General features: G+C 72.1%; 54 protein-coding genes (1 of these 54 running past the window's edge). 37 read left to right on the top strand and 17 right to left on the bottom strand.

What is annotated here, in order from left to right:
• Both QZX64_RS14100 and sepH read right to left on the bottom strand, forming a co-directional pair.
• A protein-coding gene (locus QZX64_RS14100; RefSeq protein ID WP_295661022.1) for an SDR family oxidoreductase crosses the window boundary here: on the bottom strand, nt 1-1,336 show its 5' portion. 686 nt of this gene lie to the left of the window's left edge; 1,336 of the gene's 2,022 nt are visible here — the first part of the coding sequence; the start codon lies at nt 1,334-1,336; its stop codon lies off the left edge, out of view.
• Between the two features lie 41 nt (nt 1,337-1,377).
• Entirely contained in the window at nt 1,378-2,424 is a 1,047-nt protein-coding gene (gene sepH, locus QZX64_RS14095) for a septation protein SepH (RefSeq protein ID WP_295661020.1), read from the bottom strand.
• Between the two features lie 154 nt (nt 2,425-2,578).
• Here sepH and QZX64_RS14090 point away from each other — a divergent pair, with 154 nt between their 5' ends.
• Complete coding sequence (locus QZX64_RS14090) at nt 2,579-3,238, top strand: trimeric intracellular cation channel family protein (protein ID WP_295661019.1); 660 nt, start codon at nt 2,579-2,581, stop codon at nt 3,236-3,238.
• Here QZX64_RS14090 and QZX64_RS14085 read toward each other — a convergent pair.
• A complete protein-coding gene (locus QZX64_RS14085; protein ID WP_295661017.1) occupies nt 3,235-4,443 on the bottom strand; it encodes an MFS transporter in 1,209 nt (402 codons plus the stop codon). The two genes, QZX64_RS14090 and QZX64_RS14085, sit on opposite strands and share 4 nt — an antisense overlap.
• A gap of 66 nt (nt 4,444-4,509) precedes the next feature.
• Between QZX64_RS14085 and QZX64_RS14080 the strand changes: the two genes are divergently transcribed.
• From QZX64_RS14080 to QZX64_RS14070, 3 genes are all read left to right on the top strand, one after another.
• Complete coding sequence (locus tag QZX64_RS14080; protein ID WP_295661016.1) at nt 4,510-5,595, top strand: ferrochelatase; 1,086 nt, start codon at nt 4,510-4,512, stop codon at nt 5,593-5,595.
• A complete protein-coding gene (locus QZX64_RS14075) occupies nt 5,595-6,437 on the top strand; it encodes an inositol monophosphatase family protein (protein ID WP_295661014.1) in 843 nt (280 codons plus the stop codon). The genes QZX64_RS14080 and QZX64_RS14075 overlap by 1 nt, the downstream gene beginning before the upstream one ends.
• Before the next feature lie 140 nt (nt 6,438-6,577).
• Nucleotides 6,578-6,868, top strand: coding sequence for a DUF4193 domain-containing protein (locus tag QZX64_RS14070; protein WP_295661013.1), 291 nt, complete (start codon nt 6,578-6,580; stop codon nt 6,866-6,868).
• A gap of 67 nt (nt 6,869-6,935) precedes the next feature.
• Here the strand turns inward: QZX64_RS14070 and QZX64_RS14065 are convergent, their stop codons facing one another.
• Nucleotides 6,936-7,256: a DUF4235 domain-containing protein gene (locus QZX64_RS14065; protein WP_295661011.1), complete on the bottom strand. Its 321-nt coding sequence runs from the start codon at nt 7,254-7,256 to the stop codon at nt 6,936-6,938.
• A 10-nt stretch (nt 7,257-7,266) separates the two neighbouring features.
• The gene (locus tag QZX64_RS14060) at nt 7,267-7,740 is read right to left on the bottom strand and encodes a DUF3093 domain-containing protein (protein ID WP_295661009.1); all 474 of its coding nucleotides are present in this window, start codon (nt 7,738-7,740) and stop codon (nt 7,267-7,269) included.
• 22 nt (nt 7,741-7,762) lie between these two features.
• Here QZX64_RS14060 and dut point away from each other — a divergent pair, with 22 nt between their 5' ends.
• The 4 genes from dut to QZX64_RS14040 are packed head-to-tail and all read left to right on the top strand — an operon-like array spanning nt 7,763 to nt 9,987.
• Nucleotides 7,763-8,215 (top strand): dUTP diphosphatase, encoded by a 453-nt coding sequence (dut, locus tag QZX64_RS14055; protein ID WP_295661006.1) that lies wholly within the window; start codon nt 7,763-7,765, stop codon nt 8,213-8,215.
• 35 nt (nt 8,216-8,250) lie between these two features.
• Entirely contained in the window at nt 8,251-8,898 is a 648-nt protein-coding gene (locus QZX64_RS14050; protein ID WP_295661005.1) for a DUF3710 domain-containing protein, read from the top strand.
• Between the two features lies 1 nt (nt 8,899).
• A complete protein-coding gene (locus QZX64_RS14045) occupies nt 8,900-9,262 on the top strand; it encodes an OB-fold nucleic acid binding domain-containing protein (RefSeq protein WP_295661003.1) in 363 nt (120 codons plus the stop codon).
• Entirely contained in the window at nt 9,259-9,987 is a 729-nt protein-coding gene (locus QZX64_RS14040; protein ID WP_295661001.1) for a DUF3159 domain-containing protein, read from the top strand. Before QZX64_RS14045 ends, QZX64_RS14040 begins: the two co-directional genes overlap by 4 nt.
• Before the next feature lie 94 nt (nt 9,988-10,081).
• On the opposite strand, the gene QZX64_RS14035 is transcribed toward QZX64_RS14040, so the two are convergent.
• The gene (locus QZX64_RS14035) at nt 10,082-10,747 is read right to left on the bottom strand and encodes a TrkA family potassium uptake protein (protein WP_295660999.1); all 666 of its coding nucleotides are present in this window, start codon (nt 10,745-10,747) and stop codon (nt 10,082-10,084) included.
• Entirely contained in the window at nt 10,747-11,409 is a 663-nt protein-coding gene (locus QZX64_RS14030) for a TrkA family potassium uptake protein (protein WP_295660997.1), read from the bottom strand. Before QZX64_RS14030 ends, QZX64_RS14035 begins: the two co-directional genes overlap by 1 nt.
• Nucleotides 11,410-11,479: 70 nt before the next feature.
• On the opposite strand from QZX64_RS14030, the gene QZX64_RS14025 reads away from it, so the two are divergent.
• Nucleotides 11,480-13,531 (top strand): APC family permease, encoded by a 2,052-nt coding sequence (locus QZX64_RS14025; RefSeq protein WP_295660995.1) that lies wholly within the window; start codon nt 11,480-11,482, stop codon nt 13,529-13,531.
• Complete coding sequence (locus QZX64_RS14020) at nt 13,528-14,718, top strand: class I SAM-dependent RNA methyltransferase (protein WP_295660993.1); 1,191 nt, start codon at nt 13,528-13,530, stop codon at nt 14,716-14,718. The genes QZX64_RS14025 and QZX64_RS14020 overlap by 4 nt, the downstream gene beginning before the upstream one ends.
• A 182-nt stretch (nt 14,719-14,900) precedes the next feature.
• On the opposite strand, the gene QZX64_RS16735 is transcribed toward QZX64_RS14020, so the two are convergent.
• Complete coding sequence (locus tag QZX64_RS16735) at nt 14,901-15,359, bottom strand: ABC transporter ATP-binding protein (protein WP_366558553.1); 459 nt, start codon at nt 15,357-15,359, stop codon at nt 14,901-14,903.
• A gap of 432 nt (nt 15,360-15,791) precedes the next feature.
• On the opposite strand from QZX64_RS16735, the gene QZX64_RS14015 reads away from it, so the two are divergent.
• The 9 genes from QZX64_RS14015 to QZX64_RS13975 all read left to right on the top strand — a co-directional run bounded on the left by QZX64_RS14015 (nt 15,792) and on the right by QZX64_RS13975 (nt 26,784).
• A complete protein-coding gene (locus tag QZX64_RS14015; protein ID WP_295660992.1) occupies nt 15,792-17,054 on the top strand; it encodes a YeeE/YedE family protein in 1,263 nt (420 codons plus the stop codon).
• Between the two features lie 1,088 nt (nt 17,055-18,142).
• Nucleotides 18,143-19,651: an ABC transporter substrate-binding protein gene (locus tag QZX64_RS14010; protein ID WP_295660990.1), complete on the top strand. Its 1,509-nt coding sequence runs from the start codon at nt 18,143-18,145 to the stop codon at nt 19,649-19,651.
• A 1-nt stretch (nt 19,652) separates the two neighbouring features.
• Nucleotides 19,653-20,687 (top strand): ABC transporter permease, encoded by a 1,035-nt coding sequence (locus tag QZX64_RS14005; protein ID WP_295660988.1) that lies wholly within the window; start codon nt 19,653-19,655, stop codon nt 20,685-20,687.
• Nucleotides 20,684-21,526, top strand: coding sequence for an ABC transporter permease (locus QZX64_RS14000; RefSeq protein ID WP_295660986.1), 843 nt, complete (start codon nt 20,684-20,686; stop codon nt 21,524-21,526). The genes QZX64_RS14005 and QZX64_RS14000 overlap by 4 nt, the downstream gene beginning before the upstream one ends.
• Before the next feature lies 1 nt (nt 21,527).
• The gene (locus QZX64_RS13995) at nt 21,528-23,333 is read left to right on the top strand and encodes an ABC transporter ATP-binding protein (protein ID WP_295660984.1); all 1,806 of its coding nucleotides are present in this window, start codon (nt 21,528-21,530) and stop codon (nt 23,331-23,333) included.
• A 5-nt stretch (nt 23,334-23,338) separates the two neighbouring features.
• Entirely contained in the window at nt 23,339-24,505 is a 1,167-nt protein-coding gene (locus QZX64_RS13990) for a serine hydrolase (protein ID WP_295660982.1), read from the top strand.
• A complete protein-coding gene (locus QZX64_RS13985; protein ID WP_295660980.1) occupies nt 24,502-25,401 on the top strand; it encodes a 3-keto-5-aminohexanoate cleavage protein in 900 nt (299 codons plus the stop codon). The genes QZX64_RS13990 and QZX64_RS13985 overlap by 4 nt, the downstream gene beginning before the upstream one ends.
• 1 nt (nt 25,402) lies before the next feature.
• On the top strand, nt 25,403-26,341 hold the full coding sequence (locus QZX64_RS13980) for a 3-hydroxyacyl-CoA dehydrogenase NAD-binding domain-containing protein (RefSeq protein WP_295660977.1): 939 nt from the start codon (nt 25,403-25,405) through the stop codon (nt 26,339-26,341).
• Entirely contained in the window at nt 26,338-26,784 is a 447-nt protein-coding gene (locus QZX64_RS13975) for a thioesterase family protein (protein ID WP_295660975.1), read from the top strand. Before QZX64_RS13980 ends, QZX64_RS13975 begins: the two co-directional genes overlap by 4 nt.
• A gap of 121 nt (nt 26,785-26,905) precedes the next feature.
• Here the strand turns inward: QZX64_RS13975 and QZX64_RS13970 are convergent, their stop codons facing one another.
• Entirely contained in the window at nt 26,906-27,910 is a 1,005-nt protein-coding gene (locus tag QZX64_RS13970) for a serine hydrolase (protein ID WP_295660974.1), read from the bottom strand.
• Nucleotides 27,911-28,085: 175 nt separating this feature from the next.
• On the opposite strand from QZX64_RS13970, the gene QZX64_RS13965 reads away from it, so the two are divergent.
• The gene (locus QZX64_RS13965) at nt 28,086-30,962 is read left to right on the top strand and encodes an aconitate hydratase (protein ID WP_295660972.1); all 2,877 of its coding nucleotides are present in this window, start codon (nt 28,086-28,088) and stop codon (nt 30,960-30,962) included.
• A gap of 71 nt (nt 30,963-31,033) precedes the next feature.
• Here the strand turns inward: QZX64_RS13965 and QZX64_RS13960 are convergent, their stop codons facing one another.
• Complete coding sequence (locus QZX64_RS13960; RefSeq protein ID WP_295660970.1) at nt 31,034-31,882, bottom strand: ABC transporter permease subunit; 849 nt, start codon at nt 31,880-31,882, stop codon at nt 31,034-31,036.
• On the bottom strand, nt 31,879-32,778 hold the full coding sequence (locus tag QZX64_RS13955; RefSeq protein WP_295660968.1) for an ABC transporter ATP-binding protein: 900 nt from the start codon (nt 32,776-32,778) through the stop codon (nt 31,879-31,881). Before QZX64_RS13955 ends, QZX64_RS13960 begins: the two co-directional genes overlap by 4 nt.
• Nucleotides 32,779-32,889: 111 nt before the next feature.
• Here QZX64_RS13955 and QZX64_RS13950 point away from each other — a divergent pair, with 111 nt between their 5' ends.
• From QZX64_RS13950 to QZX64_RS13885, 14 genes are all read left to right on the top strand, one after another.
• Nucleotides 32,890-33,624: a sulfite exporter TauE/SafE family protein gene (locus QZX64_RS13950; RefSeq protein WP_295660966.1), complete on the top strand. Its 735-nt coding sequence runs from the start codon at nt 32,890-32,892 to the stop codon at nt 33,622-33,624.
• Between the two features lie 282 nt (nt 33,625-33,906).
• Nucleotides 33,907-34,206, top strand: a complete 300-nt coding sequence (locus QZX64_RS13945; protein ID WP_295660965.1) for an MTH1187 family thiamine-binding protein — start codon at nt 33,907-33,909, stop codon at nt 34,204-34,206.
• Nucleotides 34,207-34,270: 64 nt separating this feature from the next.
• Entirely contained in the window at nt 34,271-34,642 is a 372-nt protein-coding gene (locus tag QZX64_RS13940; protein ID WP_295660963.1) for a hypothetical protein, read from the top strand.
• A 126-nt stretch (nt 34,643-34,768) separates the two neighbouring features.
• Nucleotides 34,769-37,792: an excinuclease ABC subunit UvrA gene (gene uvrA, locus QZX64_RS13935; RefSeq protein ID WP_295660961.1), complete on the top strand. Its 3,024-nt coding sequence runs from the start codon at nt 34,769-34,771 to the stop codon at nt 37,790-37,792.
• A 109-nt stretch (nt 37,793-37,901) separates the two neighbouring features.
• A complete protein-coding gene (locus QZX64_RS13930; protein WP_295660960.1) occupies nt 37,902-38,372 on the top strand; it encodes a Rieske (2Fe-2S) protein in 471 nt (156 codons plus the stop codon).
• Between the two features lie 76 nt (nt 38,373-38,448).
• Nucleotides 38,449-40,482: an excinuclease ABC subunit UvrC gene (uvrC, locus tag QZX64_RS13925; RefSeq protein ID WP_295660958.1), complete on the top strand. Its 2,034-nt coding sequence runs from the start codon at nt 38,449-38,451 to the stop codon at nt 40,480-40,482.
• A complete protein-coding gene (rapZ, locus tag QZX64_RS13920) occupies nt 40,482-41,360 on the top strand; it encodes an RNase adapter RapZ (protein ID WP_295660956.1) in 879 nt (292 codons plus the stop codon). The genes uvrC and rapZ overlap by 1 nt, the downstream gene beginning before the upstream one ends.
• A gap of 2 nt (nt 41,361-41,362) precedes the next feature.
• Nucleotides 41,363-42,319, top strand: a complete 957-nt coding sequence (yvcK, locus tag QZX64_RS13915) for a uridine diphosphate-N-acetylglucosamine-binding protein YvcK (protein WP_295660954.1) — start codon at nt 41,363-41,365, stop codon at nt 42,317-42,319.
• 22 nt (nt 42,320-42,341) lie between these two features.
• Nucleotides 42,342-43,328, top strand: coding sequence for a DNA-binding protein WhiA (whiA, locus tag QZX64_RS13910; protein WP_295660952.1), 987 nt, complete (start codon nt 42,342-42,344; stop codon nt 43,326-43,328).
• Nucleotides 43,329-43,452: 124 nt separating this feature from the next.
• Nucleotides 43,453-44,448, top strand: a complete 996-nt coding sequence (gene gap, locus QZX64_RS13905) for a type I glyceraldehyde-3-phosphate dehydrogenase (protein ID WP_295660950.1) — start codon at nt 43,453-43,455, stop codon at nt 44,446-44,448.
• Nucleotides 44,448-45,674 carry a phosphoglycerate kinase gene (locus tag QZX64_RS13900; protein ID WP_295660948.1) on the top strand — a complete coding sequence of 409 codons (1,227 nt, stop codon included), beginning with the start codon at nt 44,448-44,450 and terminating at the stop codon, nt 45,672-45,674. Before gap ends, QZX64_RS13900 begins: the two co-directional genes overlap by 1 nt.
• A 17-nt stretch (nt 45,675-45,691) precedes the next feature.
• Nucleotides 45,692-46,489, top strand: coding sequence for a triose-phosphate isomerase (tpiA, locus tag QZX64_RS13895; protein WP_295660946.1), 798 nt, complete (start codon nt 45,692-45,694; stop codon nt 46,487-46,489).
• Nucleotides 46,490-46,518: 29 nt separating this feature from the next.
• The gene (gene secG / locus QZX64_RS13890) at nt 46,519-46,758 is read left to right on the top strand and encodes a preprotein translocase subunit SecG (RefSeq protein WP_295660944.1); all 240 of its coding nucleotides are present in this window, start codon (nt 46,519-46,521) and stop codon (nt 46,756-46,758) included.
• Nucleotides 46,759-46,783: 25 nt separating this feature from the next.
• Nucleotides 46,784-47,143 carry an RNA polymerase-binding protein RbpA gene (locus tag QZX64_RS13885; protein WP_295660942.1) on the top strand — a complete coding sequence of 120 codons (360 nt, stop codon included), beginning with the start codon at nt 46,784-46,786 and terminating at the stop codon, nt 47,141-47,143.
• Between the two features lie 29 nt (nt 47,144-47,172).
• Here the strand turns inward: QZX64_RS13885 and pgl are convergent, their stop codons facing one another.
• From pgl to tkt, 6 genes are read right to left on the bottom strand one after another with little or no spacing between them, the layout of a single operon-like run.
• Nucleotides 47,173-47,913, bottom strand: coding sequence for a 6-phosphogluconolactonase (gene pgl, locus QZX64_RS13880; RefSeq protein WP_295660940.1), 741 nt, complete (start codon nt 47,911-47,913; stop codon nt 47,173-47,175).
• Nucleotides 47,910-48,824 carry a glucose-6-phosphate dehydrogenase assembly protein OpcA gene (locus tag QZX64_RS13875; protein WP_295660938.1) on the bottom strand — a complete coding sequence of 305 codons (915 nt, stop codon included), beginning with the start codon at nt 48,822-48,824 and terminating at the stop codon, nt 47,910-47,912. Before QZX64_RS13875 ends, pgl begins: the two co-directional genes overlap by 4 nt.
• Nucleotides 48,821-50,344, bottom strand: a complete 1,524-nt coding sequence (gene zwf / locus QZX64_RS13870; protein ID WP_295660936.1) for a glucose-6-phosphate dehydrogenase — start codon at nt 50,342-50,344, stop codon at nt 48,821-48,823. The genes QZX64_RS13875 and zwf overlap by 4 nt, the downstream gene beginning before the upstream one ends.
• Entirely contained in the window at nt 50,344-51,990 is a 1,647-nt protein-coding gene (locus QZX64_RS13865; RefSeq protein ID WP_295660934.1) for a glucose-6-phosphate isomerase, read from the bottom strand. Before QZX64_RS13865 ends, zwf begins: the two co-directional genes overlap by 1 nt.
• Entirely contained in the window at nt 51,987-53,093 is a 1,107-nt protein-coding gene (tal, locus tag QZX64_RS13860; protein ID WP_295660933.1) for a transaldolase, read from the bottom strand. Before tal ends, QZX64_RS13865 begins: the two co-directional genes overlap by 4 nt.
• 50 nt (nt 53,094-53,143) lie before the next feature.
• Entirely contained in the window at nt 53,144-55,252 is a 2,109-nt protein-coding gene (gene tkt / locus QZX64_RS13855) for a transketolase (protein ID WP_295660931.1), read from the bottom strand.
• A gap of 183 nt (nt 55,253-55,435) precedes the next feature.
• Between tkt and QZX64_RS13850 the strand changes: the two genes are divergently transcribed.
• The 3 genes from QZX64_RS13850 to QZX64_RS13840 form a co-directional block, all read left to right on the top strand.
• Complete coding sequence (locus tag QZX64_RS13850) at nt 55,436-56,338, top strand: heme o synthase (protein ID WP_295661042.1); 903 nt, start codon at nt 55,436-55,438, stop codon at nt 56,336-56,338.
• Between the two features lie 167 nt (nt 56,339-56,505).
• Nucleotides 56,506-57,354, top strand: coding sequence for a glycosyltransferase family 2 protein (locus QZX64_RS13845; RefSeq protein ID WP_295660929.1), 849 nt, complete (start codon nt 56,506-56,508; stop codon nt 57,352-57,354).
• Nucleotides 57,355-57,433: 79 nt separating this feature from the next.
• The coding region (locus QZX64_RS13840; protein WP_295660927.1) for a hypothetical protein at nt 57,434-57,671 on the top strand (238 nt) is incomplete at its 3' end.

Here is a 57,671-nt window from a genome sequence, read left to right as displayed (position 1 = left end):
ACGGGAAGACCAGCGCCTCACCGCCGCGCCGCTCGATGGCGTCGCGGACCTCCTCGAGCTTGTGCTTGCCCCGCGCGACGAGGACCGGGATGCCGCCGGCCTGGGCGACCTTGAGGGCGGTGACCTGGCCGATGCCCGAGGAGGCCCCGGTGACGACGACGTGCTTGCCCTGCAGGGCGGCCCGGGTGTCGGCGTCCCTGCCCGTCGACTCGTCCAGGTGCTCCTCCCAGTAGGTCCAGAGCCGCTCGGCGTACGACTCGAGGTCGGGCACGGCGATGCCCGAGCCGGCGAGGGCCCGCTCGGTCGCGCGCGAGTCGAGGACCGACGAGAAGCTGGTGTGGGCCAGCACCTCGGCCGGCACCCCCGCCCGGCCCAGCGTCTGGTCGAGCACGAGCTGCCCGGGCGTCGAGCGCACCAGGGCCCCGACCAGCGTGGAGGGCCGCAGGGCCCGGGGCACCATGCCGAGCAGCCCCCGGGAGGTGACGTCGCGGTCGACGGGGGTGGCGAGCTGCGGTGCCCCGGCGGCCGCGCAGAAGAGGTTGAGCGTGCCGATCACCGGCTGCGGCTCCGGGTTGACGAGGTGGAAGGTCTCGCCGTCCCGGCCGGGCAGGTGGGCGAGGTGGTCGATCGCCGCCGCGACGTAGTCGACGGGCACCACGTTGGTGTCACCGAGGTCGGGCCCGGCCAGCGGCAGCCACGCGGGCAGCACGCCGCGCAGGGCCCTGAGCATCGGGAAGAAGTAGTAGGGGCCGTCGGACTTGTCCATCGCGCCGGTCTCGCTGTGCCCCACCACCACCGAGGGCCGGTAGACCCGCCACGGCACGGCGTGCTGGGCGCGCACGAGGCGCTCGGACTCGTGCTTCGTGCGGTGGTACGGCGAGGGGAGGTGCTGCCCCTCGTCGAACATCGACTCGTCGAAGTGGCCGCGGAGGTCGCCCGCCACCGCGACCGACGACACGTGGTGGAAGCATCCCGCGGCGACGGCGGTCGCGAACGCCAGCGCCTCGCGGGTGCCGCCCACGTTCATGACCTCGTTGACCTCCTCGTCGGCGGTCATGTCGTAGACCGCCGCGAGGTGGAGGACGTGGTCGATGTGACCGTGGTGCGCCTGGATCCAGGACGTCGCGACGCCGAGACCGGGGCTGGTGAGGTCACCGGTGACGGGCAGGACCCGCGTGGTGCCCGCCCGCTCGTTCCAGCGCGCCGCCAGCCGCTCCATCCGCGCGAGCGAGGCCGGGCGGACGAGCACGTGGACGTCGCCCTCGCGGCGCTCGAGGAGCTGCTGCACGAGGTGCCGCCCGATGAACCCGGTGGCGCCGGTCACGAAGTACGACATGCGGTGACCCTACTGACCGGGAGCGGCCGGGTCACCCGCCGTCATTCCCCCTTGCCGCCGCCGAACATGATCTCGTCCCAGCTCGGCACCGAGGCCCGCCCGCGGGACTTCCTGACCGGCCGGCGCGGCGGCTCGGCCGGCTGCTCGTCGGTGGCGTCGGTCCCGGCTCCGGCGTCGTCTCCGGCTTCGGTGTCGGCCTCGGGCCGGTCGGCGGCCTCCGGCTCGGGAGCGGCCACCGTCGCGGGGGTCACCGGTGCCTGCTCCTGCTCCGGCTCCACCCGGCCGCGCATGGCGTCGGTCAGGTCGACCGTCTCGTCGTCGTCACCGGGGGCCTGCGCGGGGGACGGCCGGTCGCCGGAGGGCCGGTCGCCGGAGACCATCTCGATCGCGTCGTCACCGAGCGGCAGCTCGTCGGCCGGCACGGCGGCGAGCCGGCGCCGGCGCGGCCCGGCCGCCTCGTCGGTGGGCTCGGCGTCGGACTGCTCGGTGCGCGCGGCCGGGCGCTGCACCGCCTCGCCCACCAGCCACCTCGCGTCGTCGTCCTCCACCGTGACGTAGTTGCCCGGCACGTCGAAGGAGAAGGTCGCGGCCCCCTTCCGCGAGCCGGCGGCGTACTGCGCGGTGAGGGTCCACTTGCCGTCCTCGCGCCGGAAGGCGTCCCAGTCGACCGTGCGGACGTCGACCCCGAGGCCGTGCAGGTGGTGGGTCACGGCGTCCTCGAGCGTGCGACCGCCGCCGAGCGAGCCCTCGCCGCTGCGGCGCCGCAACGTCGAGCGCTGGGCGCGCTGCGCCACGTGCGCGCGCTCGTCGAGCACCGGGCCCGCGAACGTCATGATCTTCTCGACGGTCGTCTGCGCGGCCTTGGCCACCGACTCGGGGGTCTCGCCGGCACGGATGCGGGCCTGGATGTCTCGCGGGCGGATGGCGCTGTCCATGGTGATCTCCAACTGGCCGAGGCGTGCGTGCTCGCCGCGCAGGGCGGCCCGGAGGGCGGGGTCGACGGCGAGGGTGTACTCGCCGCCGGCGTCGTCGAGCAGCAGCAGACGGGTGCCGTCGTCGCTCAGTCCTGCGAGCGAGAGATGCACCATCGGGGTCTGCTCCTGCTCAGTCGTGCGTGGTTCCGGTTGGCTGCCGAGCCTACGCCAGCGCGAGGCGTGCTCTCGCGCACGACCGGCGGCGCGCCCCGCGACGATCCGCCCGCGGCCGAGGCCGGCCCCGGCCGCCGGGCGATATCCTCCGCCTGTGTCGCCGACGATCGCCCTGGTTGCGGCCGTGCCGGAGCAGTCGGCGGGGCTGGTCGTCCTGGACCTCGTCGGGATCTTCGTCTTCGCCATCTCCGGCGCCCTGGTGGCCGTGCGCAAGGGCTTCGACCTCTTCGCGGTGCTGGTGCTCGCCGGCGTCACCGGGCTCGGCGGCGGCTTCCTGCGCGACGTGCTCATCGACGCCACCCCGCCCGCGGCCCTCGCCGACTGGCGCTACCTGTTGGTGCCGGTGGCCGCGGGGGCGATCACGTTCGGCTTCCATCCGGCCGTGGGCCGGATGGAGCGCGTCGTGAATGTCTTCGACGCCTTCGGTCTCGCGCTCTTCTGCGTCACCGGCGCCCTCAAGGCCACCGCGTTCGGCCTCGGCCCGCTGCCGGCCGCGCTGATGGGCATGGTCACCGCGACCGGCGGCGGGATGGCCCGCGACGTGCTGGCCGGCCGGGTGCCCATCGTGTTCCGCGGCGAGCTGTACGCCACCCCGGCGCTCGCCGGCGCCCTCATCGCCGTGCTCGGGGAGCGCTGGGACCAGCCCATGGGGGTCGTCGTGCCGCTCGCTGCGGCCACCTGCCTGATGTGGCGGCTGCTGGCGATGTGGCGCGGCTGGCAGGCGCCGATGCCCACCGGTCCGGCGAGCGTCTAGAGACGGGCCGCGACGGGCCGCGCAGCGCCGTAGTCGGCGCCCCGGGTGGCCTGGGCCGCGAGCACCGCCACCAGTCCGGCGACGACCGGGACGGCATACGCCCACGACGCTCCGCGGGCGTCGACGACCAGTCCGGCGAGCGTGGCGCCGGGAGCGACACCGGCCACCAGCGCCGTGTGCATGATGCCCATCCCCTCGGTGAGCCGCGCCGACGGCACCACCTGCTCGGTGAGCATCATCGTGGCGATCATGGTGGGGGCGATCGCCAGGCCGCCGAGCAGCAGCACCGGCGCCATCAGCGCGACATGACCGACGAAGGCCAGTGGCAGCATCGCGGCGAGCATCGCCATCGTGCCGACGCGCAGCCGGCTCTCGAGGCTGGAGCGCCAGCGCAGGGCTCCCGCGACGAGGCCGGCGACCAGGCTGCCGAAGGCCCAGACGGCCAGGAGCACACCGGCCAGGCCCGTGCGTCCCTGCTCCTCGGAGAACGCCACGGTGGTCACCTCCGCCGCGCCGAACAGCGCGCCGAGCGCCAGGCACACGACGGCCACCGGCACCACGGCCCGCCACGGCATCCCCGGCCGCGGACCCTGGTCGGCGTGGTGGGTGTGGGCGGGCGGCTGGGTGTCGGTCTGGGCGGCGTAGGCCAGGGTGCCCGCGAGCCCGGTCGCGAGGGCGACCAGCAGGCCCGCGAGCGGGTGCCACAGGGTCGCGAGCAGGGTCACCACGATGGGCCCGACCATGAAGACCACCTCGTCGAGCACCGCCTCCAGCGCGTACGCCGTGCCGACCTGGGTGCGGTCCACCAGCACGTGCGACCAGCGCGCCCGCACCGCCGAGCCGACCTGCGGCACGGCCGCGCCGGCGACCGCCGCGCCGGCGTACGGCGTCCAGGCCGGCCAGCCGAGCTCGACGGCCAGCACCAGCACCGTCAGCCCCGCGCCCCACACCGAGATGCCGGTCACCAGGACCCGGGCCTGCCCGAGGCGGTCCACGAGGGAGCCCTTGACGATCGCCAGGGCGGCGTCGGCGATCACGTAGGTGGCCGAGAGCACGCCCGCGAGCCCGTAGGAGCCGGTGCGCGCCGACACGAGCAGCACGATGCCCAGGCCGACCATGGAGATCTGGAGACGGCCGAGCAGCGCGGCGGAGGAGAAGCGGAGGGCGCCGGGGACGTGGAGGAGCCGGCCGTACGAGCTGAACATCACTGCGGACGGTAGGCCCGCCGACCGCTCGCCGACCAATTCCGGACGCCTCCCTACGATGTGCCCATGCCTGTGGACGTCTCTCCGTACGACGCGCTCCTGCTGCTCTCGTTCGGGGGACCCGAGAAGCCCGAGGACGTCGTGCCGTTCCTCGAGAACGTGACCCGCGGTCGCGGCATCCCGCGCGAGCGCCTCGAGGAGGTCGGCCAGCACTACTTCCTCTTCGGCGGGCGCTCGCCCATCAACGACCAGAACCGGCTGCTCCTCGGGGCCGTCCGCGAGGACCTCGCCGGTGCCGGGATCGACCTGCCGGTCTACTGGGGCAACCGCAACTGGACGCCGTACCTCGCCGACACGCTGCGCCAGATGGCCGCCGACGGCATCCGCCGGGCCGCGGTGCTGACCACGTCGGCCTACTCGTCGTACTCCTCGTGCCGGCAGTACCGCGAGAACCTCGCCGACGCGGTGGCGCAGGTGCCCGGGGCGCCTCGCCTGGACCGGCTGCGGCAGTACTTCAACCACCCCGGCTTCGTCGAGCCGGTCGTCGACGCCACGCTGGCCGCGCTCGCCCAGCTGCCCGACGCGGTGCGCGAGCAGGCCCGGCTGGCGTTCGTGACCCACTCGATCCCCGTCGCGATGGCGCAGGGCAGCGGTCCCGACGGCGACGCCTACGTCACCCAGCACCTCAGTGCCTCGGCCGAGGTGGTGGAGAGGATGCGCCAGGAGACCGGACGGCGCCACCCGCACGACCTCGTCTACTGCTCGCGCTCCGGGCCGCCGCAGGTGCCGTGGCTCGAGCCCGACGTCAACGACCACCTCGAGGCGCTGGCGGCCCAGGGCGTGCCCGCCGTCGTGCTGATCCCGATCGGCTTCGTCTCCGACCACATGGAGGTCATCTACGACCTCGACACCGAGGCGCTGGCCACCGCGGGCGAGCTGGGGCTGCCGGCGGCCCGAGCGGCGACGCCCGGCATCGACCCGCGCTTCGTGGCCATGGTCCGCGACCTGCTGGTGGAGCGGGCGGCGGTCGAGCGCGGCGACGACGTGGAGCGGAGGGCCGTGGGCTCGATGGGCCCCTGGCGCGAGGTGTGCGCCCCGGGGTGCTGCGCCAACCCGCGCGGTCCCCGCCCGGCGCTGTGCGGGTCGGACTGATGGCCGCGCCCGACGTCGTCGAGCTGCGCGAGCTCGCCCTCGACGTGGCCCGGCAGGCGTCCAGGCTGGTCGCCGAGCGCCGCGCGGCGGGGGTGGCGGTGGCCGACACCAAGAGCTCGGGCACCGACGTGGTCACCGAGGCCGACCGGGCCAGCGAGGAGCTGGTGCGCGGCCTGCTGCTCGGGGCCCGTCCCGACGACGCCATCCTGGGCGAGGAGGGCGACGACCACGCCGGCACCAGCGGGGTGCGCTGGATCGTCGACCCGATCGACGGCACCGTCAACTTCCTCTACGACCTGCCCCAGTACGCCGTCTCCGTCGCCGCCGAGTGGGAGTGCGAGATCATCGCGGGGGCGGTCGTCAACGTGCCCTCGGGCGCCGAGTACGCCGCGGCCCGGGGCCAGGGGTCGACCCGCAACGGCGTGCCCCTGCGCGTGCGGCCGGCACCGCCGATGCAGGAGCGGTTGATCATGACCGGCTTCGGTTACCTGCGCGAGGTCCGCGTCCACCAGGCAGACTGCCTCAGCCGGCTGCTCCCGCAGGTGCGCGACATCCGGCGCATGGGGTCCTCCGCGCTCGACATCTGCCACGTGGCGGAGGGGAGCGCCGACGGCTACGTCGAGGAGGGGTCGCAGCCGTGGGACTGGGCCGCGGCCAGCCTGGTGCTCACCGAGGCCGGTGGACGGTTCGGCGTGCTTCCCGGCGCATTGGGTACCCGCATCCCCGGGTGGCCGCAGGAGACCCTGGTCACGGCCGCACCGGCCGACGGCTGGGACGCCTTCGTCACCACCCTCCGGGCGTGCGGCTACGTCGCCGGGGCAGGCACAGGCATGCGGGAATAGCGCCCCGTCACCTGGTGTTCACGGCACACGGCCGAGGCCAGTGGTGCGACACCGACGGTGATGGTGCATTATCTGGCGCGCCGACGACGAGACGGGACCGACAGCCGTCTGCACGGCTGTTGGGGAGTGGGACGAGGGACATGGCGACTGACTACGACGCACCGCGCAAGAACGAGGAAGACCAGAGCGAAGAGAGCATCGAGGAGCTCAAGGCTCGTCGGCACGACAAGAACTCGGGCAAGGTCGACGAGGACGAGGCGGAGGCGGCCGAGTCCTTCGAGCTGCCGGGCGCCGACCTGTCGCACGAGGAGCTGGCCGTGGAGGTCAAGCCCAAGCAGGAGGACGAGTTCACCTGCATGAGCTGCTTCCTGGTGCACCACCGCTCGCAGCTCGCCGACGAGAAGGCCATGGTCTGCCGGGACTGCGTCTGACCCGGCCACCACCTCTGCTCACGAGGGCCGCGACCCACCGGGGGTCGCGGCCCTCGTCGCGTGCGGGTCAGGTCTTCGCGGCCTCCGCGGATCCCGCGGCCTGGTCGTCCTTGCGCAGGTCGGGCGGGAGGTGACCGGTCGACCTGGTGTAGTAGTCGGCCGCCTTGCGGGCCGCGAACATCCGGGCGATCGCGATCACCGTGCCGCTGACGGCGGCCCAGGCCACCGCCTCCCAGAGGTCGACGTCGGGGTCGGCGGGGTTTCCGGGCGGGTTCTTGCCGGTCGCCGCGCGCCAGGAGGTGTTGAGGGTCTTCTTCGCGACCGCGGCGCCGAGCAGGGCGGAGGCGAGGGAGAAGACGGACCAGAACTTCGAGCTGTCGGATGCCATGCCCGCCAGCCTACGCAGACGGCTCGCGCGAGGGTCCGGCGACGCTGGTGGCCGCGGTGAGCGCGGAGGCCAGCCGGTCGGGGTGCCGGGTGTGCAGCAGCCAGTACGGCGTGCGGTCGGCCGGGTCGACCACCTCCACCCTCACGGCCCTCTTGAGGTAGGGGCGCAGGAGCAGGTAGGCCCGGGCATCGGCCTCCGGACCGGCGAGCCGGCGGGTCTGGTCGGCGTCCAGCGCGGTGGCCGCGCCCAGCAGGGACGTCGCGATGTGCGCCCGCCCGGCGCGCAGCTCGCCGCCCGCCACCGCGATGCGGGCGCCGCCGAAGGCGAGGAAGGCCCAGGCCAGCAGCAGCATCGCCGCCCCGGTGATGGCCCACGCCACGTCGCCCGGAAGCGCCACGACGACCGCCAGCCACAGGCTGGCGACCAGCATCGTGCCCTGGACCCACCACCGGAGCGGGACGTGCAGGCGTTCGGCGTACTCCACGCCACAAGCCTAGGCTGGGTCCGTGACCGATCTCGACGTGGCCCTGGTGCGGCTCGACCTCGACCTGCCGCTGCCGTCGTACGCCCATCCCGGTGACGCCGGTGCCGACCTGCGCACCACCGTCGACCTGACCCTGGGGCCGGGGGAGCGGGCGCTGGTGCCCACGGGTGTGTCCATCGCCCTGCCGGAGGGGTACGTCGCGCTGGTGCATCCCCGCTCCGGCCTCGCCGCGCGGCACGGGCTCTCGCTCGTGAACAGCCCCGGCACGGTCGACGCCGGCTACCGGGGCGAGATCAAGGTCCTGCTGATCAACCACGACCGTCTCGACACCGTGGAGCTCAAGCGCGGCGACCGCGTCGCCCAGCTCGTGGTCCAGCGCTTCGAGCGGGCCCGCTTCGTCGAGGTCGACGCCCTCCCGGCGTCGGCGCGCGGCGACGGGGGCTACGGTTCCACGGGGGGATCCGGTCTGTCCTGACCGCCCCGCACAGACGCACGAGCCAGGAGTACGCAGTGAAGTTCCGTCGCAAGGCCGCATCCGATGCCATCGCCCCGGAGTCGCCCGACCAGGTCGCCGACGAGGTGAGCGAGGCCCCCGGGGAGTCCGCGACCGGCCCTGAGTCGGGTCCCTACGACGCCGAGGCGGTCGACGACGCCGTCGAGCGCATCGACCTCGGCGCCCTGCTCATCGCGCCCTCGGAAGGCCGGGAGCTGCGGCTGCAGGTCGACGAGACCACCGGCAAGGTGGCCGCGGTGATGCTGGCCGCCGAGGACGGCGCCATGGAGCTGCAGGCGTTCTCCGCCCCCCGCAACGGCGACCTCTGGAGTGAGGTGCGGCCCCAGATCGCGGCCGACATCACCCGGCGTGGCGGCCGGGTCGCCGAGCGGGAGGGCCGTTTCGGCACCGAGCTGCTCGCCCAGATGCCGGTCAAGCGCCCCGACGGCACCGACGCCGTCCAGCCCTCGCGCATCATCGGGGTCAACGGCTCGCGGTGGCTGCTCCGCGCCTCGATGCTCGGCCGGCCGGCCGTCGAGCCCGACTCGGCCGGTGAGTGGGAGGACGCCCTCGCCCTGGTCGCCGTACGCCGCGGCGCGCAGGCCATGCCCGTCGGCCAGCCCCTCCTGGTGACGCTGCCCGAGAACGCCCGCAAGGTGCAGTGACGTGGCCGAGAGGGGCCGGTTGCGCGCCACCATCAGCCGCTGGGCCAACAGCTCCGAGGCGGAGATCAAGCACCTGCGCCAGACCCACGTGCAGGCCGGGGAGCTGTGCATCTCCGATGCTCCCGACCGGCAGCGGGTGCGGCTGCGAGGCATGCTGCGCACGGTCACCCTCCGCCCCCGCGGCGGGGTGCCGGCCCTCGAGGCGGACCTCGACGACGGCTCCGGCACCATCACGGTGGTGTGGCTGGGCCGACGGCGGATCGCCGGCATCGTGCCCGGCCGGTCGCTGCGCGTCGAGGGCCGCATCGGCACCCACGGCGGCCACCGGGTGATCTACAACCCCCGTTACGAGCTGCTGCCGTGACCGCGACGCCCTCCCGCCCCAGCGACCCGGCCTCCGTGGACACCGTCGAGGCCGTGGTCCGCAAGCAGCTCTCGCAGGCCCTCGGCGGCCGCCGCGGGATGGTCGAGGCCGCCGTCCCGACGATCCTGTTCACGGTCCTGTGGCTGAGCACCAAGGAGCTGCGGCTCGCGCTGTCCGTCAGCGTCGGCGCCGCCGCCGCCCTGCTCGTCGTGCGCCTGGTGCAGCGCTCGACGGTGCAGTTCTGCGTCAACGCGCTGCTCGGCATCGGCATCGGCTGGTTCTTCGTGCAGCGCTCGGCCGCGTCCGGCGGCAGCGCCGACGACCAGGCACTCGCCTACTTCCTGCCCGGCATCCTCTACAACTCGGGGTACGCCGTCCTGCTCGCGGCCACGTGCCTGGTCGGCTGGCCGATCGTGGGGTTCATGGTCGGCTCCGTCACCGGCGACGCGACCGCCTGGCACCGCGACCGCCAGGTGGTGCGCCTGTGCACCGCGCTGACCTGGATGCTGGCGCTGCCCTGCGTGCTGCGCGTCGCGGTCCAGGCGCCCATCTGGCTGGCCGGGAAGTCGGGGTCGTGGGACGCCGACACCGCCGTGGCCCTGCTCGGGGTGCTCAAGATCGGCCTCGGCTGGCCGCTGCAGCTGGCCACCCTGGCCGGGATGGTGTGGCTGCTGGCGCGCAACCACACGCCGCTGGCGGGGCCCGGGGAGCCCGAGCCGGCCTGAGGTTCGCTGTCGCTTCTCGCGGTTTGCCGGGGTTGCAACGGCTACCAACCGAGGCGATCCCCGGATATCCGGGGATCCCGACCCGGCCTCCCCCTCAGTGCTGGGTCGGCGAGAGCAGGCTCTCGAGCTCGTTCTCCACGTCCGCCGCCACCACGAAGAGCAGCTCGTCGCCCGCCTCGACCGGCTGCTGCGGGCCGGGGGTGTAGACCTGCCCGTCGCGCAGGATGGTCACCAGCGAGCAGTTCTCCGGGAAGGGGATGAGCCCGGTGGGCTTGCCGACGTACGGCGAGTCCTCGGGCAACGTCATCTCGACCAGGTTGGCGTTGCCGCGACGGAAGGTGAACAGCCGGACGAGGTCGCCGACCGTGACGGCCTCCTCGACGAGCGCCGACATGATGCGCGGGGTCGAGACGTTGACGTCGACGCCCCACGCCTCGGTGAACAGCCACTCGTTGTTGGGGTGGTTCACCCGCCCGACGGTGCGGGGCACGCCGAACTCGGTCTTGGCGAGCAGGGAGGTCACCAGGTTGACCTTGTCGTCGCCGGTGGCGGCGATGACCACGTCGCAGCGGTCGAGCCGGGCCTCCTCCAGGGAGGACAGCTCGCAGGAGTCCGCCAGCAGCCACTCGGCGTTGGCCACCCGCTCCGGCTTCACCGCCGAGGGGTTCTTGTCGATCAGCAGGACGTCGTGCCCGTTGTCGATGAGCTCGCGGGCGATGGAGCGCCCCACGGCGCCCGCTCCGGCGATGGCGACACGCATCAGATCTCCTCGGGGCCGGCATCGAGCTGGGCGTAGGCGTGGGCGGCGTGCTCCTCGCGCATCACGAGGTGGAGCAGGTCGCCCTCCTGGATGACGGAGTCGCGGGTGGGCAGCATGCCCTCGCCGAGCCGGTCGATCCAGGCGATCCGACAGCGCGTCTGCTCCTGGAGGTGGACGGTGCGGTGGCCGATCCACACCTCCGTCACGGGCACCTGGTCGACGCGGATCGTGCCCGAGGGGTCGCGGAAGTCGGGCTCGGCGCCGGCGGGCAGGATCCGGCGCAGCACCTGGTCGGCGGTCCACTTGACCGTGGCGACGGTCGTGATGCCCAGCCGCTGGTAGACCTCCGCACGACCGGGGTCGTAGATCCGCGCCACGACCTGCTGGATGCCGAAGGTCTCGCGCGCCACGCGGGCGGCGATGATGTTGGAGTTGTCGCCGCTGGAGACGGCCGCGAACGCGTCGGCGCGCCGGATGCCGGCCTTCTCCAGGACCTCGTGGTCGAAGCCGTACCCGGTGATCTTGTCGCCGTTGAACGAGGGTCCCAGCCGCCGGAAGGCGTCGGGGTCGCTGTCGATCACCGAGACGGTGTGGTTGCGGTCCTCCAGCGAGCGCGCGAGGGTCGAGCCGACCCGGCCGCAGCCCATGATCAAGACGTGCACAGGTGAAACCGTATCCCAGTCCCGCGCGCGTTGCGCGCGCGCGACCAGGTGGGGTCTAGCCTTGCCGCTCGTGGGTGTCGGCGACGTTTCCAAGCGCATCCTGCTCGGTCGCAAGCTGCGCAGCTCCCAGCTGGGGGAGACGCTCCTGCCCAAGCGGATCGCACTTCCGGTGTTCGCCAGCGATGCGCTCTCCTCGGTCGCCTACGCGCCCGACGAGGTGTTCATCATGCTGGCGGTCGCCGGGGCCTCGGCGTACACCTGGTCGTGGAAGATCGGCCTCGCGGTCGCGCTGGTGATGCTGACGGTCGTCGCGTCCTACCGGCAGACCGTGCACGCCTACCCCTCGGGGGGCGGCGACTACGAGGTGGCGATGGTCAACCTGGGCCGCACGGCGGGCATCACGGTCGGCAGCGCCCTGCTCGTCGACTACGTGCTGACGGTGGCGGTGTCGATCTCCGCGGCCGCGCAGTACGCCGCCGGGGCGCTGCCGTTCCTGATCGGCCACGAGGCGACGATCGGGTGCCTCGCCGTGGCGCTCCTGGCGGCGCTGAACCTGCGCGGGGTGCGGGAGTCGGGCACGTTGTTCGCGGTGCCGACGTACCTCTTCATGGCCGGCATCCTCGGCATGTGCGCCTACGGCCTGCTGCGCCTGCTGGCCGGCGACCTGCCCGACGCCGAGAGCGCCTCCCTCGACATCCGGCCGCAGGAGGGCTGGGAGGGGCCGCTGACGCAGGTCGCGCTGTTCTTCCTGCTGGCGCGCGCCTTCTCGTCGGGCTGCGCCGCGCTGACCGGCGTGGAGGCCATCTCCAACGGCGTCCCGGCCTTCAAGCGGCCCAAGAGCCGCAACGCCGCCACCACGCTGCTGCTCCTCGGCCTCATCTCCATCAGCATGATGATGAGCGTCATCGTGCTGGCCGAGCAGATGACGATCCGGTACGTCGACCCCCTCGAGCTGGACCGGCTGCGCACGGAGGCGGGGAACGCGCTGCCGGACAGCTACGAGCAGCACCCCGTCATCTCCCAGATCGCCAACGGGGTCTTCGACCACTTCCCGCCCGGGTTCTACTTCGTGGTGACGGTGACCGGGATCATCCTGGTGCTCGCCGCCAACACCGCGTTCAACGGCTTCCCGGTGCTGGGCTCGATCCTGGCCCAGGACGGTCTGGCGCCGCGCTCACTGGCCTCGCGCGGCGACCGGCTGGCGTACAGCAACGGCATCGTGTTCCTGGCAGCGATGTCCGCGCTCCTGATCTGGGTCTTCGGGGCCGAGACCACCCGGCTGATCCAGCTCTACATCGTCGGCGTCTTCGTCTCCTTCAACCTCAGCCAGCTCGGCATGATCCGGCACTGGACCCGCCACCTCGGCACCGAGCGCGACCCCGCCGAACGGCGACGGATGATGCGCTCGCGCGCGATCAACACCTTCGGCCTCGGCCTCACCGCGGTGGTGCTGGTGATCGTGGTCATCACCAAGTTCCTCGCGGGCGCCTGGATCACGATCCTCGCCCTGGGCTTCTTCTTCGTGCTGATGCAGGGCATCGCCCGGCACTACGACCAGGTCGCCCTCGAGCTGGCCGCCGACGAGGAGGACCGCGTGATGCCGACGCGCGTGCACGCGATCGTCCTGGTGAGCAAGCTGCACAAGCCCACGCTGCGGGCGCTGGCCTTCGCCAGGGCGACGCGGCCCAACGTGCTCGAGGCGGTGTACGTCGACATCGACGCCGCGGCGACCTACCGCCTGCTCGAGGAGTGGGACGAGCGACGCCTCGACCTCCCGCTCAAGGTCCTGCACTCGCCGTACCGCGAGGTCGTGCGGCCGATCGTCGAGTACGCCCGGGAGATCCGCCGCTCCAACCCGCGCGGCGTCGTGGCCGTCTACATCCCCGAGTACGTCGTGGGCCGCTGGTGGGAGCAGCTGCTCCACAACCAGACCGCCCTGCGCCTCAAGGGGCGGCTGCTGTTCGCCCCCGGGGTGATGGTGACGTCCGTGCCCTTCCAGCTGCGCTCCTCCCAGATCGCCCGGGATCGCGACCGGCGCTCCGACGACCGGGTCAAGGCCGGTGACCTGAGACGCGGCCGGATCCGGCGCCCGGACGCCCGCAGGGATAGGAGCGGGCGATGACCCGTGGCCGGCAGCGCCGTCCCCGCCGCCGCGTGCCGCGCGGGGAGTCGCGCGTCGGGCAGCGCTTCGAGGCGCTCGTGGGCCCGGTCGCCCACGGTGGCCACTGCATCGTGCGGCTGCCCGAGCCGGAGTCCCGGGTGGTCTTCACCCGGCACGCCGTCCCGGGCGAGCGCGTGGTCCTCGAGATCACCGAGGGCACCGACGGCGACCGGTTCTGGCGCGGCGACGCCGTCGAGGTGCTGGAGGCATCTCCCGACCGTGTCGACGCGCCGTGCCCGGTGGCCGGTCCCGGCCTCTGCGGCGGCTGCGACTTCCAGCACGTCGCCGTGCCGGCGCAGCGGTCGCTCAAGGCGGCCGTGGTGCGCGAGCAGCTGGTCCGGCTCGCGCACCTGGACCCCGATCACCCCCTGGTCGCGGACCTGGTCGTCGAGCAGGTGCCGGGCGACGTCGACGGACTGCGGTGGCGCACGCGCACCCGCTTCGTCCGCACGCCCGACGGGCGGCAGGGGCTGCGCAAGCACCGCTCGCACGACGTCGTGCCCGTCGAGGACTGCCTGATCACGCTGCGACACCGGTCCTCCGACGACGTGCCCGTGCCGGCGACGCGCACCGTGGTGGCGGCCGGCACCTCGCACGACTTCGGCATCGCCGACGACGGCTTCTGGCAGGTGCACCCCGGCGCGCCGACGGCGCTGGTCGAGACGGTGCTCGAGCTGCTCGACCCGCAGCCCGGTGAGTCGGTGCTCGACCTGTACGCCGGTGTCGGCCTCTTCGCGCGCTTCCTCGGCGACCGGGTGGGGGAGGACGCCCGCATCGTGGCGGTCGAGGGCGACCGGGAGGCCACCCGGCACGCGCGGCTCAACCTGGCCGGGTTCGGGCGGGCGCGGGCGCAGGCCGGCTCCGTGGACCAGGTGCTCGAGACGTCGTTCGACGAGCCCTTCGACCTCGTGGTGCTCGACCCGCCGCGTGAGGGCGCACGGGCCGGGGTCGTGGCCCAGGTGGTCGACCGCGCCCCTCGAGCCGTGGCGTACGTCGCGTGCGACCCGGCCGCGCTGGCCCGCGACGTCGCGAGCTTCGCCGGGCACGGCTACCGCCTGGAGGCGCTGCGGGCCTTCGACCTCTTCCCGATGACGCACCACGTCGAATGTGTCGCATTGTTCACCAGAACCGGTCCTGACCTGCGGTAATGCGATTCCCGCGCAGCAGGTCGAAAGCCGACATCTGGCCTTAAGGCTCACTTTGAGGCCCTTATGGCTCGCTTTGGCGTTGCGCCAGTTCGCTCAACCGTGGGCCGCGATTCCAGCCTGGGGGGAGTGCAGTTGCGGCGCTTTGAGCGCAATGTATGCCGACCGAGGTTCCGGACGCCGGATCACGTCCACGGCGCAGCTGGCGCGTCAACGTCGTGGTCCCTCGGGACTGCCCTACCCGCCCGGGAATTCTCGCGGGTGAGCCTTTCCGCCATAGCCGTCGTACCCGTCAGCTGCATCGCATGAGCCATGCTCTGCCGGTCGGACTCGGTGAGCGCTGCGAAGCGACGCCGGTGCGGATGCCGCCCGAACGCGACCACGTCGTGCACGGTCAGTCCAGACGGGTGGGGACGGGACTGGGAGAGCAGGGTGACCCGGTGTGCGAAGGCCCGCGCGCTGAGCGAGTCGCTGTCAGCGCCGGCGAGCTCCACCGCCCCGGAGGTGACCGGGTGCAGCCGGGCCAGCGATCGCAGAACGGTGGACTTGCTAGATGCGTTCGGGCCGATGAGGGCGGTGACGACACCGGCCTCCAGCCCCACCGACACGCCGTGCACGACCGCGCACGACCGTGCTGCGGGCATAGCCGAGCACCAGCTCGTGACCGACCAGCGCAGCGCTCATGACAAGGAAGGTTTGGCTAACTAAGGACCGCCTAACCAAGGGACCCTGCTTTACCGAACTCGTCGGGAGGCCTCGCCGTGGACGCAGATGCCCGGACCTCGGCGCTAATAGCTGGGGGCGCAAGGGGTTGACTCACTCATCGGACTCGATGCTCGGTAAGCGCGCTCACAGTACGGGGACTTGGCGAGGCGAGAGACTTGGGAGATGCGAATGCTGCGCGGGCTCCACTGGCCCACCCGCACCTTTAGCGCCTGGCGATCGCTGCGCTGGCGCGAGTGGACTGTTGACTGCCTGCGGGCCTCGGAGACCAACGAGCCGGGGCGGGAATGTTGCCGGAGTGGCATCGCGTTGGGCCAGGCGTCCGCGTTTCAACACGTCTGGAGTCCTCTTCCATGTCCACGTACACCGAGCCCGAACGCACCGTCGACGCCTCACGTCCACGACGGCTGCCGCCGACACCCGCGGCACCACCGGCCCAGCGAGGAGTGGCACTGGTAGGTGGTGCTATTGCCGTCGGGTTGCTGGCCTACACGCTGCGCACGCAGGGTGTGCCCCAGGCCGCCCTGCTGCTGCTCGGGGTGGGCCTGGGCTTCGCGTTGTTCCATGCCCGGTTCGGTTTCACCTCGGCGTGGCGGCAGCTCGTCGCAGTGGGGCAGGGCAAGGCGCTGCGCGCCCACACGGTGCTGCTGGCAGCGACCGCGATCCTGTTCGCGCCGTTCCTGGCCGCGGGTGTCAGCCCGACGGGGGCCGCGGTTGCGGGGTACGTCTCACCGGTGGGCATCGGGGTGGTCGTCGGTGCCACGATCTTCGGGGTCGGCATGCAGGTCGGCGGTGCCTGCGCGTCCGGCACCCTTTATGCCGTCGGCAGCGGTCACACGTCCATCCTGCTGACCCTCGGTGGCTTTGTGATCGGTGCCACCGTCGGAGCGGCACACATGGACTGGTGGGAGGCGACCCCCTCGATGGGGCCGGTCAGCCTGTCGGACCTCTTTGGCGGCACGGTGGGCGGACTCGCTGCGACGCTCGTCGTGCTCGGTCTGATCGCGGTCGCGACACTGCTCGTTGGGCGCCGCAGGAACCCACCTCCGGTGGAGCCAGTGGCGACCGCGACCGGCGTGTCCCGGGTGGTTCGTGGCGCGTGGCCGCTGTGGGTCGGCGCGCTCGCCCTCGCGGTGCTGAACCTCGGGGTCCTGCTGGTCTCCGGCGCTCCGTGGGGCGTGACCACGGCGTTCGCGCTCTGGGGATCGAAGGCTGCGGGCGCCCTGGGACTGGCCGACCCAACCACCTGGGGCTTTTGGTCGGGCCCACGAGCCGAGGTCCTCAGTGGATCCGTGCTGGCCGAGAGCACCAGCCTGACGAACTTCGGAATCATGGTTGGTGCCCTCATCGCCTCCGCGTTGGCCGGGGCCTTCAAGCTGCACCGCCGCATTCCCGGCCGGCTGGCGCTCGGCGCTGTGATCGGCGGACTGCTGATGGGGTACGGCGCCCGGCTCGCCTACGGCTGCAACATCGGGGCCTACCTGGGCGGGATCGCCTCCATGAGCCTGCACGGCTGGATCTGGGGGATCATGGCACTCCTCGGCACCTGGATCGGACTGCGATTCCGCCCGTTCTTTGGACTCTCCCGCCCTCGCCCCACCGACGGGGTGTGCTGACGGGCTACGCCCGGCTCACCGCAGGGAAGCTGAGATTCCAGCTCACCGAACTGCTGGCAATCCCACGCGCGCAGTGGTCGCGGAGGAGCGCTACTCGCAAGTCTTCAAACTCGACCACGTTCGGCCGAGCGTCGTCGCCGACGGGATCGCCGAGTGCCAGGTCCGGTTCCCGACCGTGCCGATCGTGTTCTGCGAGACCGCGAGCTCGCCCAGGAGTGGACATGCCGCTTCCTCGCGGCCGCTCGCGTCGGGTTCTTCGAGAAGATCGTCGGTGAGACATCGTCGTACGCGGCCTCGAAGCGGCACCGCCGCTCGCGCCTGCGCCGCCGACTCCGGCCGGAGTGCGTCGCTGGGCATCCGCGAACGACTTCGTCGTCTCCGACCGCGGCCAAATCCCCGTGGCGGTGATAGATCAGTACTCGAAGCTCGCGCTCGGGGGGAGATCTGGACCTGCTGTCGTTTGCGACTGCCGGCGCCCGATGACCGGAGGGCTCGGATTGGGCTCGGTTTGATTCGCAACCTCCAGCAAAGACGTTCTGACGATGTCAAGGCGCAACAGCGGCATCGTCGCAGGTCAGTGGCCAGTTTGGTCCGATGTGGGCAGCCAGTCGCAAACGATCGCACTCACGCTCAGTGCCGTTTGCGTGTTCCCGATGACGCACCACGTCGAATGTGTCGCGCTGCTGGAGAAAAGCGGCTCTGACCTGCGGTGACGCGACTCGCGAGGAAGTCGTCGACCTCCGACCCGTCTTGTGGCGCTCTGTGGGCGCACTGTGCGCCACTGCGTGCCCTGTTCCGCGCCCCGGGAGCTCGCGCGCGGTTCGCACAGGTGCAGGGCTACGGGCGATGCTGCAAGCCCTCACGCGACCTGTTGGTGGACCTGGACCGCTGGGCCACTGGTGACAATTCCGTCTCCATTGCCGCGTTTTCATTTCCTGCGGGTTATTCCAGCCACTATGTTGCCCACACCACAGCCGTCCCGTTCGCATAGCGCTACAGGGAGTCACCAAGTGAACCAGAATCCGCGCCCCAGCTTCGAGCTTTCCCGCCGCCAGCTGTTGAGATACTCCGGGATCGGCGTCGCTGCCGTGGCCGGCAGCAGCTTCCTCACCGCCTGCGGCGAGGACGGCGGCGGGGGAGGCGGCGGCGGTGGTGGCCCGCAGGCGTCCGGCGGCACCCTCATCCACGGCGCCACCGGCGGCGGCGCCAAGGACACCATCGACCCGCATCAGCCGGTCACCGCGGCCGACATCGCCCGGGTCTGCAACCTCTACGAGCCGCTGCTGTTCTGGAACAACAACTACGAGCTCGAGGCGGCGCTCGCCGAGTCCGTGGAGCCCTCCGCCGACGCCAAGACCTGGACGGTCACCATGCGGCAGGGCGCGACCTTCCACAACGGTCAGCCGGTGACCGCGGAGGACGCCTGGCTCAGCATCCGCCGCGTCGCGGACCCGAAGGCGCCGCTGTCGGCCGGTGGTCAGCTCTCGCAGATCATCGACTTCGAGTCGTCCAAGGTCGTCGACGAGGCCACCCTGCAGATCGTCCTCAACACGCCCTACGCGATCCTCGACTCGCTGCTCGCTGAGTACACCCTGGGCATCATCCCCGGCGGTGAGTTCGACCCGGCCAACCCGGTCGGCACCGGTGCGTTCGCCTACGAGTCGTTCGAGGCCGGCAAGACCAGCACCTTCACCAAGTACGCCGACTACTGGGGCGACGCCGCCTTCCTCGACGAGCTGGTCATCCAGGACTTCGCCGACGACAACGCGAAGGTCAACGCGCTGCAGGCCAACCAGATCCAGACGCTGGACAACCTGCCCTACAACCTGATCGACACCATCAAGGGGGCCGGCGGCGGCGTGCTCGAGGCCCAGGGCGGCCAGTGGACGCCGTTCACCATGCGCGTCGACCAGGCGCCGTTCAACGACGTCCGCGTCCGCCAGGCCTTCCGCCTGATCGTCGACCGGCAGGCGATGATCGACCAGACGCTGAGCGGCTACGGCTCGCTGGGCAACGACCTCTACGCCCCGCTGGACACGGCCTATGCCAGCGACCTGCCGCAGCGCGAGCAGGACATCGACCAGGCCAAGTCCCTGCTCGCCCAGGCGGGTGCGGAGGGCCTGCAGGTCGAGCTGTTCACCGGCGACGACATCGGCTCCGTGGCCGTCCCGGCGGCGAACCTCTTCGCCGAGCAGGCCAAGGCAGCCGGGGTCGAGGTCAAGGTCACCAAGAAGACGCCGTTCTACGACGACGACTACCTGTCCTACACCTTCGCCCAGGACTTCTGGAACACCCGCAACTACATCCCGCAGGCGGTGGTCGGCACGTTCCCGCCGGAGCAGGGCGGCACCTACAACGAGACCCACTGGGACAACCAGGAGCACCGCGACCTGGTCAACGCGGCGGCCAAGGAGGTCGACGAGGCCAGGCGGGCCGAGCTGATCCGCGACGCGCAGGAGATCGAGTACAACGAGGGCGGGCTGATCATCTGGGGCTTCCGCAACCAGATCGACGCCCACGCGAGCAACGTGCAGGGCCTGGAGCCCAGCAAGTACCTACCGCTCGGCAACTACAAGTTCAGCAAGGTCTCGGTCTGAGATGACCCAGGTCGCGACTCTCCCTGATCCGCTCGCGGAGGTCGCACCTCCTCGGGGCCGCTCCGGCGGGGCGGCGTGGGGCCTCTGGCTCGCACGCCGCCTCGGCCTGGCGGCCCTGACCATGTGGCTCGTCTCGGTCCTGGTCTTCGTGGCCACCGCCGCCCTCGGCGACCCGGTCCGCGCGATCCTCGGGCGCGACTACGACTCCAACGTCGCCCGACGCCAGCAGCTGGAGGACCAGCTCGGCGTCGGCGACTCCCTGGTCAGCCGCTACCTCGACTGGCTCGGCGGCCTGGTGACCGGTGACCTGGGTACGTCGCTGGCCAACCAGCAGCCGGTGTGGGGCCAGATCTCGAGCACGGTCACGAACACGCTGGTGCTGGTGCTCCTGTCGGCGCTGGTCATGATCCCGCTGGCCTTCGGCATCGCGATGATCTCGGCGCACTTCCGTCGCAAGCGCCCGGACACCGTCATCCAGACGGTCCTGCTGGCGCTGGCCGGCGTCCCCGAGTTCGTGACCGGCATCCTGCTGGTCGCCCTCTTCTCGACGTCGGTGTTCAACATCTTCCCGGCCGTCACCCTGGTGGCCCCGGGCGGCAGCCCGTGGGACGAGCCGAAGGGCATGGTGCTCCCGGTCGCCACGCTGGTGCTCGCGGTGACGCCGTACGTCTCCCGGATCGTGCGGGCGACCCTGCTCGAGGTGCTCGACAGCGACTACGTCGAGCTCGCCCGGCTCAAGGGCATCCCCGAGCCGGTCGTGATGCGCAGGCACGCGCTGCTCAACGCGATCGTGCCCGGCATCCAGGTCATCGCCCTCCAGCTCGCGTGGCTGGCCGGCGGCGTCGTGCTCGTCGAGACGTTGTTCGCCTACCCCGGGGTCGGCAAGCAGCTCGTCGACTCGGTCCGCAACCACGACGTCCCGATGGTCCAGGCGCTCAGCATGATCATCGCCGGGGTCTACATCGTGGTGAACCTCGTGGCCGACGTGCTCTCGATCCTCCTGACCCCGCGCGCGAGGACGGCGATCTCCTCATGACCGACACCCAGGCAGCCCCCGCCCCGGCTAGCTTCTTCCGCCGGGCGCTCCAGCAGAAGCGGTTCGCGTTCGGGTTCGGCGTGACCCTGCTCATCGTGCTGTTCGCGATCCTCGCGCCGTTCTTCGCGCCGTACACCGAGGAGGAGACCGCCGGACCGCCGTACGCCCCCGACGGGCTCTTCGGCACCGACTACATCGGCCAGGACGTGTTGAGCCGACTGATGCACGGCGGCCAGGGAGTCCTGCTCATCTCGGTGCTCGCGACCCTGCTCGGCATGGTGCTCGGTGTCCTGATCGGCGTGGTCGCGGCCTACGCCGGCGGGTGGTGGGACGAGGTCATCATGCGCCTCAACGACGTGCTCCTCGCCTTCCCGCAGATCCTCCTCGCCCTGGTCGTCCTCACGGCCCTGCAGAATCCCGCCTCGTGGGTGATCGTGGTCCTCATCGGGGTCTCGCACGCGCCCAGGGTGGCGCGGGTCTCGCGCGGCGTCGCACTCGGGATCGTGTCCCGCGACTTCGTGGTCGCCGCCGAGGCGCTCGGCGAGAAGCGGAGCCGCGTGATCGTCGCCGAGGTGCTCCCGAACATGATCGGGCCGCTGCTCGCGGAGGCCGGGCTCCGGCTCACCTACTCGATCGGGGTGGTCGCCGCCCTCGGCTTCCTCGGCTTCGCCGCGGACCCGGGCGCGGCCAACTGGGGCCAGATGATGAACGAGAACCGACTGGGTCTCCAGACCCAACCCTGGGCGGTGGTGGCGCCGGTGCTGATGATCGCCATCTTCACCATCGCGACCAACCTGATGGCCGACGGCCTCGCGCAGGCGAGCCAGAAGGGCGACTGACATGACCGCCACCACCTCCGCCACCGGCCACGTCGTCAGGAGGACCGGCGGCCTGGTCATCGAGGACCTCGGTGTCAGCCTGACCGGCGATGACGTCGACGTCGTCGACGGCATCGACCTGGTGCTGAGACCCGGTGAGGTCGTCGGCCTGGTGGGCGAGTCCGGCTCGGGCAAGACGACGGTCGGCACCTCGCTGCTCGGCTACTCGCGGGCGGGCGCCCACATCTCGGCGGGCAGGGTCCTGCTCGAGGACCGCGACGTCCTCACCATGCACTGGCGCGAGGTGCGCAAGCTGCGCGGCGAGGAGATCGCCTACGTCCCGCAGGACCCTGCGTCCGCGCTCAACCCCAGCATCCGGATCGGCAGGCAGATCGTCGAGCTGCAGCAGCTGCGCGGCATCGGCACCGCCGGGTCGCGGCTGCAGGCCGCCCGGGACGGCCTGGCCGAGGTAGGGCTGCCGAACGACGACGAGTTCCTCCGGCGCTACGCCCACCAGCTCTCGGGCGGACAGGTGCAGCGCGTCGCGCTGGCCATGGCGTTCCTGCCCAAGCCCAAGGTGCTCGTGCTCGACGAGCCCACGACCGGCCTCGACGTGACCACCCAGAAGATGGTCCTCGACACGATGGCCGGGCTGTGCCGCGCCCACGGCGTCAGCGCGCTCTACGTGACGCACGACCTCGCCGTGGTGGCCAACATCGCCGACCGGGTCGCCGTGATGTACGCCGGGCAGATCGCCGAGCTCGGGCCCCGGGACACGATCTTCCAGAACCCCTCGCACCCCTACACCCGGGCGCTGCTCGACTCGATCCCGCACCTGAGCCAGGCCCGCGCCCTCAAGGGCATCCCGGGCCGGACACCGTCTCCCGGCCGCCGGCCCGACGGCTGCCGGTTCAACGACCGGTGTGGCTTCGTCGTCGACCGGTGCCGCACGGAGGTGCCGGAGCTGCGCACCATCGCGCCCGACCACGACGTGCGCTGCCACCGGGTCGGCGAGATCGGGACGTGGGACATCAACCTCGGCACCGTCCCCGACGCCGACCCCGACCGCGCGCGCGACGTCATCCTCTCGGTCGAGGGCCTCACGGTCTTCTACGGCCGCAAGCAGGTGGTCCACGACGTCTCCTTCGACCTGGCCAAGGGAGAGGTGGTCGCGCTGGTCGGCGAGTCCGGCAGCGGCAAGACCACGATCTCGCGCTCGGTCGGCGGCCTGCACAAGGACTGGACCGGCACCGTCGCCTTCGAGGGCCGGACCCTGGCGACCAGCGCCCGCAAGCGCACCGCCGAGGACCGGCGACGCATGCAGTACATCTTCCAGAACCCCTACCTCTCGCTGAACCCGCGGCTGACCATCGAGCAGATCATCCGGCGGCCCATGGAGCTGTTCGGCCTGGCCAGGGGCAAGGAGGCCACCGACCGGGTCGTCGAGCTCATGGGCCAGGTCGCGCTCGGTTCGCAGATGCTGCACTACCAGGCCAGCCGGCTCTCGGGCGGTGAGCGGCAGCGGGTCGCCATCGCCCGCGCGCTGGCCGCCCAGCCCGACGTGATGATCTGCGACGAGATCACCTCGGCGCTGGACGTGTCGGTGCAGGGGTCGATCGTGGAGCTGCTCGAGGGGCTGCGCCAGGAGCGGGGCATCAGCATGCTCTTCGTGACCCACAACCTGGCGCTGGTGCGCTCGATCGCGGCGAGCGTCCAGATCCTGCAGGACGGGCAGGTCGTCGAGGCGGGCCCCGTCGTGACCGTCATGGAGACCCCGCGGGAGGAGTACACCCGCAAGCTGCTCTCGAACAGCCCGCGGATCGACTGAGCCGGGTGCGCGTCTCCACCGTGGGGTCCGCACTCTCCACCCTGCCGTTCACCGACCCCCAGCAGGAGCCGGGCTGGAGCCACGTGGCCGTGCCGGCGGCCGCGGGCCGCCCGCTGCCGGGGGCGCCCCGGGGCCTGGCGGTCGAGGTCTCCGGCGCCGGACGGTCGCGCAGCCTGCCGGCGTGGGTCCACGAGACGTGGTCCACCTCGCTGCTCGTGGTCGAGGGCGGCCGCGTCGTGCACGAGTGGTACGCCGACGGACTGGGGCCCGACACGCGATTCCTCGGCGCCTCGATGTCCAAGTCGGTCCTCGCCCACCTGGTGGGCCGGGCGGTCCGGGAGGGTGCCCTGACGCCGGCCGACCACGTGGTCGCGCACGTCCCCGACCTCTCCGGCAGCGGGTACGACGGCACCACGGTCGCGGACCTCCTCACCATGACCTCGGGCGTCGACTGGGTCGAGGACCACCGCGACCCCGCGAGCCCGGCCTCGCGGCTCCTGGCATGCTTCGCCGGACCGGGGGACTCCCGCGCGCTGCTGGCCTCGGTGCGGCAGGGGGAGGCACCCGGGACGCGCTTCGCCTACTGCACCGCCGACTCGCAGGTCCTGGACTGGGTGCGCGAGCGCGCGACCGGGCGCGCGTACGCCGACGACCTGACCCGGCTCTGGCGCGACCTGGGCTGCACCCACGACGCCGCCATGGCGGTCGACGGCGCCGGGGTGGCCCTGGCCGGGGGCGGCCTGGCCGCCACGGCGCGGGACTGGGCGAAGGTCGCCCTGCTGGCCGTCGCGGGGCGCAGCGACACGGGCGAGCGGCTGCTCGACCCGGACTGGGTCGCGGCGGCCGCGCGGCCGGCGTACCCCTTCCTGGGGGTGGGGCGCCTGCCGAGCAGCATCACCACCCACGCCGGCTTCGGCTACCACTGGTGGCCGATGGACGACGAGGGTCACCGGGTCACCGCCGACGGCAGCCGTGGCCAGCTGGCCGCGGTCGACCGGCGTACGGGCTCGGCCGTGGTCAAGACCTCCCTGTGGCCCTACGACGACCCCTGGGCCGACCGCCAGCACCGCGACCTCAGCTACCTCGGGCTGCACGCCCTCCTCGACGCCGCGGCGACCTCCGGGACCCAGCCAGAAGAACGAGCAGACAGACAGAAGGAGAGGCACCCATGAAGGCCGCGATGAACCGCACGGTGATGATCACCTGTGCCCTGACCGGCGCGGGGGACACCGTCGGCCGCTCGGAGCTCGTGCCCGTGACCCCGGAGCAGATCGCCGAGGCGGGGATCGAGGCCGCCCGTGCGGGCGCCGCGATCGTCCACGTCCACGTCCGGGACCCCGAGACCGGCAAGGGGTCGCGCGACGTCGCGTTGTACCGCGAGGTGGTCGAGCGGATCCGCGCGTCCGACGTCGACGTCATCGTCAACACCACCGCCGGGATGGGCGGCGACCTCGTCCTGGACCCGCAGGCGCCCACGACGTTCCTCGACGGCACCGACCTCGTCAACGGGGTCGAGCGGCTCGCGCACGTGGAGGAGCTCCTCCCCGACATCTGCACGCTCGACTGCGGCAGCCTCAACTTCGGCGGGGGCAGCCTGGTCTACGTGAGCACGCCGGACATGCTGCGCGACGGGGCGAAGCGGATCCAGGAGCTCGGCGTCCGGGTGGAGATGGAGATCTTCGACACCGGTCACCTGTGGTTCGCCAAGGAGCTCGTCGAGGAGGGCCTGATCGACTCGCCGGCGTTGTTCCAGCTGTGCATGGGCATCCCGTACGGCGCGCCCGCCGATCCCGCCACCCTCGCCGCGATGGTCCAGCAGCTGCCCGAGGGCGCGGTGTGGGCGTCGTTCGCGCTCGGTCCCATGCAGATGCCGTGGGTGGCGCAGTCGGTCCTGCTGGGCGGCCACGTGCGCGTCGGGCTCGAGGACAACCTCTACCTGCGCAAGGGCGTGAAGGCCACCAACGGGCAGCTGGTGGAGCAGGCCCGCACCATCGTCGAGGCGATGGGGGCGAAGGTCGCGACGCCGGACGAGGCCCGCGAGATCCTGCGACTCAAGGCGTGGTCCTGAGGTGCGACCGGCCTCGCAGGACGTGCGCACCGTCGTGTGCGCGGGCGCCGGCGTCATCGGCGGCGGATGGGCCGCCTACTTCCTCGCCAGGGGCTACCGGGTGGTCGCCTGGGACCCGGGCGCCGGCGCGGAGGAGAGGCTGCACCACCTCGTCGACGCCGCGTGGCCGGCGCTGAGCGAGCTCGGGCTGGCGGACGGCGCCGACCGGGCCTCCCTGGTCTTCGAGCCCGACCTGGGGAGGGCCTGCGTCCAGGCGGACTTCGTCCAGGAGAGCGCCCCGGAGGACCTCGCGCTCAAGCGCCGGCTGCTGGCCGACATCGACGCGGCGACGCCGGAGGACGTCGTGATCTCCTCGTCCACGTCGGGCTTCGGGATGTCGGAGATGCAGACCGAGTGCGCCCGCCCTGGCCGCACGGTGGTCGGGCACCCCTTCAACCCGCCGTACCTGATCCCGCTCGTGGAGGTCGCCGGCGGCACACGCACCGACCCCGAGGTGGTGGCGTGGGCCTCCGACTTCTTCCGGCTCGCGGGCAAGTCCGTGATCACGATGGACCGGGAGGTCCCCGGCTTCATCGCCAATCGCCTGCAGGAGGCGCTGTGGCGCGAGGCCCTGCACATGGTCGCGGCCGGCGAGGCGACGGTGGAGCAGATCGACCTCTCGATCACCGACGGCCCCGGCCTCCGGTGGCCCGTGCAGGGCCCCATGCTGACCTTCCACCTCGCAGGGGGACAGGGCGGGATGGCGCACATGCTCGACCACTTCGGCCCCTCGCTGCTGTCGCCCTGGACCCGGCTCCGGGCCGCCGAGCTCACCCCTGAGCTGCGCGACGCCGTGGTCGAGGGGTGTGACCGGGAGGCGGCCGGCCGGACGATCGACGACCTCGTGGCGGAGCGCGACCGCGGCGTGATCGCGGTGCTGCGCGCCCTGGGCCGCGCGTGACCACCAGCACCTGGCGCGAGTCGGTCCAAGCCGCCTGGATCGACTACAACGGCCACCTCTCCGAGGCCTACTACGTGCTGGTCTTCGGCCACGCCACCGATGCGGTCATGGACGCCGTGGGGCTGGGCCCGGACTACCGGTCCGCACACGACGCCTCGCTCTACACGGTCGAGGCGCACGTCCGCTACCTCGCGGAGGTGCCGGGCGGCAGCGACCTCGAGGTCCGCTCGTCGGTCATCGGCGTCACCGGCAAGCTGCTGTGGGTCTGGCACGAGCTGTGGGTGGCGGACCGGCTCCGCGCGACGGAGGAGGTGCTGGGGATCCACGTGCGGGGTGGCGCCCCGGCGCCGTTCCCGGACGACGTCGCCTCCCGCGCCCGGGAGGCATGCGTCGCCCCGCCGGGCGAGGCGAGCGGGCGGATCCGGCTGTCCCCGGGCGGCTGAGCCCCTCGGCCAACGGCAGGTCACGCCGGTCCGCCTCAGGTCGCCGGCCCCCCGGAGAGCACCGGTGCGCACGGGCTGCGTGGTCGCCGTGCGGTCCGTGCCGTGTCGCAGATGGTGGTGCTCAGGGGCCCAGTCGGTGGTCGAGCAGCTCGAGGACCGGCCAGGCACCATCGGACCAGTTCGAGATGACCGTGCAGGTCAAGGATGCCGAGGGCCGGTGCAGGCTGATCATCGACGCGCCTGCGTCGTGCCCGTCGAGCCAGACCGTGTCGTGGGCACCGGAGAGGTACAGGCCGAGGCCGTAGCGCATGGATCCCTCCGGCACCTCGCTGCGCGGCCGCACCATCTGGGCGAGTGACTCCGGGGAGACGATGCGTCCGGCGAAGAGTGCGTCCCAGAAGGCGCTGAGGTCCGCTGCGGTCGTGTAGATGCCGCCGTCGCCGTTGCCGCGCACAGGGAGATGGAACACGTTGGTCCGTGCACCGTCCACGGACAGGTAGCCCACGGCGGCGTGGCCGGGGAGCTCGTCGGAGCGCAGGAACGCGGTGGCGTCCATACCTGCAGGCTCACAGACCAGTGTGCGAACCAGCTCGTGGAACCCCACCCCGGTCGCGCGCTCGGCCAGGAGCGCGAGCACGACGTATCCACCGTTGTTGTAGGCGAACCGCTCGCCGGCTGCGAACACGGTCGCGTGACCGTCGAGCACCGGCAGGAACTGCTCGGTGGTCGCCAGCTCGTGCACCGGCACCGGCATCACGTAGTCACCGATGTCGTCGACGGCGTCCTCGTCGAGGTAGTCGCCGATCCCGGAACGATGCGCCAGCAGGTGCTCGACCGTCACGTCATCGGCGATGAGGGGCAGGTCCTCGCCGAGCAGCGAACGGGCGGTCGTCCCGAGCTTGAAGGCCTTCCGCTCGACCAGGCTCATCACGGCCATGGCGGTCATGGTCTTCGACCCGCTCGCGATCGCGAACATGGTGCCGACCGTGTTGGGGACCCCGTGAGCACGATCGGCGAGCCCATAGGCACTGGACAGCTCGATCACTCCCGAGCGGTCCACGTGGACCACGCCGGAGAACCCGGTGCGTTCCGCCTCTGCATCGACCGCGTCCTGGAGCGACTCCATCGGGCTCAACGTACCTCCCGCCGTCGGTGCTGGCACGGTGCGGCGGCGTCATGTATCTTGATGTCAAGAGATATCCGCCGACGGTGAATGAGGGCTGCCTTACTTCCGCCCCGTTGCCGCGCGGCGGCAAGATGGGTCGCGCGCGACACCACGAGCAACCACGAGGAGACGACTGATGGCGAGCCAGGACAGCTTCGGTGCCAAGGGCACCCTCGACGTGGGCGACACGTCGTACGAGATCTTCCGGCTCGACGCGGTCGAGGGCGACGGGCTCGACGTCGCGGGGCTGCCGTACAGCCTCAAGGTGCTGCTCGAGAACCTCCTGCGCACCGAGGACGGCGCCGACATCACCGCCGACGACATCCGCGCCATCGCCGGCTGGGACGCCGAGGCGGAGCCCAGCAAGGAGATCCAGTTCACGCCCGCCCGCGTGATCATGCAGGACTTCACCGGCGTCCCCTGCGTCGTCGACCTCGCCACCATGCGCGAGGCGATGGCCGACATCGGCGGCGACCCGTCGCGGATCAACCCGCTCGCGCCCGCCGAGCTGGTCATCGACCACTCCGTGATCGCCGACGTCTTCGGCACGCCCGAGGCGTTCGAGCGCAACGTCGAGATCGAGTACGAGCGCAACCGCGAGCGCTACCAGTTCCTCCGCTGGGGCCAGGGCGCCTTCGACGACTTCAAGGTCGTCCCGCCCGGCACCGGCATCGTGCACCAGGTCAACATCGAGCACCTCGCCCGGACCGTCTTCACCCGCGACGTCGACGGCACGCTGCAGGCCTACCCCGACACCTGCGTCGGCACCGACTCCCACACCACGATGGTCAACGGCATCGGCGTGGTGGGCTGGGGCGTGGGCGGCATCGAGGCCGAGGCCGCCATGCTCGGCCAGCCCGTCTCGATGCTCATCCCGCGCGTGGTGGGCTTCAAGCTCAACGGCGACCTGCCCGAGGGCGCCACCGCGACCGACCTGGTGCTCACCATCACCGAGATGCTGCGCAAGCACGGCGTGGTCGGCAAGTTCGTGGAGTTCTACGGCCCCGGCGTCTCGGTCCTGCCGCTGGCCAACCGCGCCACGATCGGCAACATGAGCCCGGAGTTCGGCTCCACCATCGCGGTGTTCCCGATCGACGAGCAGACCATCGACTACCTGCGCCTCACCGGCCGTGCCGACCAGCAGCTCGCGCTGGTCGAGGCCTACGCCAAGGAGCAGGGGCTCTGGCACGACCCCGACGCCGAGCCGCGCTACTCCGAGAGGCTCGAGCTCGACCTGGCCACCGTCGTGCCGTCCCTCGCCGGCCCGAAGCGCCCGCAGGACCGCGTTGCTCTCTCGGACGCCAAGGAGGCCTTCCGCACCGCGCTGGCCGACTACGTCAGCGACGACCAGGCGGGTGGCGACGACCGCAAGCCCGGCGTGCCGCAGAACACCCGGCCCTACGGCGTGGAGTCGAGGGTCGACGAGGCGTCGGCCGAGTCCTTCCCGTCCAGCGATGCCCCGGCCTCCAACGCGGGCGACGAGGGCGGCAACGGCGCCGGCGCCCCCGACGACTGGCACGACCACGCCGCCGCGGCCGCGGACGGCCGGCCCAGCAACACCGCCCGGGTCACCCTGGGCGACGGCACCGAGTTCGAGATCGACCACGGCGCCGTCACCATCGCGGCCATCACCTCCTGCACCAACACCTCCAACCCCTCGGTGATGATCGGCGCCGCGCTGGTCGCGAAGAAGGCGGTCGAGAAGGGCCTGCAGCGCAAGCCGTGGGTCAAGACCACGCTGGCGCCCGGCTCCAAGGTCGTGTCCGACTACTACGAGAAGTCCGGCCTCACGCCGTACCTCGACAAGCTGGGCTTCAACCTCGTCGGCTACGGCTGCACCACCTGCATCGGCAACTCCGGCCCGCTCATCCCCGAGGTGAGCCAGGCCGTGAACGACAACGACCTCGCCGTCGTGTCGGTGCTCTCGGGCAACCGCAACTTCGAGGGCCGGATCAACCCCGACATCAAGATGAACTACCTCGCCTCGCCGCCGCTCGTGGTGGCCTACGCGCTGGCGGGGTCGATGGACGTCGACCTGTTCAACGACCCCCTGGGCCAGGACACCGAGGGCAACGACGTCTTCATGCGCGACATCTGGCCCACCGCGACGGAGATCGAGGAGGTCGTCGCGCAGGCGATCACCTCCGACATGTTCGACGCCGGCTACCAGGACGTCTTCGCCGGCGACGAGCAGTGGCGATCGCTGCCGACGCCCGAGGGCACGACGTTCGAGTGGGACCCCGAGTCGACCTACGTGCGCAAGCCCCCGTACTTCGACGGCATGCCCGACGAGCCCGAGCCGGTCGCCGACATCGAGGGCGCCCGCGTGCTGCTCAAGCTGGGCGACTCCGTCACCACCGACCACATCAGCCCGGCGGGCGCCATCAAGAAGGACTCGCCGGCCGGTGCCTACCTCGCCGAGCACGGCGTCGAGCAGCGTGACTTCAACTCCTACGGCTCGCGCCGGGGCAACCACGAGGTCATGATCCGCGGCACCTTCGCCAACATCCGGCTGCGCAACCAGCTCGCTCCCGGCACCGAGGGCGGCTTCACGCGGGACTTCACCGCCGACGGTGAGGTGACCAGCGTCTTCGAGGCCTCCGGGCACTACGTCGCGGCCGGCACCCCGCTCGTCGTGCTGGCCGGCAAGGAGTACGGCTCCGGCTCCTCGCGCGACTGGGCGGCCAAGGGCACCGCACTGCTGGGCGTGAAGGCGGTCATCGCCGAGTCCTACGAGCGAATCCACCGCTCCAACCTGATCGGCATGGGCGTGCTGCCGCTGCAGTTCCCCGAGGGCGAGACCGCCGAGTCGCTCGGTCTGACCGGGGAGGAGACCTTCTCCGTCACCGGCGTCACCGAGCTCAACGAGGGACGCACCCCGAGGACGGTCCAGGTCACCGCGGGCGACGTCTCGTTCGACGCGGTGGTCCGCATCGACACCCCGGGCGAGGCCGGCTACTACCGCAACGGCGGCATCATGCAGTACGTCCTGCGCAGCCTGCGCCGGGCCTGACCCGCACCCCGCACCACCCCGTACGACGACGCGCCGCCCGGTGGACCGGGCGGCGCGTCGTGCGAGCGGTGCTACTTGACCTCCGACCGGCTCACCAGCCACAGGCCCACCAGCATCGGCAGGACCAGCCACAGGCCGGCGGTCACGGCCAGCTGGGCCGCCTCGTCGCCCGAGAGGCCGACCGTGTCGTAGAGCGAGGTCTGGTTGTACTGGAAGTCCACCCACTGCTGGACGTCGCGGTACCAGTCCTGGGTCGAGGCCAGCACGCCGGACAGCGTCGGCACGATGAACGCGTAGACGAAGTAGCCGACGATCGCGCCGGGGGAGTTGCGCACCAGCACGCCGAGCATGAAGCCCATCAGCTGCCCGAGCACCGAGGCGAGCACGATGAAGCCGAGGTTGGCCGCGGTGGCGTCCCACTGGGTCGGCACGCCGGCGAGCTGGGAGCCCACGACGTTGCCGAGCGCGCCGACCGCCAGCGCGACGGCCATCCCGGCGACCCCCACGCCGACAGCGGCGACGGCCTTGGCAGCGATGACGCGACCGCGGCTCGGCACCAGGGTGAAGGTCGTGAGGCCGGAGCGCTGGCTCCACTCGCCGGTGACCGACAGGACCGCGATGACCGGCAGCAGGATCGACATCGGGATGCCGATGGCACCGGCGAAGCTGCCGTACGCGATCTCCTCGTCCGGTGCGAAGAGCACGACCGCCGCGCTGGCGAGCACGGCCAGGATGCCGATGCTCATCAGGAGCCAGAATCCCGAGCGGGTGTCGAACATCTTGCGCAGCTCCACGCCCAGGATCCGACCGAACGGGATGGGCGGGTACGTCGTCCGGCGGGCGCCGGCCGTGGGGGTGCCGGACGTGGGGGTGCCGGACGCGGGGGTGCCGGACGTGGGGGTGATGGTCGTGGTGCTCATGCTGCTGCTCCTTCTCGTTGGGTCTCGGCGGTGAGCTCGAGGAACATCTCCTCCAGCCCCGCGCCCTCGGCGGCGCGCAGCTCGACCAGCGGGACGCCGGTCTCCAGGGCGATCCGCCCGACGACGTGGGGGTCCGACTCCACGCGCAGCAGGTCCGGTCCGGACGAGTGCGCGACCAGGCCGGCCGACGCGATGGCCTGCGCGAGCACGGCGGTGTCGGGCGTGCGGACCAGCGTCCCGGCGGTGGCGAGGAGCTCGGCCTTGGTGCCCTGGGCGACGATCCGCCCGTTGCCGATGACGATGAGGTCGTCGGCGATGACCTCGATCTCGTGCAGCAGGTGCGAGCTGAGCAGCACGGTGCCGCCCTGGTCGGCGTACCCGCGGAGCAGGTCGCGCATCCAGCGGATGCCGGCCGGGTCCAGGCCGTTGGCCGGCTCGTCCAGGATGAGGACGTGCGGGTCGCCGATGAGGGCGGTGGCGATGCCGAGGCGCTGGCGCATGCCGAGCGAGTAGTTGCGGACCCGTCGGCCGGCCTCGGTGGGCGTGAGGCTCACCAGGTCGAGCATCTCGTCCACCCGCCGTCCCGGGACGCCCATGGTGCGCGCCGCGATCGTGAGGATCTCGCGCCCGGTCCGGCCCGCGTGCTGGGCGGAGGCGTCGAGGAGCACGCCCACCTCCCGGCCGGGGTTGGGCAGGTCGGCGTAGCGCCGGCCGGCGACGGTCGCGTGTCCGGAGGTCGGCTTGGTGAGGCCGACCATGATGCGCATGGTGGTGGACTTGCCGGCGCCGTTCGGACCCAGGAAGCCGGTGACCCGGCCGGGCTCGGAGGCGAACGACACGTCGTCGAGGGCGGTGAAGCCGCCGTACTTCATGGTGAGCGAGTCGATGAGGATCATGTCGACCAGACTTCCGCGGCAGCCGGCGCGCGGACATCGGGTGCGACCCCGGCCTCACCGGAGTGGACCCCGAGGCGCCCTCAGGGTCGACCCGTATGGATGAATGGCCGGGTGACCGACGTCGTGGGGGTGCCGCTCGAGGTGGTCCTGGTGCTCGCGGTCGTCGTGGTCGTGGGAGCCTTCGTGCAGTCGGTGGTCGGCCTCGGCCTCGGTCTTCTCGGAGCGCCGGTGGTCGCGCTCCTCGAGCCCTCGCTCACCCCGACCCTGCTGCTGTGGCTGGCGGTGCCGCTGTCGCTGTTCGTGCTGGTGGCCGAGTGGCGGCACGTGAACTGGTGGGCGACCGCGTGGGCGCTCCCGGCCCGCCTGCCGGGGACCGTCCTCGGGGTGTGGCTCGTGGCCGCCTTCTCCGACCGGGCGCTCGGTGTGGTGGTCGCCCTGATGGTCCTGGCGGCCGTCGTGCTGGCCCACTGGGTGGTCGAGGTGCGACTGACGCCGGCGCGCCTGTTCCTCGCCGGGCTGGCCGCCGGCACGGCGGGGACGGCCACCTCGGTCGGCGGGCCGCCGATGGCGGTCCTGTTCAGCCACCGCCCGCCCCAGGAGACCCGGGCGACGCTGGCGGTGTTCTTCTTCGTCGGGACGCTGCTCTCCGTCGCCCTGTTCGCGGCCACGGGGGAGATGCCGGCTGCGTCCCTGTGGCTCGGCCTGCTCTTCCTGCCGCTCGTCGTCGGCGGCTTCGCCGTGGGGGCGGCGGTGCGCGGCCGCGTCCCGCGGGAGGGGTTCCGCCAGGTGGTGCTCGGCGTGTGCGCGGCGTCCGCGGCCGTGCTGCTGGTGCGCTCCCTGCTGTGAGGCTCAGGCGCTGATGCGGCAGGTCCGGGCGGCGACGTCGGTCGGCAGCACGGGTCCCCAGGTCGCCGACCCACGGATCGGCCACGAAGGCGTCGCCGAGCGCTGCGGGTCCACCACCTCGCCCGGCGTGCGGCAGGCAGCCCCGGCCCGACCGTGGCGGTCCTCTCGATACGTGCACGTCCAGCGGTCCCGAGGCGGAGCGGAGGAGGTGCCGCGGCATGGCCGAACTTCATCGAGTAACCAGACAAAGAGGCGACTCGGCACGTCTCCTAGGGTGAGCCCATGATCGTTGCCATCAGCATCAGTCCCTCCGGCGCCGACGACACCGGGGGCGTGTCGGCCTCGGTCGCCGAGGCCGTCCGGGTGATCCGCGAGTCCGGGCTGCCGTGCGAGACCAACTCCATGTTCACCAACATCGAGGGGGAGTGGGACGAGGTGATGGCCGTCGTCAAGGAGGCCGTGCTGACGGTCGCCGAGACCGCGCCGCGCGTCGGGCTGGTGCTCAAGGCCGACCTGCGTCGCGGCCACGACACCGGGCAGCTGGCCGCCAAGGTGCAACGGGTCGAGGACCGGCTGCGGTGACCGCCACGGCGGACGCGCGTCGCGCTGACTAGAACACCTGTTCGAGCGCCGGTATGCTCGGCCCATGCCCGCCCCCGTCGCCCCGCCCGGCTGGCCCGCGGCCGTCCGGCCTCCCGACGCCCCCGACTGGGAGCGCACGGCCGTCAACTGGCTCTTCGACATCTGCCCTCCCGACTACCGCCAGCACGCCGCCCTGCGTCGCCACGTCGTCGTGCTCGCCCGCTTCGCCGTGCTGCACGTCGAGGCGCAGCAGGCGGCCGTGCGCCGGGGGCTGAGCCAGTGCCGCGCCGACCTGCGTGAGGTCGCCGACCTCGACGTCGTGGAGGCCGCCGTGACGACGTTCCAGGCGGAGGAGGCGAGGCTGCTCGCCGTCCGCCGCGGGGTGGGCCTGGTGGAGGAGGCGCTGCGCGGCCGCCGGTTCGTCGCCCGCCTGTGATCCCGCACTTTCGGGGAGTGTCGGTGGCTCGTGAGAGTGTGTCGAGGCCGGCACGACACGCTTGCCGCGACCGGTAGCATGGCGAACGTTTGTTCGAACTCCTCCACGCCGACCCGTAGGACTCCAGTGGCCGACCAGCTGATCATCCGTGGCGCTCGCGAGCACAACCTCAAGGACGTCTCCCTCGACCTCCCGCGGGACTCCCTCATCGTCTTCACGGGCCTCTCGGGCTCCGGCAAGTCCAGCCTCGCGTTCGACACGATCTTCGCCGAGGGCCAGCGGCGCTACGTCGAGTCGCTCTCGGCCTACGCCCGCCAGTTCCTCGGTCAGATGGACAAGCCCGACGTCGACTTCATCGAGGGCCTCTCGCCCGCGGTCTCCATCGACCAGAAGTCCACGTCGAAGAACCCCCGGTCCACCGTGGGCACCATCACCGAGGTCTACGACTACCTCCGGCTGCTCTACGCCCGCGCCGGCCGCCCGCACTGCCCGACCTGCGGTGCGCCGATCGAGCGGCAGACGCCCCAGCAGATCGTCGACCGCGTGCTCGGCCTCGAGGAGGGCCGGCGCTTCCAGGTGCTCGCGCCGGTCATCCGCGGCCGCAAGGGCGAGTACGTCGAGCTGTTCAAGGAGCTGCAGACCCAGGGCTTCTCCCGCGCCCGCATCGACGGCGAGACGCACTCCCTCGACGACGCCCCCAAGCTCGACAAGCAGAAGAAGCACACGATCGAGGTCGTGGTCGACCGGCTCTCGGTCAAGCAGTCGTCCAAGCGCCGGCTCACCGACTCGGTGGAGACCGCCCTCACCCTCGCCAGCGGGCTGGTGCTCCTCGACTTCGTCGACCTCCCCGACAAGGACCCCGAGCGCGAGATGCGCTTCTCGGAGAAGATGGCGTGCCCCAACGAGCACCCCATCGACACCGACGAGCTGGAGCCGCGCTCGTTCTCGTTCAACTCCCCGTTCGGCGCCTGCCCGGCCTGCCACGGCCTGGGCACCCGCATGGAGGTCGATCCCGAGCTCGTCGTGCCCGACCCGACGGCCACCCTCGGCGCGGGCGCGATCGCGCCCTGGAGCGGTGCCCACGTCGCCGACTACTTCCTGCGGCTGATGCACGCCCTGGGCGAGGAGCTCGGCTTCGACCTGAACACCCCGTGGGAGCGGCTCGGCACCCGCGCCCAGAAGTCGATCCTCGACGGCCACGCCACCAAGGTGCACGTGGTCACCACCAACCGCTACGGCCGCCAGCGCGCCTACTACGCCGCCTTCGAGGGCGTGCGCCCCTACATCGAGCGCCGGCACCGCGAGGCGGAGAGCGACACGAGCCGCGAGCGCTTCGAGGGCTTCATGCGCGAGGTCCCCTGCCCGACCTGCGACGGCAGCCGGCTCAAGCCGGTCTCCATGTCGGTGACGCTGGGTGGCAGGTCGATCGCGGCAGTCTGCCGCATGCCGATCAGCGAGTCCGCCGACTTCCTGCGCAGCCTCGAGCTCAGCCAGCGCGAGAAGCAGATCGCCGAGCGGGTGCTCAAGGAGATCCTCGAGCGCCTCAACTTCCTCCTCGACGTCGGGCTCGACTACCTCTCGCTCGACCGGCCGTCCGGCTCCCTGTCGGGCGGCGAGGCCCAGCGCATCCGGCTCGCGACCCAGATCGGGGCCGGCCTGGTCGGCGTCCTCTACGTCCTCGACGAGCCCTCCATCGGTCTCCACCAACGCGACAACCAGCGCCTGATCGAGACCCTGGTCCGCCTCAAGGACCTCGGCAACACCCTGATCGTCGTCGAGCACGACGAGGACACCATCCGGATGGCCGACTGGGTCGTCGACATCGGGCCGGGTGCCGGCGAGCACGGCGGGCAGGTCGTGCACAGCGGGCAGGTCGCCGACCTGTTGACGCACCCCGACTCGATGACCGGCCAGTACCTCTCCGGCCGCCGCGAGATCCCGGTCCCGGAGGTGCGCCGTCCCCGCACCCAGGGGCGCGAGCTCCGGGTGCACGGCGCCCGCGAGCACAACCTGCAGAACGTCGACGTCTCCTTCCCGCTGGGGCTGTTCGTGGCGGTCACCGGCGTGTCGGGGTCGGGCAAGTCCACCCTGGTCAACGACATCCTCTACACCTCGCTGGCCAAGCAGATCTACAACGCCCGCACCGTCCCCGGGCGCCACCAGAAGATCACCGGCCTCGACCACGTCGACAAGGTCATCCACGTCGACCAGTCGCCCATCGGCCGGACGCCGCGGTCCAACCCGGCCACCTACACCGGCGTGTTCGACCACATCCGCAAGCTGTTCGCCTCGACCCCCGAGGCCAAGATGCGCGGCTACATGCAGGGCCGCTTCTCGTTCAACGTCAAGGGCGGGCGCTGCGAGGCCTGCTCGGGCGACGGCACGATCAAGATCGAGATGAACTTCCTGCCCGACGTCTACGTGCCGTGCGAGGTGTGCCACGGCGCCCGCTACAACCGCGAGACGCTCGAGGTCCACTACAAGGGCAAGACGATCGCCGAGGTCCTCGACATGCCGATCGAGGAGGCCGCGGAGTTCTTCGCCGCCGTCCCCGCGATCGCCCGCCACATGAAGACCCTCGGCGAGGTCGGTCTCGGCTACGTCCGGCTCGGCCAGCCGGCCACCACGCTGTCGGGTGGTGAGGCGCAGCGCGTCAAGCTCTCCACGGAGCTGCAGAAGCGCTCGACCGGCCGCACCGTCTACGTCCTCGACGAGCCGACCACGGGCCTGCACTTCGAGGACATCCGCAAGCTGCTGCTGGTCCTCGGCAAGCTCGTCGACCAGGGCAACTCCGTGATGGTGATCGAGCACAACCTCGACGTCATCAAGACCGCCGACTGGCTCATCGACATGGGGCCGGAGGGCGGCTCGCGCGGCGGGTACGTCGTCGCCGAGGGGACGCCCGAGGAGATCGCCGTCCACCCGGACAGCCACACCGGCACCTTCCTCAAGCCGCTGCTCGAGGGCCGGCACGCCACCCAGCCGGGCCGTCCCAAGAAGGCGCCCGCGCCGAGCGGCCCGACCACCAAGGCGGGCAGGAAGGCCGCGGCGGCCAAGGCGAAGGCGAAGGTCGCGGAGCCCGCGGGCGGGTCGGCCGCCCGCGCGCCGGCGGCGAGGGCCACATCGACCCGGTCGGCCGCCACCAGGTAGGCAGGATGCGTCCGCACCCCGTCGGTCGCGCGCCGGCCCGGCGAGGTGCGGCTGGCTAGGGTGACGCTCACCAGCCCGACCGGTGACCCCACGAAAGAAGGACCACGCCTTGGCCACAGGACTCAACCGTCGTACCGCTCTCTCCGCCGCCGCCGCCGTCGCAGGGGTCGGGGCGCCGCTGCTCGCCGGCTGCGGCTCCGACGACTCGACCGCCACGGACGCCGGCTCGAGCGCTCCCTCGTCGTCGGCTCCCGCCGAGACGCCGGCCGCCGGGGGCGCGGAGAGCACCGGGGGAGACGTGTTCGCGAAGACCGCCGACGTCCCGGTGGGTGGCTGCGCGGTCTACTCCGACGCCAAGGTCGTGGTCACCCAGCCGACCGAGGGCGACTTCAGGTGCTTCAGCGCCGTCTGCACCCATCAGGGCTGCCTGGTCTCCTCGGGCTCGGAGGGCGTCATCCCCTGCAACTGCCACAGCAGCCAGTTCTCCCTCGAGGACGGCGCACCTCAGGCCGGTCCCGCCAGCGCCCCACTCGAGGCCGTCGAGATCGTCGTCGACGGTGACGACATCGCCCTGGCCTGACCCGGGGGACGGCTCGTGTGCCGCACCTCACCCGAGGCCGGGCCGGAGCGTCGGTGGCTGCCCGTAGGGTTGTCGCATGGCTTCACCCGCGTCGTATCGCCCGGCACCCGGGTCGATCCCGACGCAGCCGGGGGTCTACCGCTTCCGTGACGCCCGGGGCCGCGTCATCTACGTCGGCAAGGCCAAGAACCTGCGGGCCCGGCTGTCGTCGTACTTCCAGGACATCGGCAACCTGCACTCCCGCACCGCCTCGATGGTCACCACCGGCGCGAGCGTCGAGTGGACCGTCGTCAACACCGAGGTGGAGGCGCTCCAGCTGGAGTACAGCTGGATCAAGGAGTTCGACCCGCGCTTCAACGTCAAGTACCGCGACGACAAGTCCTACCCCTGGCTCGCCGTCACCGTGGGGGAGGAGTTCCCCCGCGTGATGGTGGGGCGCGGCGCCAAGCGCAAGGGCACCCGCTACTTCGGGCCCTACAGCCACGCCTGGGCCATCCGGGAGACGGTCGACGCGCTGCTGCGGGTCTTCCCGATGCGCTCGTGCAGCAACGGCGTCTTCAAGCGGTCCGCCCAGATCGGCCGGCCGTGCCTCCTGGGCTACATCGACAAGTGCGCGGCGCCCTGTGTCGGCAACGTCAGCGCCGACCAGCACCGCGCCATCGTCGACGACTTCTGCGACTTCATGGCCGGCAACACCACCGGCTTCGTCCGGCGCATCGAGCGCGAGATGTACGCCGCCTCCGAGGCGCTGGACTTCGAGAAGGCCGCCCGGCTGCGTGACGACCTCGGCGCGCTCAACCGGGCGCTGGAGAAGCAGGCGGTCGTGCTCGGCGACGGCACCGACGCCGACGTCATCGCGCTGGCCGAGGACCCGCTCGAGGTGGCCGTGCAGATCTTCTACGTCCGCGGGGGCCGCATCCGCGGCCAGCGGGGCTGGGTGGCCGACCGGGCCGACGACGGCGACACCGCCGCGCTCGTCGAGGACTTCCTCCTCCAGCTCTACGGCGGCGACTCCGAGTCGATCCCGCGGGAGGTGCTCGTGCCGGCGCTGCCGACCGATCACGCGACGATGGAGGAGCTGCTCAGCGGCCTGCGGGGCAGCCGGGTGGCGATCCGGGTGCCGCAGCGCGGCGACAAGAAGACGCTGCAGGAGACCGTCGCCCGCAACGCCGGCCAGGCGCTGGTGCTGCACAAGACCCGCCGTGCCAGCGACCTCACCACCCGCAACCGCGCCCTCGAGGAGATCCAGCAGGCTCTCTCGCTCGACGAGGTGCCGCTGCGCATCGAGTGCTACGACGTCTCCAACCTGCAGGGCACCGAGGTCGTCGCCTCGATGGTGGTCTTCGAGGACGGCCTGGCGCGCAAGGGCGAGTACCGCCGCTTCGTCATCAAGGGCGTCGACGGCCAGAACGACGTCGCCTCCATGCACGAGGTGATCACCCGGCGCTTCCGCCGGCTGCTCGACGAGCAGGCCCGCTCGGTCGATGCCCAAGCGGCTCCGCGGGCGGTGCAGGACGACCCGACGGCTCCGCACGCCCAGCCGGAGGATCCCTCCGCCCCCATGCTCGTCGACCCCGACACCGGCCGTCCGCGCAAGTTCGCCTACGCGCCGGGGCTCGTGGTGGTCGACGGCGGCCCGCCGCAGGTGGCGGCCGCGCAGCAGGCGCTCGCCGAGCTCGGCATCAACGACATCCCGGTCTGCGGGCTGGCCAAGCGCCTCGAGGAGGTGTGGCTGCCCGGCGAGGAGGACCCCGTGATCTTCGCCCGCACCAGCGAGGGCCTCTACCTGCTCCAGCGGGTGCGCGACGAGGCGCACCGGTTCGCCATCACCCACCACCGCAGCCGGCGCTCGAAGTCCATGGTCGAGAGCGTCCTGGACGACGTGCCCGGCCTCGGCGAGGTGCGCCGCAGGACCCTGCTCAAGCACTTCGGGTCCCTGAGGAAGCTGCGCGCCGCGGAGCCCGAGGAGATCGCGATGGTGCCCGGCATCGGGCCCAGCACCTCGCGGGCCATCAAGGAGGCCCTCGCCACCGCCGACGCCGCGCGCACCACCGCACCCACCCAGCCGCTGCGGGTCAACACCGCCACCGGCGAGATCGAGGAGGACTGATGTCCGAGACCGCCGTCCCGCAGCCCGGTGAGCTGGTGGTCGTCACCGGGATGACCGGTGCCGGGCGCAGCACCGCCGCCAAGGAGCTCGAGGACCTCGGCTTCTTCGTCGTCGACAACCTCCCGCCGGCGCTGGTGCGCGACGTCGTACGCCTCGTCGACGACAGCCGCGGCGTGAGCCAGCCCATCGCCGTGGTCACCGACGTGCGCTCGGGGTCCTTCTTCGAGGCCCTGCACGCCAACCGGCAGCAGCAGGTCCACGGCCGGCCGGCCACCCTGGTGTTCCTCGAGGCCAGCGACGACGTGCTCGTGCGCCGGCAGGAGGCCGTGCGCCGGCCGCACCCCCTCCAGGGCACCGGCCGGCTGGTCGACGGCCTCGCCCGCGAGCGCAAGGTCATGGCCAGCGTCCGCGGCGACGCCGACCTCGTCATCGACACGACCAACCTCAACGTGCACCAGCTCACCCGCCGGATCGCCGAGCGCTTCGGCTCCGCGCAGGCCATGCGGCTCAAGGTCACGGTGATCAGCTTCGGCTTCAAGTACGGCATCCCCGTCGACGCCGACTTCGTGGGCGACATGCGGTTCCTCCCCAACCCGCACTGGGTGCCCGAGCTGCGCCCGCACGACGGCCGCGACGAGGACGTCTCGTCCTACGTCATGAGGCAGCCGGGTGCCACCGAGTTCCTCGACGGCTACCTCCCGGTGCTCGAGATCGCCGCCCGCGGCTACCTCAACGAGGGCAAGCGGTTCATGACCATCGGCATCGGCTGCACCGGCGGCAAGCACCGCAGCGTGGCGATGAGCGAGGAGGTCGCCCGGCGGCTGCGGGAGCGCGGGCACGACACGCGCGCGGTCCACCGCGACCTCGGTCGGGAGTGAGCGTGGCGACGGTCGACTGCTCGGTCGTCGCGCTCGGTGGTGGGCACGGGCTGCACGCCTCCCTGTCGGCGCTGCGCCGGGTCGCCCGCGACGTCACCGCGGTGGTGACGGTGGCCGACAACGGCGGCTCGTCCGGGCGGCTGCGCGAGCAGTTCGACGTGCTGCCTCCCGGCGACCTGCGCATGGCCCTGGCCGCCCTGTGCGGCGACGACGACTGGGGCCAGACGTGGGCGGAGGTCCTGCAGCACCGGTTCGCCGGCGCCGGCGACATGCGCGGCCACGCGGTCGGCAACCTGCTCATCGTCGGCATGTGGGAGCAGCTCGGCGACGCGGTCGCGGCGCTCGACCTCGTGGGTCGCCTCCTGGGTGCCCGGGGCCGCGTCCTGCCGATGTCGACGACGCCCATCGACATCGCCGCCGACGTCGCCGGGCTGGTGCCCGGCGACCCCCGCGCGCTCACCCGGGTGCGGGGCCAGGTCGAGGTGGCCACCACCGCCGGTCGCATCGACCGCGTGCTCCTGGAGCCGGCGCCCGTGCCGGCGTGCCCCGAGGCCGTCGCGGCGGTGCGGGGGAGCGACTGGGTCGTCCTCGGCCCGGGCTCGTGGTACTCCTCGGTCATCCCGCACCTCCTGGTGCCCGAGCTGCGCGACGCGGTGGTGGCCCGCGGGTCCCGGCTCGTCATCGTCCTCAACCTCGAGACCCAGCAGGGCGAGACCCACGGCTTCGCGCCCGAGGACCACCTCGCGGTGCTCCGCGAGCTGGCCCCCGACCTCACCGCCCACTCGGTGGTGGCCGACGCAGACACGGTGGCCGACGTCGACGCGCTGGAGAAGGCGGTGCTCGACCTCGGGGGCCGCCTGGTGGTCGGCGACGTCTCGCGCGGGGACGGCAGCGCCGCCCACGATCCGGCGCGGCTCGGGCGTGTCCTCGAGGGGATCCTGGGGTCCGAGGGTCGTTGACTCGCATGGCAGGATCGCGTCCATGGCGATGACTGCACCGGTGAAGGCCGAGCTGGCCAACACCCAGATCACCAAGACCTGCTGCCGCAAGGCGGAGGTCGCCTCGATGCTCCGCTTCGCCGGCGGACTGCACATCGTCAGCGGCCGCATCGTCGTCGAGGCCGAGCTCGACACGGGCGCCGCCGCCCGGCGGCTGCGCAAGGACATCTCCGAGGTCTACGGGCACCAGTCCGACGTCGTGATGGTGCAGGGCAACGGCATCCGCAAGGGCAGCCGCTACATCGTCCGCGTCGTCAAGGACGGCGAGGCGCTCGCCCGCCAGACCGGGCTCCTGGACCAGCGCGGGCGCCCGGTGCGCGGGCTGCCGCCTGCCGTGGTCTCCGGCGGCGGGTGCGACGCCGTCGGGGCGTGGCGCGGTGCCTTCCTGGCCCACGGGTCGCTCACCGAGCCCGGCCGCTCCTCCGCCCTCGAGGTCACCTGCCCCGGCCCCGAGGCCGCGCTCGCCCTCGTCGGCGTCGCCCGCCGCCTCGGCATCGCCGCCAAGGCCCGGGAGGTGCGCGGGGTCGATCGTGTCGTCATCCGCGACGGCGACGCGATCGGTGCGCTGCTGACCCGGCTGGGCGCCCACGAGTCGCTGATGGCCTGGGAGGAGCGCCGGATGCGCCGCGAGGTGCGCGCCACCGCCAACCGGCTGGCGAACTTCGACGACGCCAACCTCCGCCGCTCCGCCCGGGCGGCGGTCGCGGCGGGTGCCCGCGTCGACCGGGCGCTGGAGATCCTGGCCGACGAGGTGCCCGACCACCTCAAGCTCGCCGGACACCTGCGCCTCGAGCACAAGCAGGCCTCGCTCGAGGAGCTGGGCCAGCTGCACGACCCGGTGCTCACCAAGGACGCCATCGCCGGCCGCATCCGCCGCCTCCTCGCCATGGCCGACAAGCGCGCCGAGGAGCTCGGCATCCCCGACACCGAGGCGTCGCTGACTCCTGACATGCTCGCCGAGGAAGCCTGACCACCGACGTCTCAGGGGACGTCCGGCGGTGACCGGGCGCGGAGGCCGGACGGCCCGGTCGCGGCGTCCGGGGCTCCGATAGGGTCGGAGCGCCGGATCGACCAACGCTGCCAGGAGAGAAACCGTGACTGTTCGTGTGGGAATCAACGGCTTCGGCCGCATCGGCCGCAACTTCTTCCGCGCGGTCCGCGCGTCGGGTGCCGACATCGAGATCGTGGGGGTGAACGACCTCACCAACAACGCCGCGCTGGCGCACCTGCTGAAGTTCGACTCCATCCTCGGTCGGCTCGACGCCGACGTCACCTCCGACGACACCTCGATCAGGGTCGGCGACCAGTCGATCCGGGCCTTCGCCGAGCGTGACCCCTCCCAGCTCGGCTGGGGCGACCTCGGCGTGGACGTCGTCGTCGAGTCGACGGGCTTCTTCACCGACGCCACCAAGGCGCGGGCCCACGTCGACGCGGGTGCCAAGAAGGTCATCATCTCCGCGCCGGCGACCAACGACGACATCACCGTCGTGATGGGCGTCAACCACGAGGACTACGACCCCGAGCAGCACACGGTCATCTCCAACGCCTCCTGCACCACCAACTGCCTGGCCCCGATGGCGAAGGCCCTCAACGACGAGTTCGGCATCGTCAAGGGCCTGATGACGACCGTGCACGCCTACACCGCCGACCAGAACCTCCAGGACAACATCCACAAGGACCCGCGCCGCGCCCGCGCCGCCGCCATCAACGTGGTGCCCACCTCGACCGGTGCCGCCAAGGCGATCGGCCTGGTGCTGCCCGAGCTCAAGGGCAAGCTCGACGGCTACGCGCTGCGCGTGCCCGTGCCCACCGGCTCGGCCACCGACCTCACCTTCGAGGCCGGCCGCGAGACCTCCGTCGAGGAGGTCAACGCCGCCGTCGAGAAGGCTGCCGACGGCCGCTTCCTGCGCTACTCCACCGACCCGATCGTCTCCTCCGACATCGTGACCGACCCGGCGTCCTGCATCTTCGACGCGCCGCTGACCAAGGTCATCGGCAACCAGGTCAAGGTCGTCGGCTGGTACGACAACGAGTGGGGCTACTCCAACCGCCTGGCCGACCTCATCACGCACGTGGGCGCCACGCTCTGATGCCCGGCGCCACCCACGACCCCGCCGGCACCTGGTCGTCCCTCGGTGACCTGACCGGCAAGCGGGTCCTGGTCCGCTCAGACCTCAACGTGCCGCTCGAGGGTGGCACCATCACCGACGACGGCCGGATCCGGGCGAGCGCGCCCACGATCCAGCAGCTGTCCGAGGCCGGCGCCCGCGTCGTCGTGATGGCCCACCTCGGCCGCCCCGACGGCAAGCCGGACCCGGCCTACTCCCTGGCACCGGTGGCTGCGCGCCTGGGCGAGGTGCTCGGGCGGGACGTCGCCTTCGCCACCGACACGGTGGGGGAGAGCGCGACCGCCACGGTCGAGGGCCTCGCCGACGGCGACGTGGCGGTGCTGGAGAACGTCCGGTTCAACCCCGGTGAGACCAGCAAGCAGGACGAGTCCCGGGGTGCCTTCGCCTCCGAGCTGGCGAAGCTCGGTGACGTCTTCGTCTCCGACGGCTTCGGGGTCGTGCACCGCAAGCAGGCCTCCGTGTACGACGTCGCCCTGCGGCTGCCGAGCGCCATGGGCGGGCTGGTGGCCACCGAGATCGACGTGCTGCGCCGGCTGACGGCCGACCCCGAGCGTCCCTACGTCGTGGTGCTCGGCGGCTCCAAGGTCTCCGACAAGCTGGGCGTCATCGACAACCTCCTCGACAAGGCCGACCGGCTGGTCATCGGCGGCGGCATGGTGTTCACCTTTTTGCGGTCCCAGGGCCACGAGGTGGGCAGGAGCCTGCTCGAGGAGGACCAGGTCGAGTCCTGCCGCGGCTACCTCGAGCAGGCCGAGGCGAAGGGCGTCGAGATCGTGCTGCCGACCGACATCGTGGTCGACACGGCGTTCCCGTCCGGTGACCGCGAGCCGCAGCCCCAGGTGGTGGCGGCCGACGCCATCCCCGCGGGCGCCCTCGGCCTCGACATCGGCCCCGCGTCCGCGCGGGCGTTCGCCGACGCCCTCGGCGACGCCCGTACCGTCTTCTGGAACGGCCCGATGGGCGTCTTCGAGGTCGGCGCCTTCGCCGACGGCACGCGTGCGGTGGCGCAGGCACTGACCACGATCGACGGGCTCTCCGTGGTCGGCGGCGGCGACTCCGCGGCCGCCGTCCGCGCCCTCGGCTTCGACGAGGCGGCCTTCGGCCACATCTCCACGGGCGGCGGTGCCAGCCTGGAGTACCTCGAGGGCAAGGAGCTGCCCGGGATCGCCGTCCTCGAACGCCCCTGACGACCGAAAGCGACACCATGGCCAAGAACGCACGCACGCCGCTGATGGCGGGCAACTGGAAGATGAACCTCAACCACCAGGAAGCGGTGGTGTTCGTCCAGAAGCTGGCGTGGACGCTGTCCGACAAGCGGCACGACTACGGGAAGGCCGAGGTCGTCGTGCTGCCGCCGTTCACCGACCTCCGCTCGGTGCAGACGCTCGTCGACGGTGACCGGCTCTCGGTGCGCTACGGCGCCCAGGACGTCTCCACCCACGACAGCGGCGCCTACACCGGCGAGGTCTCCGCAGCCATGCTGGCCAAGCTCGGCTGCAGCTACGTCGTGGTCGGTCACTCCGAGCGCCGCGACCACCACGCCGAGACCGACGAGGTCGTCAACACCAAGGGCCACCGGGCGCTGGCGGCGGGCATGACCCCCATCGTCTGCGTGGGCGAGGGGCTCGAGGTCCGGCAGGCCGGCCAGCACGTCCCGCACACGCTCGCGCAGGTCGACGGCTCGCTGGCCGGCTTCACCGCCGAGCAGGTGGCCGGACTCGTCGTCGCGTACGAGCCGGTCTGGGCCATCGGCACCGGTGAGGTGGCCACGCCCGACGACGCCCAGGAGGTCTGCGCCGCCATCCGCGAGCGGCTCCGCGAGGTGCACGGCGACGGCGCGGCCGACGGCTGCCGCATCCTCTACGGCGGCTCCGTCAAGGCCTCGAACGTCGGCGCCATCATGGACAGGCCGGACGTCGACGGTGCCCTGGTCGGCGGCGCCAGCCTGCAGGTCGACGAGTTCGGTGGAGTTTGTCGGTTCTACGACATGCCGGTCCTGTGACCGTGCGGAAGTGACGTAGGCTTCGCACCGTGATTCTGCTTTTCGAAGTCCTGCTCGTCATCACGAGCCTGATCCTCATCCTGCTGGTGCTGCTCCACAAGGGCCGTGGCGGTGGACTCTCGGACATGTTCGGTGGCGGCGTGTCCTCCTCGCTGGGAGGCGGCTCATCGGTCGCCGAGCGAAACCTCGACCGCTTCACGGTGGGTGTCGGGGTCATCTGGTTCTCCTGCATCGTTGCGCTGGGCCTGCTCACGGCCTACAGCGTCTGAGAGTTTCTGGGAAAGAGGGAGTGACGTGGCTGGTGCTGGAAATGCGATCCGCGGGAGCCGGGTCGGCGCAGGTCCGATGGGCGAGGCAGAGCGGGGGGAGTCAGCACCGCGCCAGGCGGTGACGTACTTCTGCTCGCACGGACACCGGTCGGTGGTGACCTTCGCCATCGAGGCGACCGTCCCCGAGTCGTGGGACTGTCCCAAGTGCGGCCTGCCGGCCAGCATGGACTCGGAGAACCCGCCGCCCGCGCCGAAGATCGAGCCGTACAAGACCCACCTCGCCTACGTGAAGGAGCGCCGCTCCGACGCCGAGGCGGCCGACATCCTCGACGAGGCCATCCAGCTGCTGAGGTCGCGCCGCAAGTCCGGAGAGATCATCTTCTAGACCCCGGGTTCTCTGGAACGCCGGGTTGTCTAGGCGCCTGGGTCGGTGGCGTCCCCGGCGGCCGCCCGGTCGAGCCACCACACGGTCCGGTCCAGACCACTGACCCCGCGCGCCGGGGTGGCCGCCACCGAGCCGTCGTCGGCCAGGGCAGCCGCGACGGCGTCGGCCTTGCCCTCACCGCTGACCAGGAACCACACCTCACGGCTGCGGTTCAGCGCGGGGAACGCCAGCGAGATGCGTTCGGGCGGCGGCTTGGGCGAGCTCCGCACGGCCACGGTGACGTCGTCGGACTCCAGCGCCGGGTGCCCGGGGAACAGGGACGCGACGTGGCCGTCGGGTCCCACCCCCAGCATCAGCACGTCGAACGCGTCGCCGCCGTGGGCGCGCAGGTCCTCGGCGTACGCCGCGGCGGCGGCCTCGAGGTCGAGGCCGGCATCGCCGGCGGGCATCTCGTGGACATTGGCCGGGTCGAGCCCGAGCCGGTCGCCGAACGCCTCGCGCGCCTGACCGGCGTTGCGGTCGGGTGACGACGCCTCCACGAAGCGCTCGTCGCCCCACCAGACCACCACGCGCGACCAGTCGACGGCGGAGTCCGCGGCCCGGCGGGCGACCTCCTGGTGCAGCGTCTCGGCGATGGAGCCACCAGTGAGCACGATCTGGGGCGTGCCGCCCGCGGCCTGCACGGTCTCGAGCACCTCCAGCAGCCGGCTCGCGGCGTCGGCCGCCAGCGCGCCGGCGTCGTCGTGGACGAGGACCTCGCGCCCGGTCACGACTTCGCCTCCAGCTTCACCAGCTCCTTCGCGGCGGCGGAGTAGATGTCGTCCTCGTCGAGGCGGCGCAGCTCCTCGGCGAGCAGCTCGGGCAGCTCGCGCCGCTTCAGCGCCACCGGCCGGTCGGGCTGCCCGGGGGAGGAGAAGGTGGCCAGGCGCCCGTCGCCGCGGCTGATCGTGATGGGACCGTCGCGGGTCCCCAGGACGACCTCGTTGATGCCCGGGCCGGAGGAGACCGTCCGGTCCACCTTGACCTTGAGCCGGCTGCTCAGCCACGCGGCGAGCAGCTCGGCGCTCGGCGAGATGCGCTCGGCTGCCACCGTGGCGCGCTGCACCTTCAACGGGTGCTGGTCGAGCGCGGCGGCCAGCAGCGCCCGCCACGGGGTGATGCGCGTCCACGCGAGATCGGTGTTGCCCGGGGCGTACGTCGAGCACTGACGGTGCATCGCGGCCGTCTTGCCGCGGGTGACGGCGGCGGCGTCGGTGATCCGGCGGGAGGCCAGCCTGCCGAGCGGGTCCTTGGCCGGGTCGTCGGGAGCGTCGGTGGGCCACCAGATGGCCACCGGGGAGTCGGGCAGCAGCAGCGGCAGGACGACGGACTCGGCGTGCCGGACGACCTCGCCCTTGAGCCGGATCAGCGCCGTCTCACCGGTCCAGCCGGAGCCGATGCCCACCTGGGCGTTGACCACGCCGGCGCCCCGGCCGTCGCCGAGGATCACCCCGAGGACCCGGGCGGGATGCTCCTGCGACGCTGCGCGCGCGGCGGCCATGGCGTGCTCGGCGTCGTCCTCGTCGGCGACGATGATGAGGGTCAGCACCATGCCCATCGCCGGGCTGCCCGCCCGCCGGCGCGACCGCACGAACTCCGCAGCGATCCGGGAGGAGTTGGTGTCGATCAGCTCGGTCGTCATGGTCGCCTCCAGGTGCGGCCGTCGCGTGCCAGCATCGCGTCGGCGGAGGGTGGGCCCCAGGTGCCCGCCGGATACCTGTCGGGCCGGCCCTTCCGGGCCCAGTGGTCCAGGACGGGGTCGAGGATCTTCCACGAGAGCTCGACCTCCTCGTGCCGCGGGAACAACGGCGGGTCGCCCAGCAGGACGTCGAGGATCAGTCGCTCGTAGGCCTCGGGGCTGGCCTCGGTGAAGGAGCCGCCGTAGGCGAAGTCCATGTTGACGTCGCGGATCTCCATGGTGGTGCCCGGCACCTTGGAGCCGAATCGCAGGGTCATCCCCTCGTCGGGCTGCACCCGGACGACCAGGGCGTTCTGGGTGAGCTCCTCGGTGGAGGTCACGCTGAAGGGCAGGTGCGGCGCGCGCTTGAAGATGATCGCCACCTCGGTGACCCGACGCCCGAGCCGCTTGCCGTGCCGCAGGTAGAACGGCACCCCGGCCCAGCGCCGGGTCTCGATGTTGACGGTGATGGCGGCGAACGTCTCGGTCGTCGAGGACTTCTTGATGCCCTCCTCGTCGAGGAACCCCTGCACCTTCTCGCCGCCGGACCAGCCCTCGACGTACTGCCCGCGCGCGGTGCTGAGGTCGAGTCGTCGGGGCAGGGTCGTGGAGGAGAGCACCTTCTGCTTCTCCAGGCGCAGGCTGTCGGCGTCGAAGGACGTCGGCTCCTCCATGGCGACCAGGGCCATCAGCTGGAGGAGGTGGTTCTGGATGACGTCGCGGGCGGCCCCGATGCCGTCGTAGTAGCCGGCGCGACCGCCGATGCCGATGTCCTCGGCCATGGTGATCTGCACGTGGTCGACGTAGTTGCCGTTCCAGACCGGCTCGAACATGTTGTTGGCGAAGCGCATCGCCAGGATGTTCTGCACCGTCTCCTTGCCCAGGTAGTGGTCGATGCGGAACACCGACTCGGGCGGGAAGACGCCGTCGAGGGTGTCGTTCAGCACCCGAGCCGACTCCAGGTCGTGGCCGAACGGCTTCTCCACGACGACCCGGCGCCAGGCGTCGGCCGGTGGCTGGGCGAGCTTGTGCTCCTGGAGCTGGCCCACGACCGCGCCGAAGAACGACGGCGGGATGGCGAGGTAGAAAGCGTAGTTCCCGCCGGTCCCCCGGGCCTGGTCGAGCTCCTCGATGGTGCGGCGCAGGGTGTCGAAGGCGACGTCGTCGTCGAAGTCGCCCTGCACGAAGCGCAGGCCCTCGGACAGCTGGTTCCAGACCTCCTCCCGGAACTCGGTGCGCGCGTGCTGCTTGACCGAGTCGTGCACGATCTGGGCGAAGTCCTGGTCGGCCCAGTCGCGCCGGGCGTACCCGATGAGGCTGAAGCCGGGCGGCAGCAGCCCACGGTTGGCGAGGTCGTAGACCGCCGGCACGACCTTCTTGCGGGAGAGGTCGCCGGTGACGCCGAAGAGCACCATGCCGCACGGGCCCGCGATCCGAGGGAGCCGGCGGTCCTCGGGGTCCCGCAGCGGGTTGGCGGCGGCCATCAGGCGCCGTCCGCGAGGACGTCCGCGACCGCGGCCAGGTCGTCGGGCCCGGAGACGTGCAGCCGGAGCACGGGGCGGCCCTTGTCGGCCAGCACGGTTCCGTCGCCGACCGCCTGGGCGGTGAGGAACTCGTGGAAGGTGAACGGCCGGTCGGGCACCGCGAGGTCGGCCAAGGGCTGTCCGGTGACCTGGAGGTAGACCCCCGTGTCCGGCCCGCCCTTGTGGTACTGCCCGGTGGAGTGGAGGAAGCGGGGTCCCCACCCGAAGGTGACCGGTCGCCCGGTACGCCGGGCGAGCGCCGGCCGCACGCCCGCGAGCGCCGCGTCGCGGTGCCGGTCGAGGTAGGCCTGCACGGCGAGGTAGCCGTGGTCGTCGTCGAGCCGACCCAGCAGCGCGGTGACGGCACCGGCCACGGTGTCGGTGCCCTCGGGCAGCCAGTCGCCCGAGGCGTAGACGGTCACCGCGCCGTCCACGAAGGTCGCGGTCGGCTGCTCCCCGCCGCCCTCCAGCATGTCGCGCGCCGCGGCCTTGGCGCTCTCGACGTCGGGCTGGTCGAAGGGGTTGATGCCGAGAACGCGGCCGGCGACCGCGGTGGCGACCTCCCACAGCAGCATCTGGGCGCCCAGGGCGGCGTCGACCGTGACGCCCCAGCCCGACGCGGGGGTGACCCCCGGACCGTCCGGGCCGTAGGTGGCGAGGACCTCGTCGTCGGTGCTCGGCGAGAAGTTGGGTGCGTCGGTGCCCTCCACCACCACGGGCAGGATGCCCTTGCCGTCCTTGCCCGTCGACTCGGCGACGAGCTGCTCGGCCCAGTCGCCGAGGCCGGCGTACGGCGAGCCGCCGTCGGCGAGCACCAGCTTGTCGGCGCCGGCGGCGTTGGCCGCGCCGAGCAGGGCGCCCAGCCGCAGGCCGGGGTTGTCGGGGGAGTCGGCCGCGAGCGCGGGCGCGATGGCGGCGGCCTCGTCGAGCAGGCGGGCGATGTCGGCGCCGGCCAGGCCGCTCGGCACCAGGCCGAAGGCCGTGAGCGCGGAGTAGCGGCCGCCCACCTCGGGGTCCGCCCGGAAGACGCGGTAGCCGGACTCGGTGGCGGCGGCGTCGAGGGGGGAGCCGGGGTCGGTGACGACGACGATGCGGCCCGCGGGGTCGATGCCGGCGTCGGTGAACGCCTTCTCGAAGGCACGGCGCTGGCTGTCGGTCTCGACCGTGCCGCCGGACTTCGAGGACACCACGATCACGGTGGTGTCGAGGTGGTCCTCCAGCGCGGCACGGACGAAGTCGGGATCGGAGGAGTCCAGCACCACGAGGTCGACGCCGTCGGCGGCGCAGATCACCTCGGGCGCCAGCGACGAGCCGCCCATCCCGCACAGCACCACGCGGGCCAGCCCCTGCCCGGCCAGGTCGGCCCTGAGCTCCTCGACCTCCGCGACCAGCGGACGCGAGGTGGAGTGCAGGTCGACCCAGGCCAGCCGCTTGCCGGCCTCCTCCTCGGCCGCCTCACCCCAGAGCGTGGCGTCGCGGTCGGCGAGGCGGGAGGCGACCTGCTCCTCCACGAGCGAGGAGACGGTGTCGACGAAGGCCTTCTCGTCGCGGTAGCCAAAGGACAGCTCGTAGAGACCTGCCTCGGCGGCGGTGTCGGCCGCCGTCACCGCCCGGCCTTCGCCATCTGGCCCTCGACGGTCTCGACCAGCTCGGTCCAGGACTTCTTGAACTTGTCGACGCCCTCGTGCTCGATGCTGACCAGCACGTCCAGGAAGTCGACGCCGACGTCCCCGAGGCGGTCCAGGATGGCCCGGCCCTCGGACGCCTTGCCGGTCACCACGTCGCCCATCACCTCGCCGTGGTCGGCGAAGGCCTCGAGCGTCTTCTCGGGCATCGTGTTGACGGTCTCGGGCACGACGAGGTCGGCGACGTACATCGTGTCGGGGTAGTCAGGGTTCTTCACCCCGGTCGAGGCCCACAGCGGCCGCTGGCGGTTGGCCCCCGCGGCCTCCAGGTCGCGCCACCGGTCGGAGGCGCTCACCTCCTCGTAGGCGCCGTACGCCACCAGGGCGTTGGCGACGGCCGCCTTGCCCTTGAGGGCGGTGGCGATGTCGGTGCCGGCCTCGTCCAGGCGCTTGTCGACCTCGGCGTCGACCCGGGAGATGAAGAACGAGGCGACCGAGCGGATCTGGGAGAGGTCGCGGCCCGCGTCGCGGGCCTGCTCGAGACCGGTGAGGTAGGCGTCCATGACCTCGCGGTAGCGCTCCTCGCCGAAGATCAGGGTCACGTTGACGCTGATGCCCTCGGCGATGGCAGCCGTGATGGCCGGCAGGCCCTCGAGGGTGGCGGGGATCTTGATGAGCGCGTTGGGACGGTCGACGGCGGCCCACAGGGCCTTCGCGGAGTTGATGGTGCCCTCGGTGTCGTTGGCGAGGTCGGGCTCCACCTCGATCGAGACCCGACCGTCGTGCGCGGTCGACTCCGCCACCGGCGCGAGGACGTCGCAGGCGTTGCGGACGTCCTCGGTGGTGAGCTCGAGGATGACCTTGTCGACCGACGCCCCCTCGGCGACCAGCTTGCCCACCTGCTCGTCGTAGCGCTCCCCGTTGGCGATGGCCGAGGCGAAGATGGTCGGGTTGGTGGTCACCCCCACCACGGACCTCTCCTTGACGAGCTCGGCGAGGTTGCCGGTCTCGATGCGCTCGCGCGACAGGTCGTCGAGCCAGATGGACACACCCGCGTCTGCAAGAGCCTTCAAGCGGTCACTCATCGTTCCTCCTGTGGTCGGTGCCTTGGGGTACCCGTCCGGTGGTGCGTCAGTCAGTCGGTGGACACCCGGATGCTGTCGCGGGCGGCGTCGGCGACGGCCTCGCCCGTCATGCCGTACTCCTGGTAGATGCGCGCGTAGTCGGCCGAGGCGCCGTAGGTGTCGATCGAGACGATGCGGCCGTGGTCGCCGACGATCTCGCGCCAGCCCTGCGCCACCCCGGCCTCCACCGAGACCCGCGCCTTGACGTTGGGCGGGATCACGGACTCGCGGTAGGCCTCCTCCTGCTCCTCGAACCATTCGCGGCACGGCATGGAGACCACCCGGGCGCGGACGCCGTCCTCGGCGAGCAGCTCGCGCGCGGCGACGGCGACCTGCACCTCGGACCCGGTGCCGACCAGGACCACGTCGGGCAGCCCGCCCTCGGCGTCGAGCAGGACGTAGCCGCCGCGGTGGACCTCGGAGGTGTCGGCGTACCCCTCGGTGCCGCGCGGGAAGACCGGGACGTTCTGCCGGGTCAGCGCCAGGCCCGCCGGCCGGTCGGTGTTGGTGAGGATCGCGTGCCACGCGGCCGCGGTCTCGTTGGCGTCCGCGGGGCGCACGACGTCGAGACCGGGGATCGCGCGCAGGGCGGCGAGGTGCTCGATCGGCTGGTGGGTCGGGCCGTCCTCGCCGAGCCCGATCGAGTCGTGGGTCCAGACGTAGGTGACGGGCAGCCCCATCAGCGCCGCGAGGCGCACCGAGCCCCGCATGTAGTCGGAGAACGTCAGGAACGTGCCGCCGAACGCACGGGTGCCGCCGTGCAGGGTGATCCCGTTGAGGATCGAGCCCATGCCGTGCTCGCGGATGCCGAAGTGGAGGACGCGGCCCGCCTCGGGGTCGCCCTCCCACTGCTCGGTCGAGCGGTCCTTGGGGATGAAGGAGGGGGCGTCGGAGATCGTGGTGTTGTTGGACTCGGCCAGGTCGGCCGAGCCACCCCAGAGCTCGGGCATGATCGCGGCGACCGCGTTGATCACGGCGCCCGACGCCTTGCGCGTCGCGACGCCCTTGGGGTCGGCGTCGAAGGTGGGCAGCGCGTCGGCCAGGCCCTCGGGGAGCGCCCGGGTCCGCATGCGCTCCCAGGTCGCCAGCACCTCCTCGGAGGCGCCGTCGCGCCAGGCGGTGAGCTGCTCCTCCCAGTCGGCCTGGGCCTGCTTGCCGCGGGCCACCAGGGAGCGCGTCTGCTCGAGCACGTCCTGGGGCACGTCGAAGTGCTTCTCGGGGTCGAACCCGAGGATCTCCTTGGTCGCCGCCACCTCCTCGGCCCCCAGCGCCGAGCCGTGGGAGGCGCCCGTGCCCCGGGCGTTGGGGGCGGGCCAGGCGATGACGGTGCGCATCACGATGAGGCTCGGCTGGTCGGTGACCGCCTCGGCCTCGCGGATGGCGGCGTAGAGCTGCGGGACGTCCTCGGTGTAGCCGGTGCCGTCGTGGGTCCAGTCGACGGTCTGGACGTGCCAGCCGTAGGCCTCGTAGCGCTTGCCGACGTCCTCGGTGAACGCCACGTCGGTGTCGCCCTCGATGGAGATCCGGTTGGCGTCGTAGATGAGGGTCAGGTTGCCCAGCTTCTGGGTGCCGGCGATGGAGGACACCTCGGCGCTCACGCCCTCCTGGAGGTCACCGTCGCTGCAGATCGCGTAGACGTGGTGGTCGAAGGGGGAGGCGCCGTCGGCCGCACCCGGGTCGAGCAGCCCGCGCTCCCGGCGGGCGGCCATGGCCATGCCCACGGCGTTGCCGACGCCCTGGCCGAGCGGCCCGGTGGTCGTCTCGACGCCGGCCGTGTGGCCGTGCTCGGGGTGGCCCGGGGTCTTGCTGCCCCACGTGCGCAGCGCCCGGAGGTCGTCGAGCTCCAGGCCCCACCCCCCGAGGTACAGCTGGGTGTAGAGGGTGATCGAGCTGTGCCCCGCGGAGAGCACGAACCGGTCGCGCCCGGGCCAGTGGGGGTCGGCGGGGTTGTGCCGCATCACCTTCTGGAAGAGCAGGTACGCCGCCGGCGCCAGGCTCATCGCGGTGCCGGGGTGGCCGTTGCCGACCTTCTGCACGGCATCCATGGCCAGCACGCGGACCGCGTCGACGGCCTTCCGGTCGAGGTCTGTCCAGTCGAGCTGGGACGGGTTGTCGGTCACGGTTTACCCTTCGCCGGGGGGTGGGGAGCACGTCGAGGACGAGCCTACTCAGGTGCGGGGATAGACTCGCAGCGCGCCCACCGCTCCCGCTCGTCTGTGAGGACCTTCGTGACCTACCTCGGCCAGTCGGCCTCCTCGGCCGCGTCCTCGGACGACGAGGGTGGCTCGGCCCGGGTCTCCGGGGTGGCGGAGCAGGTCACCGTCAAGGACGTCGTCGCGGCGTACGTCGGCCTCACCAAGCCCCGGGTGATCGAGCTGCTGCTCCTGACCACCGTGCCGGTGATGTTCTTCGCGGCCCGGGGCGTCCCACCGCTCGGCCTGGTGGTCGCCACGGTCGTCGGCGGCACGCTCAGCGCCGGGTCCGCCTCCGCCCTGAACTGCGTCTACGACCGCGACATCGACGAGCAGATGCGCCGCACCCGTCGCCGGGCGCTGCCGCGCCACGTGGTCTCCCCGGCCTCGGCCCTCGTCTTCGGGCTCACGCTGGGCGTGGTCAGCACCGTCGTCCTGGCCCTCTGGGTCAACCCGCTCTCGGCCGTGCTGTCGGTGGTGGCCAACGCCTTCTACGTGCTCGTCTACACGATGGTGCTGAAGCGGCGCACCACCCAGAACATCGTCTGGGGCGGCCTGGCCGGCTGCTTCCCAGCCCTCATCGGCTGGACCGCCGTCACCGGCGAGCTCGCGTGGACCCCCGTGGTGCTCTTCCTCGTCGTCTTCTTCTGGACCCCGCCCCACACCTGGGCGCTCGCGCTGCGCTACCGCGAGGACTACGCCAACGTCTCGGTCCCGATGCTGCCGGTCGTGGCGCCCGCCCACGAGGTCGGCCGCCGGATCGTCCTCTACAGCTGGGTCATGGTCGCCACCTCGCTGGTCCTCTGGCCGGTCGCGGGCACCGGCCCGGTCTATCCCGTCGCGGCCGCCGTGCTGGGCGCGGTGTTCCTCCTCGAGGCGCACCGGATGTGGGCCCGGGCCAAGACCTCGGAGAGCCTGTCGGTGATCGCCCCGATGCGGCTCTTCCACAGCTCCAACCTCTACCTGTCACTGCTCTTCGTCGCCGTCGCGCTCGACCCCCTGCTCACCCGCTGAGCGCCGCGGCCCGCCGTCCGGCCGTCCACAGCCCTGCGCGAAACCTGGTCGCGGGGGTGCGGCGTGGCGTAGGTTGACCTCGTCGTCGTGATGTCCACGCTCGGGACAGTGCACACCACCACGCGACACGGGTGTCACAACTTCACACCGAATCCGGGGGGATTCAGATGTTCCACACGAGCGAGCGGCCCGGGGGGGTCGCAACTGCTGCACGCCCTGCCGACCCGCGGGTCAGCGTGGTGGTGCCTGCGCGCGACCAGGCGCGCGCCCTGGACCTGCTGCTGCCGGCACTGCCGCCGGTGCACGAGGTCATCCTCGTCGACGGCGGGTCGGCCGACGACACCGTCGCGACCGCGAGACGGCAGCTGCCCGACGTCCGCGTGACCCGTCAGCGTCACCGCGACGAGGGACACGCCCTCGCCGCGGGGCTGGCCGAGGTCACCGGTGACGTGGTGGTCCTGCTCGACGCCGGCACCTCCGCCGATCCCGGGGAGATCCCACGCCTCGTCGCGGCGCTGGTCGACGGCGCCGACGTCGCCTCGGGCAGCCGGCTCCCCGCGGACCGCGGGCACGACGGCGCGGGTGGCCGCCGCCTCGGCGACGCCGTGCTCAACCGCATCGCCCGCCGCGTGCTGGGCCAGGGGATGGGCGACCTCCACCACGGCTTCGACGCCTTCTGGGCCGACCTCCTCCCGGTGCTCGTGCCGTCGCCGGACCTCGGCCCGGCTCGCGGGCGGGTCGTCTGGGGTGACGTGTTCGAGGTGGAGCGCACGGCGATCAGGTGCCGGCTGGCAGCGGCCGAGGCCGCGGTCGCGGAGGTCCCGACCACGCAGCTGAGCCGGGGGCGCGGGGACGGCTCCGTGCGCTCGCTGCTCCATGGCCTGCGGCTTCTCCCGACCCTGGTGACGGAGTCGCGGCGGATCCACTCCGCCGACCACCTCGTCGTGCGGCGCCCGGAGTGCCCGGGGCAGCGGCAGCGACTCGCGCTCGTGTCCTCGGGCCGGGTCTCCCCATGACCGGGCGAGGCCGCACGCACCGCGCGCCGGCCTCGAGCAGCCGTCCTGCCCGTCCTCCCGCCGACGCGAGGTGTCGCTGGTGAGCAGGCGCCGCGTCGTACGCCCCGCGCACGTGCGCCGTCCGCACCAGCCCCGGTGGCTGCTGCTCGTGGTGGGCGTGGGGGCGCTCCTGGTCGCCCTGCTGTCGGCGGTGTCGGGTCCTCCGCTCAATCCCGTCGAGCAGGCCGCCAGCCTGGCCTCGGCGCCGTGCCTGTCGGGAGGCGCGGCGGCACCCCTGCGCGACCTCGGGCTGCAGGGCGCGGCCGGGGCCGGCCGGG

The organism is uncultured Nocardioides sp., assembly GCF_902805925.1.
In the GTDB taxonomy this organism is placed as follows: domain Bacteria; phylum Actinomycetota; class Actinomycetes; order Propionibacteriales; family Nocardioidaceae; genus Nocardioides.
The sequence above is the reverse complement of the archived record's forward strand: the minus strand, read 5'-3'. Positions and strand labels throughout refer to the sequence as shown.

Bases quoted from the DNA above. Each gene is read 5' to 3' on its own strand.
- QZX64_RS14075 (WP_295661014.1), top strand. From the start codon at position 5,595: ATGGCCGCGCCCGACGTCGTCGAGCTGCGCGAGCTCGCCCTCGACGTG.
- QZX64_RS13875 (WP_295660938.1), bottom strand. From the start codon at position 48,824: ATGACGACCGAGCTGATCGACACCAACTCCTCCCGGATCGCTGCGGAG.
- QZX64_RS14085 (WP_295661017.1), bottom strand. From the start codon at position 4,443: ATGTTCAGCTCGTACGGCCGGCTCCTCCACGTCCCCGGCGCCCTCCGC.
- rapZ (WP_295660956.1), top strand. From the start codon at position 40,482: ATGTCCGAGACCGCCGTCCCGCAGCCCGGTGAGCTGGTGGTCGTCACC.
- whiA (WP_295660952.1), top strand. From the start codon at position 42,342: ATGGCGATGACTGCACCGGTGAAGGCCGAGCTGGCCAACACCCAGATC.
- QZX64_RS16735 (WP_366558553.1), bottom strand. From the start codon at position 15,359: ATGCCCGCAGCACGGTCGTGCGCGGTCGTGCACGGCGTGTCGGTGGGG.
- QZX64_RS14035 (WP_295660999.1), bottom strand. From the start codon at position 10,747: ATGCGTGTCGCCATCGCCGGAGCGGGCGCCGTGGGGCGCTCCATCGCC.
- QZX64_RS13995 (WP_295660984.1), top strand. From the start codon at position 21,528: ATGACCGCCACCACCTCCGCCACCGGCCACGTCGTCAGGAGGACCGGC.
- QZX64_RS13985 (WP_295660980.1), top strand. From the start codon at position 24,502: ATGAAGGCCGCGATGAACCGCACGGTGATGATCACCTGTGCCCTGACC.
- QZX64_RS13945 (WP_295660965.1), top strand. From the start codon at position 33,907: ATGATCGTTGCCATCAGCATCAGTCCCTCCGGCGCCGACGACACCGGG.
- QZX64_RS13965 (WP_295660972.1), top strand. From the start codon at position 28,086: ATGGCGAGCCAGGACAGCTTCGGTGCCAAGGGCACCCTCGACGTGGGC.
- QZX64_RS13960 (WP_295660970.1), bottom strand. From the start codon at position 31,882: ATGAGCACCACGACCATCACCCCCACGTCCGGCACCCCCGCGTCCGGC.
- QZX64_RS14080 (WP_295661016.1), top strand. From the start codon at position 4,510: ATGCCTGTGGACGTCTCTCCGTACGACGCGCTCCTGCTGCTCTCGTTC.
- QZX64_RS13900 (WP_295660948.1), top strand. From the start codon at position 44,448: ATGCCCGGCGCCACCCACGACCCCGCCGGCACCTGGTCGTCCCTCGGT.
- QZX64_RS14000 (WP_295660986.1), top strand. From the start codon at position 20,684: ATGACCGACACCCAGGCAGCCCCCGCCCCGGCTAGCTTCTTCCGCCGG.
- QZX64_RS14005 (WP_295660988.1), top strand. From the start codon at position 19,653: ATGACCCAGGTCGCGACTCTCCCTGATCCGCTCGCGGAGGTCGCACCT.
- QZX64_RS14015 (WP_295660992.1), top strand. From the start codon at position 15,792: ATGTCCACGTACACCGAGCCCGAACGCACCGTCGACGCCTCACGTCCA.
- QZX64_RS13940 (WP_295660963.1), top strand. From the start codon at position 34,271: ATGCCCGCCCCCGTCGCCCCGCCCGGCTGGCCCGCGGCCGTCCGGCCT.
- QZX64_RS14020 (WP_295660993.1), top strand. From the start codon at position 13,528: ATGACCCGTGGCCGGCAGCGCCGTCCCCGCCGCCGCGTGCCGCGCGGG.
- sepH (WP_295661020.1), bottom strand. From the start codon at position 2,424: ATGGTGCATCTCTCGCTCGCAGGACTGAGCGACGACGGCACCCGTCTG.
- QZX64_RS13955 (WP_295660968.1), bottom strand. From the start codon at position 32,778: ATGATCCTCATCGACTCGCTCACCATGAAGTACGGCGGCTTCACCGCC.
- zwf (WP_295660936.1), bottom strand. From the start codon at position 50,344: ATGGCCGCCGCCAACCCGCTGCGGGACCCCGAGGACCGCCGGCTCCCT.
- tpiA (WP_295660946.1), top strand. From the start codon at position 45,692: ATGGCCAAGAACGCACGCACGCCGCTGATGGCGGGCAACTGGAAGATG.
- QZX64_RS13970 (WP_295660974.1), bottom strand. From the start codon at position 27,910: ATGGAGTCGCTCCAGGACGCGGTCGATGCAGAGGCGGAACGCACCGGG.
- QZX64_RS14065 (WP_295661011.1), bottom strand. From the start codon at position 7,256: ATGGCATCCGACAGCTCGAAGTTCTGGTCCGTCTTCTCCCTCGCCTCC.
- QZX64_RS13845 (WP_295660929.1), top strand. From the start codon at position 56,506: ATGTTCCACACGAGCGAGCGGCCCGGGGGGGTCGCAACTGCTGCACGC.
- tal (WP_295660933.1), bottom strand. From the start codon at position 53,093: ATGAGTGACCGCTTGAAGGCTCTTGCAGACGCGGGTGTGTCCATCTGG.
- uvrC (WP_295660958.1), top strand. From the start codon at position 38,449: ATGGCTTCACCCGCGTCGTATCGCCCGGCACCCGGGTCGATCCCGACG.
- QZX64_RS14070 (WP_295661013.1), top strand. From the start codon at position 6,578: ATGGCGACTGACTACGACGCACCGCGCAAGAACGAGGAAGACCAGAGC.